The sequence below is a fragment of the Novosphingobium sp. BAM6 genome (genome assembly GCF_057784955.1).
In genome coordinates this window covers 1-57,671 of sequence record NZ_JBYNTR010000005.1, presented here as the reverse complement: position 1 = coordinate 57,671, position 57,671 = coordinate 1, and the positions used below count along the sequence as shown (strand labels likewise).

The following is a 57,671-nucleotide window of genomic DNA, read 5'->3' as shown; positions in this document are numbered from 1 at the left end:
GCGAGCCTATCCGGAAATTTTCGCCTACAACCGCGCCGATCCGGTGATCTACCGCTACGATCATGCCGGCACCACCAAGTACCTGTTCGTCGCCACCGATGACACCGGCAATCATAACGTGGCCTCGCCGCATCTGGCGATCCGCGTCGCCAACAGTATCAGCGAACTCGCCGACGCCAATGGCGGCCTTGCCCGCGAGGTCGACTTGCTCAATCGCCGCACGCGCCGTGATCGAACTCTTGAAGGCAAAGTGATCGCGGGGTGTTACTGGGCTCCCGAACTTCACGAAATCGGTGGCCGACTCTCTCTTCTTTTCGCGCCCTGCTTCAATCCTGACGACAGGCAGAAGAACGAGGGCGGGCTCTGGTCCACTGTCGAATCGCATGTGATGCAACTGCGTGAAGACGGCGATCCGACCAATCCGGCGGACTGGTCGAAACCGGCGGCCGTACTCAAGACCGACGGCAGCCCGCTGGGGCGCGAGGGCTTCGCGCACAACATCAGCCTCGACATGTCCTATTTCGAAGTGCACGGGCAGGGTTATTACATCTGGTCGCAACGCTATCTTCCGGGCGCCACACCGATGGGCGATCCGTTGACCTGGATCGCCAAAGTGGATCCGGCCCAGCCGACGCGGCTGGCATCCGCTCCCGCTCCGATCATCGCACCCGACCTCTCGTTCGAGGAAAACCTTGCAGAAGGCGGGTTTGCCCTGGTTCACGATGGCCGGGTCACGATCATCTATTCAAGTTCCAGCGTAAGCCCGACATATGTCGTCAGCGGAGAATGGGCCAGTACGGGTGCTGACCTGACGAATATCGACAATTGGCACAAGTGGGGCGCCCCGCTTCAGAAGAGCGTACCAATGCCGGCAGGTATCACCGACTATCTGCATTATCAGCAGGGGCCCGGCCACGGTGCCTTCACGACTGACGAGGACGGCAACACGCTCTACATTTACCATACATGGGGCAATGGCGTGGGTGGTGACGGGCGCGATGCGCGGGTTCGCCGCGTCCATTGGACTGCCGATCAGCGCCCGATCCTGGACATGACCCCCGATGAGGAGGTCGCGCCCGCCAATCGCACCGTAACGATGCGCGTTACGATCAAGCCGCGTTCCTGATCCACAAACCGTACCCGCAGGCAGAAGTGGATCCGGGCAGTTGCATCATGAGTATCGGTCATACGAGACCAGTCGGGTGCACTGTCTGAAAGGCAAAGGCCGACGGAGCGGACCGCCGGCCTTTGTTGTTCATCCCGCGACCTGCCGGTTCAGAGGCCTTATTCGTCGTCCGCCGAGGGGCCGACCATCATCTCTTCGGCAAGGCCTTCGGTCTTCGTGCGGATCGCCTTTTCGATGCGATCGCAGATCTCGGAGTTTTCCTTCAAATAGGTCTTCGCGTTCTCACGCCCCTGGCCGATGCGGATCGAATCGTAGCTGAACCACGAACCCGACTTCTCGACGATGCCGGCCTTCACACCAAGGTCGAGGATCTCGCCGATCTTCGAGATACCCTCACCATACATGATGTCAAACTCGACCTGCTTGAACGGCGGGGCGACCTTGTTCTTGACCACCTTCACGCGGGTGGCGTTGCCGACGATATCGTCACGATCCTTGATCTGACCGGTGCGGCGGATGTCGAGGCGGACCGAGGCGTAGAACTTGAGCGCGTTGCCGCCCGTGGTCGTCTCCGGGTTGCCGTACATCACGCCGATCTTCATGCGCAGCTGGTTGATAAAGATCACCATGCAGCGCGAGCGGCTGATCGAACCGGTCAGCTTGCGCAGCGACTGGCTCATCAGGCGGGCCTGCAGGCCGACGTGGCTGTCACCCATCTCACCCTCGATTTCGGCGCGGGGAACGAGCGCGGCAACCGAGTCCACCACCAGCACGTCGATCGCGTTCGAGCGGACCAGCGTATCGGTGATTTCCAGCGCCTGTTCGCCGGTGTCGGGCTGCGAGACGATCAGTTCGTCGATATCGACGCCCAGCTTCTTGGCGTAGACCGGATCGAGCGCGTGTTCGGCGTCGACGAAGGCCGCGGTGCCGCCCATCTTCTGCGCTTCGGCGATGACGTGCAGCGCCAGCGTGGTCTTGCCCGAGCTTTCCGGGCCATAGACCTCGATCACACGGCCACGCGGCAGGCCACCGATGCCCAGCGCGATGTCGAGCCCGAGCGAGCCGGTGGAGATCGCCTCCACCTGCATCGTCTCCTTCGAGCCGAGCTTCATCGCGGAACCCTTGCCGAACGCCTTGTCGATCTGGGCCAGCGCGGCCTCTAGGGCCTTCTGACGGTCCATGTTGTCCTTTTCCTTGCCTTCCTGGATCAGCTTGAGCTGAGCAGCCATGTCACTTACCCCTTTGCTACCGGCCTGACCGGAAAGGTCAATGTCGCGAAAGCTCATGTATCGCATTTGTTCTCACAGAACAAGAGGTGAACAGTGGCGGATTTCCGTTTTTTAACGCCGCTTCGCCGTGGTACTCAGAACTTCCCCGACTTTTTCGGAGAGCTGCTGCACCGAGAACGGCTTGGGCATGAACCAGGCATCGGCGATGCTGATCTCGCGCCGCAGCTGCTCCTCGGCATAGCCCGACATGAACAGGACCGGCAGCCGGGGGGCGATCTTGCGGATCTCGCGCGCCATCGCCGGGCCGTCCATCGTCGGCATGACGACATCGGTGACAACGATATCGAACGTCTCGCCCGCCCGCACGATCTCCAGCCCTTCCTCGCCGTCGCGCGCGCTCTTGACGGTATAACCCTGCCGGGTCAGCGCGCGTTCGGCGACGATGCGCACCGGATCCTCATCCTCGACCAGCAGGATCGAGCCGCCGCCTGCCCATTGCACGGGCGCAGGCTCGGCGCGGGTGGGTACGGCGGTGACGGCCTCGCCCGGCGCAGCGTGGTGGACGGGAAGATAGACGCTGAAACTGGTCCCTTTCCCCACTACCGAATCAGCGAAGATGAACCCGCCCGACTGCTTGACGATGCCGTAGACCGTCGAGAGGCCAAGGCCGGTGCCCTTGCCCTGCTCCTTGGTGGTGAAAAACGGCTCGAAGATCTTGGCGAGATGTTCGGGCGCGATGCCGGTGCCGGTGTCCGACACGATCAGCGCGGTATAATCACCCGCCGGGATGATCTCGCTGCGCATCGCGCGCACGTCGGTGGTGCTGATGCGCTTGGTCGCGAGCGTCAGCGTGCCGCCCGCCTCGCCCTTGCGGCCTGAACTGAGCCCTGAACTGAGCATCGCGTCGCGCGCATTGACGGCGAGGTTGACGATGACCTGCTCCAGCTGCGTCGGGTCGGCGCGGACCGGCCCCAGATCGCGGTCGTGCGTGACGACGAGCTGGATCTTCTCGCCGATCAGGCGGCGCAGCATCTGCGACACATCGGCCACCACGTCGGGCACCTGCAGCACTTCGGGGCGCAGCGTCTGCTGGCGCGAGAAGGCGAGCAACTGGCGGGTCAGCGAGGCCGCGCGGTTCGAGTTTGCGCGGATCTGCTGGATGTCGTCGTAGTCCGAATCGCCCGGCGTATGGCGCATCAGCATGAGGTCGCAGGTGCCCAGGATCGCCGTCAGCACATTGTTGAAATCGTGCGCAACGCCGCCTGCCAGCTGACCGACCGCCTGCATCTTGGTGGCCTGCGCGACCTGGCGCTTGAGGCGGGCCTCTTCGGTGGAATCGGTGAGGCCGAGCAGCACCGCTGCGTCACCAAGCCCGCGCACCCCTGCAAGGCTGAGTGAAACCGGATCCTCGGGCTGCGTGAGCAGGCGCACGGCCAGGTCTCCGGCAGCGGCAGGGCCTTGCGCGAAGCGGCGGATCGCCTCGGACAGCGCGCGCTTGTCGTCACGCACCACCAGATCGGTGGGATAGGTCGGCGGCTCCAGCCCCTCGCGCCCAGCCGCGCGCATGAAGGCGGGGTTGGCGAACAGCACGCGCCCGTCGCGATCGGCCATGGCGAGACCGAGCGGAAGCTGGCCGAGCATCGCTTCGAGATGCGGCGCAGCGGTGGTGCTGCCCTCGCCCGCGCCGATGCCGCTGCCCGCCTCGACGACCAGCATCAGCGAGGGCGTGGTGTCCGGATCGGGCTCGACCGGCAGATCCGGATCGGCGACGGGAACGTGATAGATCGTCAGCGCGCCGGGGCGGGTCGGCGCGTTGCCCTCGGGCACTTGCGCCCAGTAGACGCGATCGCCCTCGTCCTGCCGCAGATAGCCGACGAAGTCGGTGCCGGTAAGGTCCGCCCCGCCATCGCCCACCGCGCACTGCGCGAAACCGGCGCTGGCGGTGCGCAGCGAGCCGTCGGGATCGACCAGCGCGGCGGCGATCCCGGCACGGGCGAGCGCGCGACCCAGCTTGCCGTCGAGCGCGCGAACAAGCTCGCCAACCGGATCGTCGATCCCCTGCCCGGTCGCACGCCAGACGAGGAAATCCTCGCCCCGGCCACAGCGCGTGGCTTCCATGCGCCAGCGCCGGACGAGGCCCGAAGCGGCATCGTGGCTTTCGACATCGGCCAGCCCGCTGCCATCGCGCCAGGCGGCGCGCGCCGCTTCGGCAAGGCGCTCGGCGGAGGCACCGTCGACCGGCAGGCGCGGCGGCGCGGCGTACGTGCCGAACCACGCCCCGAACGTGGCGTTGGCGCAAGTCAGCCGCCCGGCGCGGTCGGTGATCGCGACGCCTTCGTCTGGCCGCTCGACCGCAGCGACCGTGACCGACCAGTCCGGCTCGGCAAATTCGCTGGCCACTTCGGCAGGACGCCTGCGGGCGAGCGCGAAGGCTGCGCCGCCCAGCACCAGCACGGCGGCGAGGAACACGCCCGAAAGCAGCATGTCGCGGCTGATCAGCCAGACGAGCACCACGCCCAGCAACAGCGCCGGGGCGACCACCCGCAAGTCGGAGAAGGTAAGCACGGGCGATCCGACGCGGTCGTCGGGCTCGCCGGAAGTCTGGCCCAAATTCAGACCCGGTATCAAGCGGCGTCCCGCTGCGCGTGGAGCGCGGCGCGGTGGCGGAGCTTGTGGGCGATCCACAGGCGCCAGCCGACAGCGGCGGCGAAGTAGCTCACGAACGTCGCCACCAGCGATTCGATCAGCAGGCCCAGCACGATGGCAGGCGCGGTGTCAGACCACAGCCAGCGCCACCACACGTCCACCCCCGCGCCCTCTTTCACCATCATCCGCACCGTATCGACATCGGCATGGAAGCCGAAAGCGTTGCCGATGGCGACGGCAACCGGAAGGATGATGAGCAGCGTCGTCAGCGGATTGGAGATGAACGTCACCGCCGCCGCGATCGGGATATTGGCGCGGAACGGCACGCACATCAGCGCCGAACCGACGATCTGCACGCCAGGGATCAGCGCGAAGATGCCCACGAACATGCCCACCGCCACGCCGCGCGGCACCGAACGGCGGGTGAAGCGGAACAGCGCCGGGCGACGGGCCAGTGGCGCCGTGAAGCGATTGGCAGCAAGCTGCTCGTGCGTCGGCATCTGGCGGTGCGCCCATACCATCAGGCGCTGCGACAGCGTGCTCATCCGTGGTCGCGCATCAGGCGGCCCTGCTCGCGCTTCCAGTCACGTTCCTTGATGGTATTGCGCTTGTCGGCGGCATTCTTGCCCTTGGCCAGCGCCAGTTCGACCTTAGCCCGCCCGCGCGAGTTGAAATAGACCGAAAGCGGCACCAGCGTCATGCCCTTGCGCTCGACCGCGCCGTGCAGCTTGTCGATCTCGCGCTCGTGCAGCAGCAGCTTGCGCGGACGCTTGGGGACATGGTTGAAGCGGTTGCCGTGGCTGAATTCGGGCACGTTGGCATTGACGAGCCACGCCTCGCCGCCGCGAATCTCCGCATAGGCCTCGGCAATCGAGCCCTCGCCGAAGCGCAGCGACTTCACTTCCGTTCCGGTCAGCGCGATGCCCGCCTCGAACACATCCTCGATGTGATACTCGAAACGCGCCCGGCGGTTTTCGGCGACGGTCTTCTTCTTGTCGAACGTGGAGTGCTGCGGTCTTGCCATGATTATGGCCCATGTAGGCGTTGGCCGCCGAAAAGGAAATGGCGCGAATCCGGCGGATGCGAGATGCCGGGGAAGGCTCTCCCCCGCCCCGACCGCGATCTTAGATCAGCCCGGCGTGGACCAGCGCTTTGTCCACGGCATCGCGGGCGGTCTGGTTGCAGGGCACGAGCGGCAGGCGCAGCTCATTCTGAATGCCCTCGAACACCTTCGAGAGCGCATACTTGCACGGCCCCGGCGAGCTGTCCTCGAACATCGCGTAGTGCAACGGATAGAGCAGGTCGTTGAGGCGACGCGCCTCTTCCAGATCGTTGGCCGCGCAGGCCGCCTGGAACTGCGCGCACAGCGCAGGCGCGACGTTCGCCGTCACCGAAATGCAGCCCACGCCGCCAGCCGCGTTGAACGGCAGCGCCAACTCGTCGTCGCCGCACAACTGGGTGAACTGCTTGGAAATGCCCATGCGGTGATCGGTCACGCGCGACAGGTCGCCGCTGGCGTCCTTGATCGCAAGGATCTTGTCCGGAAAACGGCGCGCCAGCTCGCACACCGTCTCGGGCTTGAGATCGGACACCGTGCGCCCCGGCACGTTGTAAAGGATCAGCGGCAGGTCCACCGCTTCGGCAAGATAGGAGAAGTGCGCCAGCAGGCCTTCCTGGCTCGGCTTGTTGTAATAGGGCGCAACGACCAGCGCGGCAGCCGCGCCGCACTTCTTCGAGAACGTCATGTGCAGTACGGCATTCATCGTGTCGTTGCTGCCGCAGCCCGCGATCACCGGCACGCGGCCCGCCGCCTGCTCGATGCAGACCTCGATCACGCGGTGATGTTCGGCGTTCGACAGGGTGGAGCTTTCGCCGGTGGTGCCGCAGGGCACCAGCGCCGACGATCCCGATTCGATCTGCCAGTCGACCAGCCGCCGGAAGGCCTGCTCATCGAACGCTCCGTCGCGAAACGGCGTGACAAGTGCGGGAATGGAGCCCGAGAACATGGACTTTACCTCTGCTGACGTTCAGATGTTCAATTCGACGTGACACCAACAAGGGGCAAGGAGCCCCCGCGCCGGACCACGGTTCAGCGCCTGATAAGGAGCCTTTTCCCAAAATGTCCAGCGTGCTGCGCATCACAAAAGGGACGAGGAAGCAGATGACGGGCATTTCTTCGGCAAGAATCGCAACGTTTTCCGCGCTGATGGCGGCAGGATCGTGCGCTGCTCTGGTCGCGACCTCCGCACAGGCGCAAAGCAGCGCCTACCCCTCAGGAAGCGCGACCGGGCAGCCGACCAGCCTGCTGCCGGGCGCCTATCCCAGCCAGACGGCACAGCGCACCGCGAACGGCACGCCGATCGTCTCGCAGCCGGTGGTCGAAGGCCAGACCGCGACGTATCCGGCGCCCACGACCTATCCCTCCTCCACCTATCCGGCGCAAACCTATCAGCCCGCGCCCAGCGCCTACCCTTCCAGCAGCTATCCCGCCCCAACCAGCGGCGGTGCGCCGGTGATGACGGCCTCGGACTGGGATGCCGCCCGCGCGCAGGCGGCGCAGGACCACGATCTGTCCGCGCACCAGTCGGTCGACCGCTGGCGCCAGCTGACCTCCAGCCCGAACATGGGCTTTGCCGCTTATGCCGGGTTCCTTATCAGCTATCCCGGCTACCCGTTCGAGGAGCGGCTGCGGACCTATGCCGAGAACGCGCTGAACACCGAACAGCCCAGCGCGCAGTCGCTGGTCAGCCTGTTCGACCGCTTCCCGCCGCTCACCAGCAAGGCCGCCGGGCGCTATGCCGTGGCGCTGACGCTGATGAACCGCTCGGACGCGCGCCAGAAGGCCGTGGATGCATGGCGGCAGGGCACGCTGCTGCCTGCCGACGAGGCGATGATCCTCCAGCGCTGGGGCTCGGCGCTGACGCAGGCCGATCATGACGAACGGATGGACCAGCTGCTGTGGCAGGGGCAGACCGATCAGGCCTCTCGCGAGATCGCCTATACCTCGCCCGCCAAGCGCAACCTGTTCATGGAGCGGCTGTCGATCGTACAGGGCTCCTCGCCCGGCACGCTGGGCCTGCAACTGGGCGGCGATCCGATGCGCGACGGCGGCTATGTCTATGCCCGCGCCGTGCAGGCCCGCAAGCAGGGCAATATTGCCGGCGAGATTTCGCTGCTCGCCAACCGCCCGCAGCTGTCCACGCCCGTCGCCGAGCCGGACCAGTGGGTCCACGAACTGCTGATCGCCGCCAAGGGCGCCGATGATTCGAGCGCGGTCCGCATCGCCGCCTCGATCGACGACGGCTTCGCGCCCGGCACCGATGTTTCCCGGCAGTCGTTCAAGGTGCGTGACGACTACACCTCTCTGATGTGGCTGGGCGGCACCAAGGCGCTGTGGAACCTCAACGATCCGCGCCGGGCCGCGCCGCTGTTCTATCGCTACGGCGCCGCCGCACAGACGCCGGGGACGCGCTCCAAGGGCTTCTACTGGGCCGGGCGCGCCGCCGCGCAGGGCGGCGACAGTTCGGGCGCAATGCGCTATTTCGAGATGGCCGCGCGCTATCCCGAATACTTCTACGGCCAGCTTTCGCTCGAACGGATCGGGCGCTCGATGCCCAATCTCGCCACCGTCTCGCACGCCAGCCCCAGCGATGCCGAGCGCCGCGCGTTCTATGCCAAGCCGATCACCGCCGCCGTTCGCGACGTTGCCCGCGATGGCGACTGGCAGACGACGGTGCGCTTCTTCCGCGAGATTTCCAATCAGGCGCAGGACGAGGACGACTACTCGCTGGTGGCCGACCTTGCCCGCCAGACCGGACGCCGCGACCTTGCGGTCATCATGGGCCAGTCGGCGCATACCGAAGGGCTGGGCAGCTTCGGGCGGATCGCCTATCCGCAGATCCCGGTGCCGCAGGGCGCCAACTGGACGATGGACCATGCGCTGATCCGGCAGGAGAGCCAGTTCGCGCAGAACGCGCTCAGCCATGCAGGGGCGCGCGGGCTGATGCAGCTGATGCCCACCACCGCGCGCGAGCAGGCGGGCAAGCTCGGCCTCAGCTACGATCAGGGCCGTCTGGTCTCCGATGCGCAGTACAACATCCAGCTGGGCGATGCCTATTTCGGGCGCCTGATGGACTACTTCGGGGGCTCCACCCCGCTTGCCGTCGCCGCCTACAATGCAGGCGCTGGCAATGTGAACAAGTGGCTGCGCGCCAACGGCGATCCGCGCACCGGGTCGGTCGACTGGATCGACTGGATCGAGAAGATCCCGATCTCGGAGACGCGCAACTACGTCCAGCGGGTGATGGAAAACGCGATCGACTACGACAACATCTACCCCGATCGCGCCGAGTATCGCGGCTCCAACCCGCTCAGCCACGCCATCGGCAAGCGCTCACCTGGGTAAGAGGGCCCGAACAAACGGGATACGGACAGGGGAAGCTCGTCCATCGGCTTCCCCTGCCGCGCCTTTCCTGCCATGAGCGCCCCCGCATGAGCCTGCCTTCCAAACCCGCCGGACCACCGATCACCCCTGCCGGGATGGCCGCGCTGCGCGCGCGCTACGACCACCTGCTGGGCACCGAGCGCCCCGCCATCGTCGAGATCGTCTCGTGGGCGGCGGGCAACGGCGACCGTTCGGAAAACGGCGACTACCTCTATGGTCGCAAGCGCATGCGCGAGATCGACCGCGAGCTTGCCCACCTCGCACGCCGCATGAAGGCCCTGCGCGTGGTCGACCCTTCCCACCAGACCGAACGCGGCAAGGTGTTCTTCGGCGCCACCGTGGAATTGGCCGACGAGGACGACGAGCGCATGACCCTGACCATCGTCGGCGATGACGAACAGGACGCCTCTGCCGGGCGGATCGGCTGGAGCGCCCCGATAACCCGCGCCTTGCGCGGCGCGTCCGTGAGCGACCTGCGGATCGTGCGACTGCCCTCCGGCGAGAAGGAATGGGAAGTGATCACAATCGCTTACCCGACTCTCCCGGCATGACCTCCGGCCCGATCGTTAAGTAAAAAATCGCAAAAATCAGCCGCCTGCCTAGAGACTTGTTAACCATAATCCCCTAGGGGCTTCCCCCAAGGGACACAGTGGGGTGACGCAGGCAGCATGGCGACAACGGTGAATCTGGGACTGCTTTATGCAGGACTGTTCGCGTCGCTTTCGTTGTTGTGCCTGTGCGTATTCCTCTCGATCCGGGGCCAGCGCGCGATCGCATGGCTGGCAGGCGCCCTGCTCTGCGCCGCGCTGGAGACCTGCACTCTGGTATTTTCCCATGGCACCGGGTTCGAACAGATCGGCGGGATCTGCGCGCTTCCCGCCGCCTACCTGTGTTTCGCGCAGGCCGTGCGCCTCGCGACCGGTGGCGCGGGCTGGGACAGGAAACTGGCAGGGATTGTGGCCGGTCTCACCGCCATGACGCTGGCGCTTCAGGGAAGCGGCATTCCCTTCGTGGTCCAGGCGATCCCGTTTCAGGTCGGCTGCGCACTGGCGCTGTTCAATGCCGGTGCGCGGCTCTGGCGACGGCCCGACAGGCACCTGACCGACGCGATCCTTTCCATCATCGTCGCCTCGCTGGCCGCGATCTTCATCACGCGCATCGTGCTGTTTCCCTTCATCTTTCCGCATGGCGCAGACTATTTCGCAGTCAAGAGCGCGACAGTCGAACGGATGCTGATGCTGCTCGTCGGCACGCTGACGCCGCCCAGCGTTTTCCTGCTGCTTGCCCGCATCATCGGCGGCCAGATGAGCGACTATCGCCGCAGGGCCGAACGCGACGGCCTGACCGGGCTCTACAACCGCGAGACCTTCGAGCGCCTCGCCGCTGCAAGACGCGGCACCGCTGGCTGCATCGTGATCTGCGACATCGACCGCTTCAAGGCCGTGAACGACCGCTTCGGCCATCTTGCCGGTGATGGCGTGATCCGCAATTTTGCCGCACTGCTGGCAGCCGGCACGATGCCTGCAGCGCGCATCGGTGGCGAAGAGTTTGCGCTACTGCTTCCCGGCGTCCCGCTCGCCGAAGCCAGGGCGATCTGCGATCGCCTGCGCATCGACTTTGCGCAGAGCAACCATTCCGAACTGCCCGACGACCAACGCGTCACCGCCAGCTTCGGGCTCGCTGCCTACGCAGGAGCCGAACCGCTCGACATCGCCTGGCGTCAGGCGGACTCCGCCCTTTATCGCGCCAAACGCTTCGGTCGCGACCGGGTGTGTCTGGCAGGAGAGGCGCCGGTTCCCCATGCCGCCTCTCTGTACACAGCAGACGGCAACGGCGCAGCCTGAAACCGCTGGCCGTCGTCGTCAGAGTGGCCCTCAGGGGTGGCTCAGCGTGCGACGCACCGCGTCGTGCCAGCCGGCGATCAGCGTGTCGCGTTCGGACTTGCCCATCTTCGGTTCGAACAGCTGCCCTTGCGTCCAGGTTTCCGACAGCGCCTTGAGATCGGGCCACACGCCCGTGGCAAGCCCTGCGTGGAAGGCCGCACCCAGCGCCGTGGTTTCAAGATGAACCGGGCGCTCGACGGGAGCCTCCAGCATGTCCGCCAGGAACTGGCACAGCCAGTCGTTCGCCGCCATGCCGCCGTCTACGCGCAGCTTGGCCGGTGCCTCGCCGCCGTCCGAGACCATCGCCTTGGCAAGATCCATCGTCTGGTAGGCAACCGCTTCCAGCGCCGCGCGGGCGAGGTGCGCCGCGCCTGCGCCCAGCGTCAATCCGAAAATCGCGCCGCGCGCGTCCGGATCCCAGTGCGGCGCGCCAAGGCCGACGAAGGCCGGGACCATGTAAACGCCGTGGCTGGAGGGAACTTGGGTTGCCATGTCGTTGGTTTCGCGAGCATGGGTGATCACTCCGATGCCGTCGCGCAGCCACTTCACCGCCGCACCCGCCACGAAGATCGAGCCTTCGAGCGCATAGGTCATCTCGCCATTCAGGCGATAGGCGGGCGTCGTCAGCAGGCGATTGTGCGAATCGAGCGCCTCGGAGCCGGTGTTCAGCAGCATGAAGCAGCCAGTGCCGTAGGTGGACTTGGCCATGCCGACGTCGAAACAGGCCTGCCCGAACAGTGCGGCCTGCTGATCGCCCGCAACGCCCGCGATGGGGATCTCGGCGCCGAGCAGCGCCTTGTCGGTCACGCCGAAGCGATACGAGTTGTCGTGGACTTCGGGCAGCATCTGCATCGGCACGCGCAACAGGCGGCACATTTCCTCGTCCCAGCGCTGCTCGCGGATATTGTAGAGCATCGTGCGCCCGGCGTTGGTGACGTCCGTCGCGTGGACTTTGCCGCCGGTCAGGCGCCAGATCAGGAAGCTGTCGATGGTGCCGAAGGCCAGTTCGCCCTTCTCCGCCCGCGCCCGAGCGCCGTCCACGTTATCGAGGATCCAAGCGAGCTTGGTGCCCGAGAAATAGGGATCGACGAGCAGGCCGGTACGCTGGCGCACTTCGCTTTCGACGCCATCCTGCGTCTTCAGCTCGGCGCAGACTTTGGCGGTGCGGCGATCCTGCCAGACGATTGCGCGGTGGATCGCCTTGCCGGTCTGGCGGTCCCAGACGACCACCGTCTCGCGCTGGTTGGTGATGCCGATACCGGCAATGCCCGAAACGCCGACGGCGCTCTGCTCGATGGCATCCTTCGCCACCTTCACGGTATCGCGCCAGATATCCTCGGGCTCATGCTCCACCCAGCCGAGGTCGGGATAGTGCTGCTCGAACTCGCACTGCGCAGTCGCGATGGGATGCGCAGCGCTGTCGAACACGATCGCCCGCGTCGAGGTCGTGCCCTGATCGATGGCGAGAATATGTTGGGGCTGGGACATGGGAGACTCTCCGAGGGGCTTTCGTTTAGCGCGTTTGGCGTTTCGTTCGTTCAAATACTCGGATCAGGCGCCGATTTCGGCGTCCTGACCCACTGCCTGACGGTTGCGACGCGAGGGCAGGTAGGGCTTTACGGCAATCTGGTACAGCCCCGCGCCGAGCACACCGCCGAGCAGCGGCGCGCCAATCGGCACCCACCAGTAGGCGCCGGGGCTGGGGAACGCGGACTGGTCCCACCCGGCCACGAACGCCAGCAGGCGCGGACCGAAATCGCGCGCCGGGTTCAGCGCCCAGGCTTCGAGATAGCCCGCCGAGGCACCGATCGCAGCCACGAGCAGGCCCACCATCAGCGCGCTGGAGTTGGCCTTCGGGGCGACTTCGTTGAATTCGTCGGTGATCGCGAAAATGCCTAGCAGCAGCATGCCGGTGAGGATCACCTCGTCCCAGAACGCGTGCATGACCGAAACATGTTCGCCCGGATGGGTAAAGAACACGCCTGCGGCACCACCTGCCTCACGGGTCACATGGTGCAGCGCGTTGTAGGCATCGATCACCGGATGATAGAGCTGGAGCACCAGCGCGGCGCCGATGAAGCCGCCCACGATCTGCGCGATCCAGTAGGGCAGCACCTTGCTCTTGGGGAAACCGCGATAGAACGCCAGCGCCAGCGTGACGGCCGGGTTGGCATGCGTGCCCGAAACCGAACCAGTAACGTAGATCGCCATGGTCACGCCAAGGCCCCAGGCGATGCACACGCCCCAATAGGCCTGCGCGTAAGGACTGGGATCGTAGAGAGTGATCATGGCAGCGGCGCTGTCGCCGATCAGGATGATGATCGCGACGGCCAGAGCTTCGGATATCAGCTCGCCGATCAGCGCGCGGTGCTTGTTCACTTTCGATCCTCTCTCAACGATTCGACGTCGTTTTTCGTTTCACGCGGATGCCATCTGCACACGCTTTCGAATTTGCGTCAACTCTTTCGTTTGCATTTTCGTTTTGGCGAGCATATTTTCTGAAACGAAAGTGGAGCCTTCGAGTTCCATCAGAGTCGAAACCTGACAGCGATGACGCGCCCGGACCGTCGCACCATGGGAGAAGATCAAATGCAGCCGCCAGTTCCCAGCTCTTCACAGGCCGAACAGACCTACGACCTGCTGATCGTCGGCGGCGGCGTGAATGGCGCAGGGATTGCGCGCGACGCCACCGGGCGCGGCCTTTCGGTGCTGCTGGTGGAGCAGGACGATCTGGCCAGCTACACCTCGTCGTCCTCGACCAAGCTGATCCACGGGGGCCTGCGCTATCTGGAATACTACGAGTTCCGGCTGGTGCGCGAGGCGCTGATCGAGCGCGAGCGCCTGCTGGGCATGGCGCCGCACATCATGTGGCCGCTGCGCTTCGTGCTGCCGCAGTCGCTTTCGCCGCGCCCGGCGTGGATCGTGCGCCTTGGCCTGTTCCTCTATGATCACCTCGGCGGCCGCAAGGAACTGCCCGGCACCGAGACGATCAACCTCGATCGCAGCCCGCGCGGCGCGGGGCTCAAGCCGCAGAAGGGCGCCCACAAGGGCAAGGCCTTCGTCTATTCGGACGGCTGGGTGGAAGACAGCCGCCTCGTCGCGCTCAACGCCATGGACGCCGCCGCACGCGGCGCCCGGATCGAGACGCGCACGCGCATGACCGATGCCGTCAGCGAAAACGGCGAATGGCTCGCCACGCTGGAAACGAAAGCGGGCGAGACCCGTCAGGTCCGTGCGAAGATGATGATCAACGCGGCGGGGCCGTGGGTCGACAAGGTGCTCGGCCGGATCGGGCGCGCGAAGAACGATCGCGGCGTGCGGCTGGTCAAGGGTAGCCACATGATCCTGCCCAAGCTCTACGAAGGCGACCACGCCTTCATGCTGCAGAACCCGGACCGCCGCATCGTCTTCGCGATCCCCTACGAAGGCGAGTTCACGCTGGTCGGCACCACCGACGAGCCTTGGACGCAAGAGCCCGGAAAGGCCGAGATCAGCCAGCCGGAAATCGACTACCTGTGCGAAACCGCGAACCGCTATTTCGAAAAGCAGGTAACGCCGACAGACATCGTGTGGAGTTATGCCGGCATCCGCCCGCTCTATGACGATCACGCCGCCAATGCCTCTGCCGTAACACGCGACTACGTGCTCGATTTCGAAAAGACGGAAGACGGAAAGGCGCCGCTGCTCAGCATCTTCGGCGGCAAGATCACCACCTATCGCAAGCTGGCCGAGCACGCGATGCAGCATGTCGCCGAAGTCTTTCCCAAGGCCGATACGGCCTGGACGGCAGGCGCGGTGCTACCGGGCGGCGATCTGCCGGGCAAGGACTTCAAGCGCTTCGTCGCCGACCTTGCCGTGCGCTATCCGGGCTTCCCGGAAAAGCTGCTCCGCCGCCTCGCCCGCGCCTATGGCACTCGTGCCACGGAAATCCTTGGCGACGCGAAAACGCCCGAGGATCTGGGCCACCACTTCGGCGGCGGGCTCCATGCCGCAGAGATCGACTATCTGGTCCGGGCCGAATGGGCGCGCAGCGGCGAGGACATTCTCTATCGCCGCTCGAAGCTGGGCCTGCACGTCCCCGCGGGCACGCAGGACGCCATCAACGCCTACCTTGCAGGCCGCACCTGACCCGATCCCCCTTCCCCAGCCCGCGCCCTCGTTCTAGGAGCAGGACGATGCGCGGGATCAGGGGAGCGGGAATGACGACAGCAACGGAACAGCCGGACGGCGATATCGTCGCGGCCCGGCGCGCGCGCATTCTGGAGATCGCGCGCAGTGCGGGCAGCGTCATGGTCGAGGATCTGGCCGAGCGGCTTGCCGTCACTCCGCAGACCATCCGCAAGGATCTGAACGTCCTCGCCAAGCAGGCGCTGCTGTCGCGCGTGCACGGCGGAGCGCTGGTGACCTCGGGCGTCGACAACCTCGCCTATGGCGCGCGACAGGTGGTCGCCTCCGATGCCAAGGCCCGGATCGGCGCCGCCGCCGCCGCGCTGATCCCCGATGGCGCCTCGCTGTTCGTCAACATCGGCACCACCACCGAGGCGGTCGCTGCAAACTTCGCGCATCACCGCAACCTGATGGTGATCTCCAACAACCTCAACGTGGTCGATACGCTTTCGGGTCACAAGGCGATGGAACTGGTCAGCGTCGGCGGCAAGGTGCGTACCGGCGACCGCGCAGTGGTGGGCGCTCTGGCGATGCGCTTTATCGAGAACTTCCGCGTCGATTACGCGCTGATCGGCATTTCGGCGGTCGACACCGACGGCAGCCTGCTCGACTTCGCGATCGACGAAGTGGAAGTCTCGCAGACCATCATCCGCAATGCCCGCAAGGTGATTTTGGTCGCGGACAGCACCAAGGTCGGCCGCTCGGCGCCTGTGCGCGTGTGCGGCATGGAGGCGATCAACTTCTTCGTGACCGACCATATCGAAGACCCGACCTTGCGCGCCGCCTGCGAACGCCACGGGGTCAACCTGATCGAGACCGAGCAGGGCTGACGCTCGCTCTCGACCGCCCCCCTCACGGTCCGCATCTGTTACCGCAAAAGCGCGGTGCTGCATTGCGGTAACGCAGATGCAATGCTTTCCGATTGCCAACGCGCGCGAACGCGGTAGCCTCGCGCCCGTTCCTTTTTTCGGAGACACTCGCCGATGTTTTCCCGCCTGCCCCTGATCGCTGCCACGCTCATCGCCTCGACCTCGCTTGCCAGCGGCGCGCAGGCGGCCTCTTCGCATGCGGCAGCCGATGCGCAGGCGCTCGATCTGGCGAAGAAGGCCATCGCCATCCGCTCGGTCGAAGGGCCGGACAACAAGACCATCGATGCCGACAACCTGTTTCGCGACGCGCTGATCGCGGGCGGCTGGGCCGCCTCCGATATCGAGGTCGTGCCGGTGGACGATACCGCCTACATGATCGCAACGTGGAAGGGGTCCGACCCGTCGCTCAAGCCGCTGGTCATCTCGGGCCATCTCGACGTAGTGGCGGCGAACCCCAAGGACTGGGAGCGCGACCCGTTCACCCCGGTCGTCGAGAACGGCTATCTGTTCGGACGCGGCGCCAGCGACATGAAGACCAGCGCCGCCGTCACCGCCGCTGCGCTGATCGAGCTGCGCAAGTCGGGCTACAAACCCAAGCGCACGATCATTCTGGAATTCTCGGGAGACGAGGAAACCAGCATGAAGACCAGCGCGATCATCGCCAAGAAGCTGTCGAACGCGAACCTCGTCATCAATATCGACGGCGGCGGCGGCATGCTCGACGAGAAGACCGGCAAGCCACTGTTCTGGAACTGGGACGGCGCCGAGAAGACCTATAACGACTACACGCTGACCGTCACCAACCCCGGCGGCCACAGCTCGGCGCCGCGCCCGGTGAATGCCATCGTCGAGATGGCACAGGCGCTCGAACGGATCGGCGCCTATCGCTTCGCGCCCGAGCAGAACGCGATCACCAAGGCCTATTTCGAAAACGCCGCGAAGTTCGAGACCGATGCGAAGACCGCCGCCGCGATGAAGGCGATCGCCGCCAACCCGAACGACGAAGCCGCGCTCGCCGTGCTTCGCGCCGAGCCGGAAAACGTCGGCAAGGTCTCGACCACCTGCGTTGCCACCATGGTCAACGGCGGGCACGCGCTGAACGCGCTGCCGCAGAGCGTCACCGCCAACATCAACTGCCGCATCTTCCCCGGCCATACGCGCGAGGAGATCATGGCCGAACTGCAGAAGGTCGTCGCCGATCCGGCGATCAAGGTGACAGACGCGACCGGCGATTTCTCGGTTGCCTCGCCCGCCTCGCCGATGCGCAAGGACTTCACCGCGGCGGTCGACAAGGCGATGGCCAAGGCCTGGCCGAATGTGGCGATCTTCCCGGTGCAGGCCTCGGGCGCCTCGGATTCGATGTGGTTCCGTGCGCTGGGTGTGGACAGCTATGGTGCCAGCCCGTTCTTCATCAAGGCCTCGGACGATTTCTCGCACGGGCTGAACGAGCGCCTGCCGCTGGTCGATATCACGCCGGGCGTCACCTATTTCCTGACGCTGATCCCCGAGCTGTCGAAGTAAGCGGCGACATCGCTCAAATCGCATGACCGCGCCCTCAATCGCGCCCCATCGCTACGATCCGCGCCTGCTCGCGGCGGGCGCGGCCATGCATGCAAACGATCTGCCCCGCGCCGAGCCGCTGCTGCGCGCACTGCTGAAGGACGATCCCTTCGACGTGCGCGCGATCCGGCTAATGGCGGAGCTTGCAGGTCGCATCGGGCGCTATACCGATGCGGAGAACCTGCTACGCCGCGCGCTGGAGATCGCCCCTTCCTTCACGCCCGCGCGCGCCAATCTGGCACTGGTGCTCTATCGCACGAACCGCGCGAGCGAGGCGCTGGAGGAACTGGCGCGCGTCAATCTGGAAGAGCCGGACGAAGTCGGCCACGCCAACCTGCAGGCCGCCGCTTTCGGGCGCCTCGGCGCCTTCGAGGACGCACTGGCGCTTTACGAGCGGGTGCTGCGCGAAATACCGGACCAGCCGCGCGTATGGATGAGTTATGGCCATATGCTCAAGACGGTCGGGCGGCAGGACGAGGGCATTGCCGCATATCGCCGCGCCATCGCGCTGCACCCGGCGCTGGGCGAAGCGTGGTGGAGCCTCGCCAACCTCAAGACCGTGCGCTTCGACGAGGACGATCTGGCCGCGCTGCGTAACGCTCTGGCGCAGCAGGATTTGACGGCAGAGGACCGCTGGCACCTCGATTTCGCGCTCGGCAAGGCGCTGGAGGAACGCGGGCAAGCGGATGCGGCCTTCGCGCATTATGCTGCGGCCAATGCCCTGCGAAGAAAGCGTATCCCTTACAAGGCGGAAGAGACCACCGCGCAAGTCGATCGCACCATCGCCCTTGCCACGCCGGAACTGCTCGCGCAGGCCGCCGAAGGTGGATGTCCCGCGCCCGATCCGATCTTCGTGCTGGGCATGCCGCGTGCAGGTTCGACGCTGGTGGAACAGATTCTCGCCAGCCATTCGCAGGTCGAGGGCACCAGCGAACTGGCGGACATCGCCATGTTGGCGCGGCAGGTGCCGGATTATCCCGCAGGTCTTGCCGATCTTTCGCCCGAGACGCGGCGCGCTCTGGGAGAGGACTATCTCGCCCGCGCTCGCGTACAGCGCCACACCGACCGGCCGCTGTTCGTTGACAAGATGCCCAACAACTGGGTCCACGCGCCGTTCATCCGGGTGATCTTGCCGAACGCGACGATCATCGACGCACGGCGCCATCCGATGAGTTGCGGCTTTTCCAACTTCAAGCAGCATTTCGCGCGCGGTCAGGGCTTCAGCTATGACCTTGCCGACATGGGGAAATACTATGCCGACTATGTGCGGCTGATGGCCCATCTCGATCGCGTGGCACCCCAAATGGTGCACCGCGTCATCTACGAGCGCATGGTGGACGATACCGAAGCCGAAGTGCGCGCCCTGCTGGCTTTCTGCGGGCTGCCGTTCGAGCCCGCGTGCCTCGCCTTCCACGAGACGCAAAGAGCCGTCAGAACCGCCAGTTCCGAGCAGGTTCGTCGCCCGATTTATCGTGAGGGAACACAAGGTTGGCAGGCCTTCGCGCATCACCTGGAACCCTTGCGGAGCGCCCTTGGTGATGTTTTGGAATATTACCCTGATGCGCCACAAACGTGATAATTATGTCACTTTGATTGCCGATTATAACGCATAATTAGCAGCCCCGATTGACGATTGCTGCGCTGCAAGAGACCTTCACCGCACAGCATTTGAGGGGGCTTTAATGCGGGGTTCGGTGTCGCGTGCAGTCAAGTTCGTCGTCCTTGCCAGCTCGGCGCTGACCGCGCCCGCCGCGTTCGCCCAGCAGGCCCCGGCGACGCCCGCCAGCAACTCCGACGCCAGCAATACCGTCATTATCGTCACCGCGCAGAAGCGCAGCGAAAACCTGCAGAACGTGCCGATCTCGATCCAGGCACTGTCCACGCAGAAGCTGGACGAACTCAACGTCTCGAACTTCAACAGCTACGTCCAGCAATTGCCCTCGGTGACGTTCCAGTCGCTGGGCGGCACGCCGGGCACCAATGTCGTCTACATGCGCGGTGTTGCTTCGGGTGGGGACGGCAACCACTCGGGCTCGCTGCCTTCGGTGGGCGTCTATCTCGACGAGCAGCCGGTGACGACCATCGGTGGCAATCTGGACGTCCACATCTACGATGTCGCCCGGATCGAGAGCCTGTCCGGTCCGCAAGGCACGCTCTACGGTGCCTCGTCAGAGGCCGGCACCATTCGCATCATCACCAACAAGCCTGATTTCAAAGGCTTCTATGGTCGCGTCGATGGCGAGGTGAACTCGGTCGACCATGGCGGCGTGGGCGGCAAGCTGGAGGGTATGATCAATGCCCCGCTCACCTCCAACGTCGCGCTGCGCGTGGTCGGCTGGTATCAGCGCGACGCCGGATACATCAACAACGTGGCGGGTACGCGCACCTTCTGCGGCACAGCCACCACCGATGCCGACGGCAATGTCGATGGCTGCCTGAAGGACGGGATCAGCGTCAACAACGACCAGTTCGTCAAGAAAAACTACAACGATACAGAGATCTACGGCGGCCGCGCCGCGCTGAAGATCGATCTGGACGAGAACTGGACCGTAACGCCCACGGTCATGTACCAGATGACCAAGAGCCATGGCTCCTATGGCTACGATCCTTCGGTCGGCCCGCTGGAGACGCAGCGCTTCTTCGACGAATATCGCAACGATCACTTCACGCAGGCCGCGCTGACCGTGGAGGGCAAGATCGGCTCGTGGGATCTTACCTATTCGGGCGCCTATCTCGATCGCCGCGACCTGCAGGTCAGCGACTATACCGATTATGCCGAGGCCTACGATTCGCTGTACCAGTCGGTCGGCGGTCTCGCGAACTACTTCTATTATCAGGACGCTGCCGGAAACACGATCGACCCGCGCCAAAAGGTGGTCGGCACCGATCACTTCCGCAAGCTGAGCCAGGAACTGCGCATCGCCTCTCCGGCGGACGCGCCGCTGCGCTTCGTCGGCGGGCTGTTCTATCAGCGCCAGTCGAACTTCATCCATCAGGACTACCAGATCGCGAATCTGGCCCCCGATCTTTCGGTCAACGGCTGGCCGGGCACCCTGTGGCTGACCCAGCAGAAGCGCGTCGACCGCGACTATGCCGCCTTCGGTGAAGTCAGCTACGATGTGACGCCCACGGTCACGCTGACGGCGGGCGGGCGCGTATTCCGCTATGACAACTCGCTGATCGGCTTCTACGGCTTTGGCCGCAATCCGGGCGACGACTATACCGCCTCGCCCTACAACGGCGCGGGCTCCTCGAAAACCGGCGCGGTGCAGTGCTTTACCGACGATGGCGGGCGCCTGTACGACAATCTGGCCGCCGGCAGCGGATCGACCACGCTGCTGCCGGGCGTCGTCTCGGGCAGCCCCTGCACCAACCTCGGCGTCTACGACAACGGCACGGTCAAACCCGTCACCGCCAAGGGCAACGGCGTGACCTACCGCTTCAACGCGCAATGGAAACCCAGCCGCGACGTGATGCTCTACGCCACATGGTCGAAGGGCTACCGGCCCGGCGGCATCAACCGGCGCGGAGACTTCGGATCGTACAAGCCCGACTATCTCGTGAACTACGAGCTTGGCTTCAAGACCACGCTGCTGAACGGCCTCGTGCGCCTGAACGGCGCGATCTACCAGCAGAACTGGCAGCATTTCCAGTTCAGCTACCTTGGCCCCAACAGCTTCACGATCATCACCAACGGCCCCAATGCGCGCATCCGGGGCGCCGAGCTGGACGTGGCGGCGGGCAACGGACCACTGACGGTCAACTGGTCGGCCGCCTATACCGATGCCAAGACGCGCCAGAACCTGTGCTCGACCTTCGATGCCACTTTCACCTGTGCAGGCGATGGCAACTCGATCGATGCGCCTGCGGGCACGCGCCTGCCGATCACGCCCAAGTTCAAGACCAGTGCAACCGCGCGCTACACCGTGCCGATGGGCGAGGCAAAGGTCTACGGTCAGCTCAACGGCATGTTCCAGACCTCGGCTACGCCGGACCTGCGCGTCGCCTATGCCGAGGCAGAGGGCAAGCTCAAGGCCTATGGCCTCGTCAATCTGGCGGTGGGATCGGAGTGGTCGAGCTATTCGCTGGAGTTCTTCGTCTCCAACCTGTTCGACGTGCGCGGCGATCTGTCCAAGTATATCGCCTGCGGCGTCTGCACCCAGCGCACCTACATCGTGCCGACCACGCCGCGCATGATCGGCATCCGGGCAGGCGCGAAGTTCTGATCGCTGGCTCTGATCACTGGCCCCGGCTTTCTTCCGTCTCGCACCTCCTCTAAGGATCGGCGCGAGACGGCAGGGATGTGAACGATGACGCGGCGCAGGGTAAAGGTGTTCTTCGACGGCGGCGCTCGCCCCAACCCGGGGCCGACCGAGGCCGCAGTAGTGGTGCGCGGCGAGGTCCATCTGTTCGATGACTCCACGCCTGCCGACAACAGCGGCGCCGAATGGCGCGCGCTCCTTCATGCGCTGGAACTCGCGCAGAACCTCGGCCTCACCGACGTGGAACTGATCGGCGACGCCCGCGAGATCATCGACAAGGCGAACCTTGCGCTCACCACTGGTATCCCGACAAACCCGCATGCCACCGAGCTGCTGGCGCTGGCCAGAAACGGCGCACCGGCCCGCATCCGCTGGATCAAGCGCGAGCAGAACCTCGCCGGCATCGCGCTGGCCAAGCGGCATCCTCGGTAGGGAATGCAGCATGCATAAGCAGGAAATGCGAACAACTGTCGAGGCCGCGATGCTCGTCGCGGCGTTCCCCGCAGCCTATGAAATTCCGGCCCAGAAAGCCGGTGCAGCAGCAGCAGAGCTCTTCGCACCTCGCCAATGGACGGAGTTCGTTCCGCTTCGTTACGGGACGGAAACGATCCTGATTCCGGCCCGCCTGCATTTCAGGGCTGACGACGGTCCGCTATCCGCAAACGGCTCCACGAACGACAAGGCTTGGCTTCTCTTCCGCGCCTTGCAAACCCGCAGCAACGACGGGTTCGAGCGCCAGCGCGCGGCACGCGATCTTCTCGCGGCTCCTCAACCCTGGGCAGCGCCGTTCCTCATCCTGCTGATGGGAGAATATATCGTCGAGATACTGGAAGACATATCGAACGCCATGTCGCCGGACCTCGAACAGATGCTGCGTGCCTGCATCGCGGATAACGAAACGTTCTGGGCCACGATCAAACGGAGGATCGCCAGCTACTGGAACGTGTACTACCGGCACGCTGCGGGGAATCAAGGGCGCGAACACTACCTTTGGGCCGACTACCCCGGCTTTCACCTGATCCGCCTACTGGAAGCGCGCCCTTTCGTCACGCGCGCAGATCCCCTCACTGCTTCATAGACAGGTTCCAGCTGACCAGCACGCGCCAGTCGTTGTCGAAGCCGGGCACCGGCAGGTTCCACGGCTTGGCGAGTTCGAGGCCCAGCTTCGCACGGCGGTTCCAGTCCACCCGCACACCGCCGCCCCAGCTGCCCAGCGTCAACCGCGTCTTGAGGTAGGGGTAGCGCTCCAGATAGGTGGTGCTGCCATAGTCGATGAAGGCATAAAGCTCGCTCGCGCCGAAGGCCTTGGAGCTTTTCTGCAAGGGCAGCCACGCCAGTTCGCCGGACCCTGCATAACCGCGATCGCCGTTCAGCAAACCGTCGTCGAAAGCGCGCCCGAACGTGTCTCCGCCCAGCGTGAAGCGCTGCGCGGCGGGCAGCGGATCGCCGGTCCAGCGCGCCTTGCCCGAAACCCGCACGACCACCGCCTTGCCGACCACGCGCACGGCCTCTCCGGCCACGTCGTAGTACCGGAAATGATCGGTGCCGACGAGCGGGTCGACATGGGCGGAACCGGGATCGAAGCCTTGCGTGATCCCGGCCTGTATCGCGAGCACCGAGTGCGTCTCGTTCATCCGCCACAGCGCCGAGGCCTTGGCCGCGAACGTGCGCTCCGCCGCGATGGTCGAGCCGAAGCTGGCGTTGTTGGAATCGAGGAAATCGACACCGCCTGCCAGTGTCAGGTTGCGCCGCGCGGAGCGGATCAAGGGATAGCTTAGCTGCACGCCCGCCGCATCGGCATTGCCGGTGATGTCGGTGCCCTTGGGTTTGGTGTCGAGGTGGGCATAGGTCACGCTGGCGGTCAGGCCGTCGGCCCCGATCGGCGCGGAGTAGGCCGCGGTGCCATAGCGCAACTGCCTGAAATCGGCCGAAGCGGTGGCATTCACCGTCAGCGCATCGCCCGGCGTCAGCACGCTGTAGGCCCGCCCGGTGCCGGTGAACACGCCGCCCTTCACATATGTCGCGGTGCGGCTGGAAAACCCGAAGCCAAGCGTGGGGCGGGCCGGGATCAGGTCGAGATCCAGCATCACCCCGCCCGGATCGCTCGCCCGCGTCAGCGACGAGTTTACCTTCAGGCCCGGAATATCCTGCACCAGCCCCACCGACCGCTCGAAGCGCGCACGGGTCAGCGGACGGGCGTGCGGCAAGGGCTCGACGATGCGCTTGACGAGTTCGGTTGGTCGACCGCCGATCTTCCCGCCCCCTTTCTGGCCCCCACGCATCTTGCCCCGGATCGTGACGCCGGAAATATGCCCCTCGGCGATGGCGATTTTCACCACGCCGCCGGCAAAGTCCTGCTGCGGAATGGCCAGCGTGAACAGCGCAACGCTCGATTTCGCATAAGCCTTGCTCATCGCAGCCGCGAGGACCTTGAGCGTCGCGGTCGAGGCCGGGCGCCCGACGAAGCCCTGCGCCGTGTTCGCCACGCTGCGCGGCACACCGGGACCGATGAAGCGGATCTCGCGGATCGTCACGTCCGGGCGTCCACCGGATTCCACACGCTCGGCCGGTTTCGGCGTAGCGACGGGCAGCGGGGTCTGCGGCACGTCAATACGATCGCGACCGGTCGGGGCCAGCGGACCGGGCTGGGCTATCGCCCCGCCGGGCTGGAGAGCTGCCGCAGCGGTGGCGGGATGTGGCGCAGTCAGGAGCAGGCCGCCTGCCACGCAGAGCGCGGCGCGGTGCCGGTAAGGATAGGGCATATCAGGAGCATCCCGTTGTTCGGGAAAGAGGATGTGCGACCGGCCCTGGCGCGGGCGGGATGGGGGGTGAAGGGCCCGTGAAAGGACCGGTCGCAGCAGGAAACGTCAAGCGGCAGGCCTCAATGGCTGCCGCTGAGCGCCCCCAAGGTGTTGCCGACAGCCGTGCCGACGGTATTGAGTGTCGTGCCGACGAGGCCGGTTCCGGTCCCTGTCGTGGTGCCGCTGGTCGCGGTCAGCCCACCCGTCAGTCCACCGGTCACGCCAGTGAGCGTGCCCGTCAGCGATCCGGTGGCCGAAGTGCCTCCCGCCGAAGCGCTGCCGCCCGCTGTCGCACTGGTTCCCGACAGGCCGGAGGTGAGCGTGGAGGTCACGCCCGTCACCGCCGTCAGCACACCGCCGACCGGGTTGGTCGTGCCCGACGCACTGCCCAGCAGCGTGCCCGATTGCAGGTTGGTGCCCGGCGCGATGGTAAGCAGACTGCCGTTGCTGGCAACGCCCACCGTCAACAGCGATCCGTTCGCCTGCGTGGGCGAAAGCAGGCTGGCCTGGATCGCCGGGGTAACATTGGCAGAACCGATCGCAGCGGTCTGGCCGATCGTCACGTTGACAAGCTGCCCCGGTGCGGCGGTCAGCCCGTCGACCAGATATTGCTGGCCTTGCCCGGTCTGCACCAGCGCCACGCCGGTCTGCTTGACCACGCCGATCACCGTGCCGACCAGATTGCTGCCGGTGGGATCTGCGGCATCGACGACCTCGGCCAGCTTCAGCCCCTGATCGGCAACCACGTTGACCAGTTGACCGGTTTTCACCTCGACCGTGGAAATCACCGGATTGATGTTGCCAAGATCTCCGGTGTTGGCAAGCAGGCCCGTGCCGGCGACACCGCCAGAGCCGACCAGACCGCCGGTCGCGATCACGTTGGTCAGGCCAAGGCCAGTCCCGTTTGAACCATTGGAACCATTCGATCCGTTCGATCCATCGGACCCATTCGAGCCGTTAGATCCATCCGACCCGTTGGAACCGTTAGCCCCATCGGAGCCGTTCGAGCCATTCGATCCGGTCGCCCCGGTGGAACCGACACTTGCGACACGGTAACTTCCCGAGGATTCGCAGGCCGACAGCATCAGGCAGGCCGCACCGAGAAGCAGGACGGCACGGGGTGCAATTCTTGGCGTCATCATCGCTCTTGTCCTCTCAACTGAACCACTGGCCCCACCCCCGTGACGGAATGTCCATGGCACACACTAGGGAAACAGCATTGGAGCGCGATTAAGCCTGCAAAGGGGCGCAAATGAGGGTTTTGCGTGGCTCCAGCGCTCTGGCCATCGCGCTGCAATCCTCTGCGGCAAGGCCGCAACATGCACTTTTGAACGCTCCATTTCGGAGTGTTCCCGATTTTACGCAGATTGCCGAGGCGCTGGGCCAGGATCGGCACGCCCGACTCATCGTGCCCCGCCTTCGCTTGGCGCGACGCGCTGCGTCGGCTAGAGGCGCGCAATCCCGTTTCCAAGATCGAGCCTTCCATGCAGCCAGCCAAAGACCTCCTCCAGCTCAGCCAGCGCGTCGCGGCAAGCCATGGCTGGGCCGCAGCGAAAGCGTTCAAGGGCTGGCGCTGGAGCGAGGCCGATCAGGCCACGATCGCCACTACCGCAACCGCGCTGCTCAAGGTCTTTCCCGGCAGCCATGGTCACGAGGCAGCGCTGAGCGCCGCGCTCGCCGTACAGCTGGAACGCCGGCTGGGCGCGCCGGTGCAACTGGTCGCAGGCACGCTCAGCCTCGATGGCGTGCCGGTGATCGGCGATCGCCAGCCGTTCGACGGCCCCGCTGTGTTATCTCAGGACGAACCCGCCTTTGCAGGACACCTGTGGGTCATGGCCGGTGCCCACGTAATCGACATCGCCCTGTTCCGTCTGGCCGCCTCGCCCGAATGTCCACCCGAGCTTGCTCGCCATGTCCATCTGACGTTCGGCCAGGGCAAGGGCCTCTATGCCGACCGCTGGCGCGGCGCGAAGCGCACCGGCCTCTCTTGGGAGCCGCAATACGTGCTGAGCGAGGCCGAAGTCACCGGCCTGATGGGCACCGCCTTCCGCCTGATGACGGCGGCGAAAGAGGGCTGAGCATGACGCTACCGGTGCTCTACAGCTTCCGCCGGTGCCCTTACGCAATGCGGGCACGGCTGGCGCTGGCGGTCTCCGGTTTCGCCTGCGAACTGCGCGAGATCAAGCTATCGGCCAAGCCCGAGGCGATGCTGGCGGCCTCTTCCAAGGGCACCGTGCCGGTGATGGTGATGCCCGATGGCGCGGTGCTCGAACAGAGCCTCGACATCATGGATCACGCGCTCGAAGCCTGTGACCCCGAGCACTGGCTGGAACGCCGGAACGAGGCGCTGACCGCCCGCAACGACGGCACCTTCAAGCACGACCTCGACCGCTACAAGTACCCCGAGCGGCACGATGCCGATGCCGCAATGCATCGCGCCGGGGGGCTGGCCTTCCTCACCGATCTGGAGGCACGGCTCGGCGCCGCGCCGTTCCTCGACGGCGAGACACGCGGGTTCACCGATGCCGCGCTGATACCCTTCGTGCGCCAGTTCGCCGCCGTCGATGCCGCATGGTTTGCCGCGCAACCCCTCCCGCAAGTCCAGCGCTGGCTGGCCGACGCCCTCGCCGCACCACTGTTCGCCACCGTCATGCTGCGCGTACCGGCATGGGCACCGGGCGACGAACCGGTGATCTTTGCAAGCCCTCAGGCGGCGTAGACGAGATGGTATCCGCTGGGTGAGAGAGGGTGGTTAGCTGTCGTTCACGATCTCAGGGGCACTTCTGACCCAACCATCGAACCAGTCTGTGTCCCGGATTAAATCGGGACGCTCGGCGACCACGGCGAGCGACGGGTCAGGAGAGGTGGGCGGCGCATCCTCGTGCCGCAGCAAGAGAAGAGCTTGCCCGTCATAGCCGAATGTAACGGCACGACACGTTGCGATTGAGCGGACATCGCCGCCGCCAGCGTTGTTCGGATCAACGGATCGACGCAGCCACCCGCGCAGGGACTCTGTCGTGTCCAGTTGGATAACATGCGGAACTGCGACATCCTCGCTCCACGACACACCCGCCTCCTCTCCGGGATTCGTCCACACCGCGGAATAGTGGAAGCTATCGCCGCCTCGCCTCAAACAGCCGAGCACGATGTCTGCGATGAGGTTGACCGCAGCCGTCGTGCGCTCGCTCTCTTGGCCGAAGATTTCAAACGACGGGTCGATGATGTAAGCCTTCATAATGCGATCATGACAAAAGACGCAAACGTCTGCCATGGGGCGTTTGCAGGCCATTCGGATTCTTCCGCTCTGCCTGGCTCACCCTAGCAGCGTGCTTCGGATAAAGCTGTCGCGATCACGCCCAGCGCATGGTCGCTGGTCTGTGCGACATTGAAGCGGGCAAAGCCGCTGGCGCTCTGGCTGGGGCTGAACACGTTGCCCGGCGCCAGAATCACGTCGTGCGCAAGGCAGGCGCGGGCGAGCGTGGCACCGTCGGTGCCGGTCGGCAGGCGGCACCACAGGGTATAGCCGCCGCCGGGATCGCCCTGCGACACGATGCCAATCTGCGCCAGCCTTGCGGCCATCTGCCGTCGCGCGGGGACAAGCCTGCGGCGCAGGTCCTCCATGTGGCGCCGGTAGCTGCCACTGGCCAGCACATGGCTGACGACGCCCGATGCCAGCGCATCCGGCCCGCCGAAGCTGGTGGCCAGCTGGAGGTCGGTCAGCGCCGCGATCCATTCGGGCCGCGCGGCGATATAGCCGCAGCGCAGCGCCGCCGAGAGCGTCTTGGAAAAACTGCCGATGCGGATCACGCCCGAAAGCCCGTCGAGCGCGGCCATCGTCGGCGCGCCGGGAGCGAAATCGGCGTAGATGTCGTCCTCGACGATGACCATGCCATGCGCTGCAGCTATCGCCGGAAGCCGGTGCGCGGTGACAAGGCTGAGCGTGCCCCCGGTCGGATTGTGCAGGCTGGAATTGGTGATGTAGAGGCGCGGCCGCTCGCGCGCGACGATCTCCTCGAACACCTCGGGATCGGGGCCGGTCTCGCCGAACGGCACGCTGACCGTGCGAACCTTGTGGACCGCGAGCAGCGCCTGGAAATTGAAATAGCAGGGATCGTCGAGCAGCACCGCATCGCCGGGACGCAGCAGCAGGCGGCAGATCAGGTCGATGGCGTGACTGCCCGAACCGGTCAGCAGGATCTGCCCCGGATCGCAGATCAGCCCCTCGCCCGCGAACCGCAGCGCGATCTGGCGGCGCAGCACCGGATCGCCCGCCGTCGTGCCATAGGCGGCCAGTGCGCCGGGCTGCCGGCTCACTTCGCGCAGGGCCTTCTGCAGCGCCGCGTGCGGCAGCCAGTCCGCCGGTAGCCAGCCGCAGCCGGGACGGTCGCTGGCAGCCGGACTGTCAAGCGACTGGCGAGAGACCCAGAACGGATCGATGGCATGGTCGCGCCCCGCCGTCTGGGCGGACGGGCTCTGCGGCGCGGTGGCAAGGTGGCTGACGAAGAAGCCGGAACGCGGCACCGCCTCGATCAGCCCTTCGGCGACAAGCCGGTCGTAGGCCTCCACCACCGTCGCCGGTGAGACGCCGAAGCTCTCCGCGCTGCGCCGGACCGAGGGCAGGCGATCGCCTGCACACAGCAACCGCGTGGCGATCCGCGAGCGGATGCCCGCCATCACCCGGCCCGTCTGCGTGCGGTCTTGCGTCGCCATCTGTATCCCTTCCTGAACCAGTACAGAACATGTTATCTGTATCGCACTGTGCCTGGTCTGCAAAGCCGCGAAGCGGCAAAAGCGCCCGCTTGAAGAGGACGCGAGCCATGCAGAATACCGCACAGACATCAGGCCATCGAACGACAGCCCCGCTGGCGACATCCCCCCGAACATCATCCCGTCAGAGCCTGCTCAACGGGTTGCTGGCGGTGGTGATCTTCAGCGGCTCGATGCCGGGAACGCGCGTGGCGGTGCTCGGCTTCACGCCCTTGCTGCTGACCAGCCTTCGCGCGCTGATCGCGGGAGCGCTCGCCGCGCTGATGCTCGCGCGGTTCCGCCAGCCCGCGCCCGACGCGCGCCAGTGGCGCCAGCTGGCGGTGGTGGCGCTGTGTTGCGTGATCGGCTTTCCGCTGATCTCGGCGCTTGCGCTCCAGCACATGTCCGCCGCGCGCTCACTGGTGTTCATGGGCCTGCTGCCGCTCAGCACCGCGACTTTCGGGGTGATCCGCGCGGGCGAGCGCCCCTCGCCCGCGTTCTGGCTGTTCGCGCTGACAGGCGCGGCGGCGGTAGCCGGTTTCGCGCTGACGAAGAACGCCGAATCCTCGCTGCTGGGCGATGCCTTGATGATCCTGTCCATTATCGTGTGCGGCCTCGGCTATGCCGAAGGCGCGATCGTCACCCGGTCGCTCGGCGGCTGGCAGGTCATCAGCTGGGCACTGGTAATGTGCATTCCGCTGGCGCTGGCAGGCGTGATCGCGTTCTGGCCTGCGCAGGGACTTGGCCCCGTACCGCTGCAAAGCTGGATCGGCCTTGGCTATGTCTCGGTGTTCTCGATGCTGATCGGCTTCATCTTCTGGTATCGCGGACTGAGCCTTGGCGGCATTGCCAGCGTCAGCCAGTTGCAGCTGCTCCAGCCCTTCATGGGCCTGGGCCTTGCCGCGCTGCTGCTGCACGAACAGGTCGGCCCGGCGATGCTGGGGGTGATGGCGCTGGTCGTCGGTAGCGTGGCAGGCGCCAAGCGCTTCGCCTGACCTCAACCACGCTTCCTCAGCAGGGTCCAGAGCACCGCCATGCCCGCCAGATCGAGCGCGCCGAGCGCCGCGAACAGCGGGGAATAGCCGAACAGGTCGGCGCTCTGACCGATCAGCAGCGTGAACAGCATGCCGCCGATCCACGCACAGGTGCCCGCCATGCCGCTGGCGGTGCCGACCGTCCGGCTCTCGAAGGCATCGGCGCACAGGGTCAGGAGCGCGCCGTTCAGCATCTGGTGCGCAAAACCGCCGACACAGAACAGCGCCACCGCCATCCCCGGCGACGTGGCAAGACCAAGACACGCAGGGCCCATCATGCACAGCGCCCCGATCGACATCGTGAGCTTGCGCGAGGTCAGCACGTCGGCGCCGCGGCGCATCAGCACCGGCGGCAGCAGCCCCGCCGCCAGCGAACCGAGATCGGCGGCCAGGAACGGCATCCACGCCCACAGCGCGATGCTCTGCAGATCGAGGTGCCATACCGCCACAAGATAGAGCGGGATGAAGAAGTTGAAGGTCTGCCATGCAGGCTCGGCAAAGAAGCGGGGGATCGCGATGGCCCAGAATGCCCGGCTGCGCAGCACCGCCATCCGCGTGGCCGGACGGTCGCCCGGAGCATCCTCGCCCTGCCCTGCCGCGATGGCAGCACGCTCCTGCTCGCCAAGCCGCGCGTGGCGTGCGGGCGTCTCGTAACCCCACCACCACAGACCCGCCCACAGCAGGCTGAGCGCGCCGGTCACGAGAAACGCCGACTGCCAGCCCCAGGTCAGGATGCAGAAGATCACCAGCGGCGGCGCGGCAACCGCACCAAGGCTGGTGCCCATCTGGAACGCGCTGGTCGCCAGCGGGCGCTCGGCCGCGGGGAACCACTCGGAGACGGTTTTGGCCCCTGCCGGGATCGCCGCCGCCTCGCTGGCGCCCAGCAGCCCGCGAAACAGGGCAAGGCCCTGCCAGTTCACGGCAAGGCCATGGCCCATGTTGGCCAGCGCCCAGCCGACCGCGAACAGGAAGAACCCCAGCCGCGTCCCCAGCAGATCGAGCACGCTGCCCGCCACCGTCTGCATCACCGTATAGGCAAGCTGGAACACCATCACGACATAGCTGTACTGCGCCGTCGACATGTGCAGTTCGGCCCGCAGCGTGGGTGCGGCCACCGACAGCGTCGAGCGCGCCAGATAATTGAGCACCGTGCCGAGCGTGACCAGCCCGATGATCCACCAGCGCAAGTGCCGGATCGGACGGCGACGCCCCGCCTTCACACGCGAAGGCGCGCCTGCAGTCTCAGTCTCAGTCACAGGGCAGGAGGAAGCCGCATCTCCGGCGACGGATTCAGGTTGCACAGGCCAACTCCCGTTTCGGGGCCACCTTGCGCGGGCGACCATCTTGTTCGGCATGCTGAAAATGGCCTTACCAAAATCGATCTGTCAATGCGCAAGATGCAGACACTTTCGCGACAGGACCGCAGCGCAGCACTGCAATGCATTGCATAACCATCGAAAAATGCTTGCAGATCCACCGCCCTAGCTACGCGTAATGCCGCAGAATGGCGATCACTTCGGCTCCCTATGCGCAAGACGCATTCAGGTAATTCATCTGGTATATTGCAAATATCTGGCCTGACCAATATACCAGCCAAAACACCATGACGGCTCGACATGGGCCGCCCCCCTGAGGAGACACTTCGTGAAAATCACCGGCGCCCGCGTCATCGTCACTTGTCCGGGCCGCAATTTCGTGACGCTGCGGATCGAGACCGATCAGGGCGTGCACGGGATCGGCGATGCCACGATCAACGGGCGCGAGAAGGCCGCCGTCGCCTATCTCGAAGATCACGTGATCCCCTGTATCATGGGCATGGACCCGCGCCGGATCGAGGATATCTGGCAATATCTCTATCGCGGCGCCTACTGGCGGCGCGGTCCGGTGACGATGCGCGCGATCGCCGCCGTCGACATGGCGCTGTGGGATATCAAGGCCAAGATGGCGGACATGCCGCTCTACGATCTGCTCGGCGGCAAGAGCCGCGAGCGGGTGATGGTCTACGGTCACGCCAACGGCGCCGACATCGCCGAAACGGTCGACGCCGTGGGCCACTACATCGACATGGGCTACAAGGCGATCCGCGCGCAGACCGGGGTGCCGGGCATCAAGGACGCCTATGGCGTGGGACGCGGCAAGCTCTATTACGAACCGGCCGACGCCGCGCTGCCCTCCGTCACCGGATGGGATACCCGCAAGGCCCTGAACTATGTGCCCAAGCTGTTCGAGACGCTGCGCAACACCTATGGCTTCGATCACCACCTCCTGCACGATGGCCACCATCGCTACACCCCGCAGGAGGCCGCAAATCTGGGCAAGATGCTGGAGCCCTACCAGTTGTTCTGGCTGGAAGACTGCACCCCGGCCGAAAATCAGGAGGCCTTCCGGCTCGTGCGCCAGCACACCGTCACGCCGCTGGCGGTGGGCGAGATCTTCAGCACGATCTGGGACGCCAAGGACCTGATCCAGAACCAGTTGATCGACTATATCCGCACCACCGTGGTCGGCGCCGGTGGCCTGACGCACTTGCGCCGCATCGCCGATCTTGCCGCGCTCTATCAGGTGCGCACCGGCTGCCACGGCGCGACCGACCTCTCACCCGTGACGATGGGCTGCGCGCTGCACTTCGACACCTGGGTGCCCAATTTCGGCATCCAGGAATACATGCGCCACTCCGAGGAAACCGACGCCGTCTTCCCGCACGACTATCGCTTCGAGGACGGGCATCTGATCTGCGGCGAGACCCCCGGTCATGGCGTCGACATCGACGAGAAGCTCGCCGCAAAGTACCCTTACAAGCCCGCCTACCTCCCCGTCGCCCGGCTGGAGGACGGCACGATGTGGAACTGGTAAGCCAGCGCGTCGGGATCGACTGATCGGCGGCTCAAATTGGTCAGCAGGATTGTCTTACCGCCCGCTTTGTGGGATCGTGGCCCTCATGTCGGAACGTATCAAACTTTACCAGCGCGTCGCCCAGCAGCTTGAGCAGTTCATCCGCGATGGCCGCTATCAGCCGGGCATGCGCCTTCCGGCCGAGCGCGACCTTGCCGAGCAGTTCGAGGTCAGCCGTCCCACCGTGCGCGAGGCGGTGATCGCGCTGGAAATCCGCGAGCTGGTCGAAGTGCGCCACGGCTCGGGCGTCTATGTCAGCGAAGTACTGCCCGCCAGCCCGCAGCCGACCGAACTCAACGTCGGCGCGTTCGAACTGATCGAGGCGCGGATCATGTACGAAGGCGAGGCCGCCGCGCTCGCCGCCTCGGTGATGACGGAGGAGGAACTGGCCCAGCTTGGCGAAATCCTGGGCGAAATGGACCGCCTCGACCCGGCTTCCGCCGAGGAACTCGCTGCCGATCGCGCCTTTCACCTCGCGATTGCCGAGGGGACACGCAATTCACTGGTCGCGCAGTCGATCGAGCACTTGTGGGACTTGCGCGAACAGTCGCCGCTGTGCAGCCACATGTTCGCACAGGCGCGGCGCGAGGGCGTTAATCCCCGCCCGGACGAACATCGCCAGATCTACGACGCCCTGCTCGCCCGCGATGCCGACGCCGCCCGCAGCGCCATGCGCGCCCACCTCACCCGCGTTTCAGAAGACCTGCTGGTCGTCACCGAACTCGAACTGATCGAGAAGGCGAAGCAGGAAATCACCGAGAAGCGCCGCCGCCTTGGCGGCTCCCCCGCACGCGAGGCCATGGAGCGTTAACGCGCGCTACGGCACCACGATCTCCGCGCCCGCCTTCACCCGGTCGAGCGCGATGAAGCTGCGGAAGGCGGCGACCGCCTCGTTGTCCGCAAACAGGCGCCGCGTGATCGCTTCGTAGGCGACCATATCCTGCGTCACGATCACCAGCATGAAGCTGATGCCGCCGGTCACATAGTAGCACTGCTGCACTTCGGGCGCGGCAAGGAACAGCGCCTTGGCGCCATCGACCGTGCGCGGGCGCTCGTCCACCAGATCGACCTCGACGATCGAGGTGATCGTCATCCCCAGCGCGCGGGTATCGAGGATGGCGACATTGCGCTCGATGATCCCTGCCGCTTCCATCGCCGCGATCCGCCGCTGCACGGCCGCCGCCGAGAGGTTCACCGCCTCGGCAATCCGGCGCTGGGGCATATGGCTGTCGCGCTGGACGATGCGCAGGATCGCGCGGTCGAACGAATCGAGTTCGCGGCGCGATCGGGTGGATTCGGGATTTTTCGTCGTTCTGGCGGTCATGAACGGGTTTTTGTTTCATCGAGGGGCATAATCAAGAGCGCAAAACCCGTTCAAGGCAGGGTATTTCTTCACCAGACGCCGCCATGGAGCCCGATGTGACGCAGACCCTTGCCGAAAGCGCCCGCTCGGGAGGCGCCTCTACAAGCCAGACAACCTTGGGCATCGCCTGCGGCATGGGTGCCGGGGCGCTGTGGGGCCTCGTCTTTCTGGCGCCGGAACTGGTGCGCGCGTTCACCCCGCTGCAACTGGCGATCGGGCGCTACCTCGCATACGGCCTCCTTGCCGCTGCCTTGCTGTCCCCGCGCTGGGGACGGCTGATGCGCGTGCTCGACCGGTCGGAATGGCGGGCGCTGGCCTGGCTCGCGCTGACCGGCAACACGATCTACTATGTCCTGCTCTCCAGCGCGATCCAGCTGGGCGGCATCGCCATGACCTCGCTGGTGATCGGCTTCCTGCCCGTCGCCGTCACCATTATCGGCAGTCGCGACCATGGCGCGGTGCCGCTGCGCAAGCTCGCGCCCTCGCTGGTGCTGTGCATGGGCGGCGCGGTGTGCATCGGCTGGCAGGCGCTATCCGCCCCCACCTCCGGTTCGACCGCGACGCAGATCACCGGCCTTATCTGCGCCATCGGCGCGCTGATTTCGTGGACGACTTATGCGGTCTGCAACAGCCGCTGCCTTGCCCGGCTGAAGCATGTCTCCGCCCACGACTGGAGCCTGCTGACCGGGATCATGACCGGCGCGCAGGCGCTGCTGCTGATCCCCGTCACCGTGCTGTTCGAACCCTTGCGCCATTCCGGCACGGCATGGCTCCTGTTCACCGGCGTCTCGCTGGCGGTGGCGATATTCGCCTCGATCGTCGGCAACGGGCTGTGGAACCGGATGAGCCGCCTCCTGCCGCTGACCATGGTCGGCCAGATGATCCTGTTCGAGACGCTGTTCGCGCTGCTTTATGGTTTCGCATGGGAGCACCGCCTGCCCACGCTGCTGGAAACGGGCGCCTTCGCGCTGGTGGTGCTGAGCGTGACGAGCTGCATCTCCACCCACCATCGCACCGCGAAACTCTTGGCAACGGTGGAGTGAATGCGCGCCAAGGGTTGATCGACATTCAGATGATGACGAGCCGAAAATGGTGATTTTTCGAGACCCGGAGCGCAGCGTACTTCCTGTACGTGAGCACTGGAAGCTCGGGAAACCGCCATTTGCAGGCAGCCAGGGCTGATTGTCGATCGCCCCTAGCCCGCCCGGCGCAGCCAGAGCGTAGCCCGCAAGCCGCCTTCGGGGCGATTGACCAGCGTGAGCGTGCCACCGAAACGATGCGCCAGTGCCTCGACGATCGAAAGGCCGAGTCCGACCCCACCGGTCGAGCGAGCGCGCGAGGTTTCCAGGCGCAGATACGGCTCGGTAAGACTGCCAAGTTGCGCCTCGGGCACGCCGGGGCCGCGATCGTCGATCACCACGGCCCAGCCCTCGTGCCCGTCCTCACCTGTCGCCTGCATGAGCGCGACATGCGCCTGCCCGCCACCATAGCGCATCGCGTTGTCGAGCACGTTGGCGAGCATGCGGTGCAGGGCCACGGCCGTCGCGCAAGCCTGCGCGCGTCGGGGAAGGCGGCCGAGCGTCACCGCCTCGCCGCTCTCGCGCCGCAGGCGAACGACGGTTTCCAACTCGCGCACCAGATCGACACGCGCGGCGCCATCGTCCGGCACCGCGCCACCCTCGCCTGCGCCCTGCTGCGCAAAGGTCAGCGTATCGTCGAGCAGCACGCGCATTTCGGCGAGGTCGGCGCGGGTGGCCTCGCGCTGATACTCGTCCTCGATGAAGTCGCTGCGCAGTTCCAGCCGGGTCAAGTAGGTGCGATAATCGTGAGCGACCGCAGCGATCATCCGGGTGCGCTCTTCGAGCAGCCGGTGCAGCCGCGCGCGCATCTCGTGAAAGGCGCGTCCCAGCTCGCGCAATTCGTCGGCGCCGCGCACCAGCAGGCCTTGCGCATCGTCGGCACGGACCGCGCGCACCAGACGCTCGACCGGAACTGTCGTCTGCGCGGCGAGCGCGAAGATCACCAGCACGTCGAGCACCAGCAAGCCCAGAACCAGCATCGGGAAATGGTTCACGAACGCCGCCATCCGCTTGACCGTGGTGCGCTGGATCTCCACCGCACCGCCACCGCGCAACGCCACCGCAACATGGATCGGCGCGGTCGAGAAACCGTTCTGGGTATCCAGCCAGCCATAGGCGATGCGCCCCTGCGCGCCGTAGCGGAACGCCCGTCCCGCCAGCGCTGCGGTATAACCGCGCACCTGCGGCGGCATAGGCTGGAGGCTGGCGGAAGGCGACGGCAGCGCGGCGATCAGACGAACATCCTGCCGGTCGTTATTGAGCGCGGCCACCACCTCGCCCCGCGCGGCGGGCGGCACCGTCTCCAGCGCATGGACGATGGCACTCACCCGCTCGACCGTGGGCACCAGATAGAGCGCATCGTCCTGCCGCTGGCCGGTCTCGACCACCGCCACCGTCAGCGCGCCGAGCAGCAGTGCGTGAAACACGACGATCGCGCCGATGCGCAGCCGCAGCCCTCCCCACAGGCGCCCTCCCCGAAGGCGGCTTTTCAGCATTTGCGGACCTGCGGCGCGAAGAGATAGCCGTCACCGCGCACGGTGCGGATCATCAGCGGTTCGCGCGGGTCTTCGCCCAACTTGCGGCGCAGGCGGCCGATCTGCACGTCGATTACCCGGTCCACCGGATTGGCGATGCCGCCCCGCGTCGCATCAATCAGCAGCTCGCGCGAGAGCACCTGCTGCGGATGGAGGACAAGGACGTGCAGCAGGTCGAACTCGCTGGTGGTGAGCGTGACCGGGTTCCCTTGCGGATCGGTGAGATCGCGCGCGCCGGGGCTGAGCCGCCAGCCGTTGAACGCGAACGCTTCCGGTTCGGACGAGAGCGCCGCACCGGCAGCCGCAGCAATGTCGCGCGTGCGGCGGATCACCGAGCGCACGCGGGCGAGCAGCTCGCGCGAGTTGAACGGCTTGGCGAGATAGTCGTCGGCGCCCAGTTCCAACCCGACGATACGGTCAATGGCATCGCTCTTGGCCGTCACGATCAGGATCGGCAGGCGCGGCCACTGAGCACGCAGGGTGCGACAGATGACAAGGCCGTCCTCGCCCGGCAGCATGAGGTCGAGGATCAGGCAATCGAGCCGCGCGAGAACGGCGGGGTCGCTGACCGGTGCGGAGGACGCGGCGGCGAGCACCTCGAAGCCCTCACGCTGCAACAGCGCGGCGACGAGTTCGCGAATGCCGGGATCATCCTCCACCACGGCGATGAAGCCGGCGCTGGAGGCGGCGCCGGACGCTGCATCGGTCGCTCTCAGGGGGCTTTGTGTCGGGTTGTGCTGCATCTGGGGGCTGTTCTACCCGCCTCGCCCCGGATGGCAAAGCGGCGCGCCGGTCCCGCGTCAGGAAGGGGGGAGCGGGACGGCGCGCCGACGGCCGGGATCGGGCGTGCTATGCGCGGTCAGTGGCCGAATTTCACCATCGCCGCCTGCATCTCGGCCAGCGTGATCGCCCCGTCATGATTGGCATCGATATAGTTGAAGCCGCGCTCGCGCCGTCCGGCGGCCTGCCATTCGGCGAGCGTGATCTTGCCGTCGTGGTTGGTGTCTGTGGCGTCGAACATCGCCTTCATCTTGTCGGCAGAAGCCTGCGCCATGGCAGGCGCCGCACCCAGCGAAAGGCCGGAAATCAGCGCCATACCGAGCACGACTGAGGTTTTACGAAGGGTCATCGCAGGGCATGTCCTTGTCTGCGGGACGCGTGATCGCATCCCCGGAATGCCCAACGAATAGCACCACCCCCACGATGAAGTTGGGGGGAGGTGTTCGGTTATGTAACAGATTGCGAACACACAAAGGACATCCGGCGCGGATGCCGCCTGAGCCGGGAGAGGCCGCAGCATCCGCGCCGGACCGGGAGCACCCGCGAAGGCGGCGCTCCCGAGGCGTAAGCTCAGAAGAAGCCGAGCTTCTTCGGGCTGTAGCTGACCAGCATGTTCTTGGTCTGCTGGTAGTGGTCGAGCATCATCTTGTGCGTCTCGCGCCCGATGCCGGACTGCTTGTAGCCACCGAACGCCGCGTGGGCGGGATAGGCGTGGTAGCAGTTGGTCCACACACGGCCCGCCTGGATCGCGCGACCGAAGCGGTAGCAGGTGTTCGCCTCACGGCTCCACACGCCCGCGCCAAGGCCGAAGGCGGTGTCGTTGGCGATGGCGAGCGCTTCGTCGGCATCCTTGAAGGTGGTGGTCGAGACCACCGGGCCGAAGATTTCCTCCTGGAAGATGCGCATCTTGTTGTGGCCCTTGAAGACCGTGGGCTGAATGTAGAAGCCGCCCGAAAGATCGCCTTCCAGCTTGGCTGCACCGCCGCCGATCAGCACCTCGGCGCCTTCCTCGCGGCCGATATCCATATAGCGCAGGATTTTCTCCTGCTGCTCCTGGCTGGCCTGCGCGCCCATCATCGTCTCGATATCGAGCGGGCTGCCCTGCCGGATCGCCGCCACACGCTTGAGCGCCTTGTCCATGAACTTGTCGTAGATCGATTCCTGAATCAGTGCGCGGCTGGGGCAGGTGCAGACCTCACCCTGATTGAGCGCGAACATCACGAAGCCTTCGACCGCCTTGTCGAAGAAATCGTCGTCGTCACGCGCCACGTCCTCGAAGAAGATGTTCGGGCTCTTGCCGCCCAGTTCCAGCGTGACCGGGATCAGATTCTCGCTGGCGTACTGCATGATCAGGCGCCCGGTCGAGGTCTCACCCGTAAAAGCGATCTTGGCGATGCGCTTGGACGAGGCGAGCGGCTTGCCCGCCTCCACGCCGAAGCCATTGACGATGTTGAGCACGCCGGCGGGCAGGATATCGGCGATGATTTCCATCAGCACCAGGATAGAGGCCGGGGTCTGCTCGGCGGGCTTGAGCACCACGCAGTTGCCCGCCGCGATCGCCGGGGCCAGCTTCCACGCCGCCATCAGGATCGGGAAGTTCCACGGGATGATCTGGCCGACCACGCCCAGCGGCTCGTGGAAGTGATAGCCGACGGTATCCTCGTCGATCTGCGAGATCGAGCCTTCCTGCGCGCGCACGCAGCCCGCGAAATAGCGGAAATGGTCGATGGCGAGCGGGATGTCGGCGGCCAGCGTCTCGCGGATCGGCTTGCCGTTGTCCCACGTCTCGGCGGTGGCGATCTTTCCGAGATTCTCCTCCATCCGGTCGGCGATGCGCGTCAGGATCAGCGCGCGGTCGGCGGGGGAACGCTTGCCCCAGGCGTCCTTGGCGGCGTGCGCGGCATCGAGCGCCAGCTCGATGTCGTCGGCGTCCGAACGGGCGACCTGACAGACCGGCAGGCCGGTGATCGGCGAGACGTTGTCGAAATAGCGACCGGCAACGGGGGCGACCCATTTGCCGCCGATGAAATTGTCATAGCTCCTGGCGAAAGGCGACTGCAGCGCGTGGCGGCGTTCAGCGACGATGGCGTCCATGGCGGGGGATTCCTCTCTAAGAATGCGGCGGCGCGTGTCACTCGCGCCTTGTCCGTGCCCTAAAGATGCGCCTGTTCGCCGGGGGATGCGAGAGGGGGGAGGCGCTCGTTTACGCGAAGTGTTCCAGCGGCGGGACAGGCGACAGGGCCGGGCCTGTTGCCGTATCCCTGTTGCCGCGCAACTGTACGATCAGCGGCAGGCAGGCCCGGAAGGCGTGTCGTAAGTGACACCACCGGTGGTCTCCCCCGCCGTCTCACCAAGGACTACGAAGAGCAGTCTATGCGGCTGCCCTTTGGGCGCGGCGAAGGCGAAAGTCCTGAAATGCGCGATCGGGGGATCGTGGCTGACAATCTCCTGCAAGCCCGCTCCGCGCCCTTCCCGCTCGTAGAACGATACCACCTGTTCTAGGGACGCGTGCGCGCTCAGATGATAGCGATGCCCGCAGGGCGCGTTGAAACTGCCTTCGGGGCGCATCTCGGCACCGGGATAGACTGCGCCGAGAGGCGGTGCAGCAGGTGCGGCAAGGCTGAGCGAAGGCGCCAAGACCATCGGCGCTACAATCAAACAGCCGACGACCAGCGCCATGCGAAAACGTCCATGAGCCATGACATCACTACTCCTGACGCGGGCAGGCTAACCCTTCGCGCGCCAGACGCAGAACGCCATGTGCAAGGGTGCTCAGTGCAGCTCGCCGCCCATGCCGACGCGGTCCATGCGGCGGTACATCGTCGAGCGGCCGATGCCGAGCAGGCGCGCGGCAGCCGCAACATTGCCGCCCGAGCGGGCAAGGGCGCGGCGCAGGGCGGCGCGTTCGGCTTCCTCGAAACCGCCCACGCTCTCGCGGTGCTCTCCTCCATCGAGCACGTCGGACAGCGGACGCGGCGCAAAGCTGGGCTCGCAGCCAAGGCCAAGGCGCTGGCGGGCGAGGCGCGTCGCGCCGATCACCAGATCGTCGCGGTCCACCGCCAGCAGCGCCGGACGCGAGCCGAGGCCCGAGCCTTCGCTGCCCGCCAGCACGATACGCGCGCCGGAAAACCTCTGGCGGAAGAACTCGCGCTCGATCGTGCGCGAGGCTTCCTGCACCAGCGCGGCAACCATCGCCGCCGTCGCATCACCGAGATCGGCGCGGCAGCTGGAAACGTCGAGCGCGGCGACGAGGCGCCCCTCGGGATCGAACACCGGGGCGTCCATGCAGGCAACGCCGATATTGCGGCTGGCGAAGTGCTCGTTGCGCAGCACCGTGACGGCGCGCTGCTCGACAAGGCAGGTGCCGATGCCGTTGGTGCCTTCTGCCGCCTCGCTCCACGCCGCGCCCGCGACGAGGCCGATCGATTCGAAAAGCTCGGTATCGCCGCTGCGCGAGCGCTGTTCGAGGATCACGCCTTCGGCATCGGAGAGCAGCACCGAGCACCCCGAAGCACCGACACTGCCGAACAGCGAATCGAGAACGGGGGACGCAACGCGCAGCAGCTCGCCATTGCGTTCGCGCAGCATGCCCAGGACATTGCCGCCCGCCCGCCGGTCCGCGCGGTCCTGCGCAGGGTCTAGGCCATGGTGGAGTGCCGAACGGCACCACGATGCGGCTAGCGCCGATTGCGCCGCCGCCTGTCCGGAATGCACCGCGCGCAGAACGCGCTCGTTATGGTCGTGTACGCTACCCGCCATCGTTCCTCTCCTTCGCCCGTCCTTATCGGACGGCACGGGGACATTGGGGCGATCCTAGCAGATCGGATCGCGTTCTCCGATGGAAAGTTTGGGAGGGCGCGGGACACACGCCAAGCCCCTGCCCTGCGGCAGGCTATCGAGGTGTCCCGGCAGCGGGACACCTCGGGATCAGTGCTTAGATAGCGTTTGAAAAATGCCTGTGCGGGCATTTTTAGGACGACACCGGCCGACGCCCCCACCCACCACCCGACGAGAGTATCCTAAACGGGTGGTGGGTGGGGGCGCCAAAAGCAAAAGGGGCCGGTGCCGCTAAATTCGCATTCCGCGAATTTCAAACGAACTCTTAGTCCGCCGTCACCAGCTTGCGGGTCCGCGCATAGAGCACCTGCAGCAGCGCGACGAACAGCACCACGCCGATCACCAGCGCCGGGGTCTCGAACCCGTCGCCCACGAGCGCGAGCGGGGCGTCCTTGCCGCTTACCGCGACGATGCCTGCAAAGCCGACACCCCACAGGCTCTCGCCTACGATCAGGCCGGTGGCGGTCAGCACGCCCATGCGGTGCGCGAATTCGGGATCGCGTTGGCGACCGGCCCAGCGGTCGTAGAACGTGCCGAGGATCGAGCCGATCACCGTCGGCAGGATCAGGCTCATCGGCAGATAGATGCCCATGCCCACGGCCAGCGGCGGCAGGCGCAGGCGCTTGAACACGCCCAGCCCTTCGTCGAGCACGATGAAGGCCACGCCTGCCAGCGCGCCCCAGCCGATCATCGCGGTGTTCAGGTTGCCGCCGAGAACGCCCTTGGCCAGTGCCGAGATCAGCGCCGCCTGCGGGGCGGGCAGCGCATTGGGTCCGGCACCGGGCACGCCCTGAAAGCCGAACGCGGTGTTGAGCAGGTCCAGCACCGGCGGGATCACCAGCGAGCCGAACACCACGCCGATCACCAGCGCGACCTGCTGCTTCCACGGCGTCGCGCCGATCAGCTGGCCGGTCTTGAGGTCCTGCAGGTTGTCGTTCGAGATCGTCGCGACGCCAAAGACGATGCCGGTGACGATCAGCGCATAAGCGACGAGCGCGGCAGTCACATCCGGCGTTTGCTCACGGCCGAACAGGCCCGCCAGCATCAGCGCGGCAGCCACCACCGAGAGGATGCCGATGCCCGAAACCGGCGAGTTGGAGGCACCGATCAGGCCTGCCATGTAACCGCAGACCGCCGCGATCAGCAGGCCGATCACCAGCACGAAGACCAGCGCGCCTACGATCAGCAGCATTTCCGAACCCGCCAGCGGACCGTGGCCGACAACGCTCCACAGCAGGTAGGCGATCGGGATCAGCGTGGCCAGCGTGCCGAACAGCACCCAGGCGATCGGCATGTCCTGCTCTTCGATGGCCAGCGCCTCGCCCGCGTGCCGCGCGCGGCTGGCGGCCATGGCGGAGCGCACGCCGCCCACCACGGGGCCCGCAATCTTCAGCAGCGTCCAGATCGCGGCGACGCCGATCACGCCCGCGCCGAAGAAGCGCACGTCCTTGGAGAAGATGGCCGAGGCCCAGTCGGACACGTCGCCCGCCATCGGGTGCATCGCGGTCAGCATCGGCAGCAGCACGAACCAGCCGGTGGCAAGGCCGACCAGCATCGCCATGCCGACAGACAGGCCGACAAGGTGCCCGACGCCGAGCAGCGCCATGGAAAGGCTGCCCGAAACGCCGGTCGCGCCCGAACCTGCGCGGAACCACGTTCCGGCTTCGGAAACGGCGAGCCTGGTCTGGGTCAGGATTGCAAAGCCCATCGAGGCGAGCGAGTTCCACACCAGCACCGACAGGCCCTTTGCGCTCTCCGCCGCGCCTTCGCGCGAGCCGGAGCCGACGCGCAGCACTTCGGCCGCCGCATGGCCTTCGGGGTAGGGCAGCGGGGTATCGACCACCAGCGCGCGACGCAGCGGGACCGAGAACAGCACGCCCAGAATCCCGCCGGTGCCGGTGATCGCCGCCGTGGTCCAGTAGGGGAAGCCCTGCCAGTAGCCGATCATGACAAGACCCGGCAGCACGAAAATGATCGCCGCCAGCGTGCCCGCCGCGCTCGCCACGGTCTGGACGATGTTGTTCTCGAAGATCGTCGAGTCCTTGAACCCGCGCAGGATCGCCATCGAGATGACGGCGGCGGGGATCGAGGTGGCGAAAGTCAGGCCGACCTTGAGGCCAAGATAGACGTTAGCAGCCGTGAACAGCAGGGTGATGATCCCGCCCAGCAACACGCCGCGCAGCGTCAGTTCCCGCAAGCCTGCCACGCGCCCGGTCACGCTCGCCGCCGTGCCACTGGCCGCTCCACCCGTCGAAGCCCCCGCCTCACCTGTCATGTCTGTCCTGCCCTCTGCAGCCTTGCCGTATATTGGCCTGCGTCATGGCACGCCCTGCCGATCAACGCCAAGGGTTATTGCCGATGGGCGTTCGGATCGTTCCCGGCAGCGAAACGAAATTATCCACGCCGCCGGGCCGAACATGGAAAAAGGGGAGCCGCAGCCCCCCTTCCCCTTTGGTCAGTCCGACGATCCGCACCGCTTACTTCGGCGGCACGATCCCGTGACGATCGAGGAAGTTGAAGATCGTGTTCCACACATGCGGGCTGATCTTCGGCCCGCGCACCGCGTGGGTCTTGCCGGGGTAGAGCATCATCTCGAAGGGACGCTCATTCTCCTGCATCGCGGCGATCAATTCGGTGCTGTTCTCGAACACCACGTTGTCGTCCGACATGCCGTGGAGCAGCAGCAGCGGGTCGCTGATCTTCATGGCATCGGCGATGGCATCGGCCTTCCTGTAGGCTTCCGGGTCCTTGTTCGGATCGCCCATGTAGCGCTCGGTATAGTGGGTGTCGTAAAGCTCCCACTTGGTCACAGGCGCGCCCGAGATGCCCGCTGCATAGAGCCCCTGATCGGCCTCCAGCATCTTGAGCGTCATGTAGCCGCCGTAGGACCATCCGTATATCGCGATCTTGTTCGGATCGACAAAGTCCAGCGTCTTGAGGTACTTGGCACCCGCGCGCTGGTCGGCCACTTCGGCCTCCCCCAGATTGTGCCAGATCGCGCTTTCGAAGGCGACGCCGCGATTGTCGCTGCCGCGGTTGTCGATCTCGAAGTAGATGTAGCCCTTCTCGACGATGGCCTGCGAAAGTCCGCCGTTCCAGCCGCGCGTGACGGTCTGCACGTGGGGGCCGCCGTAGTGCTCGAAGAACACCGGATAGCGCTTGCCCGGCTGCATGTTGGCAGGCTTGATCATCTTCCAGTGCAGCACCGTACCGTCATCGCCCGTGATCGTGCCGAACACCGGTTCCTGATGATCGGCGATATAGGGCGCGTAAGGGTGCGAGCCGTCGACCTTGTTCTCTTCCACCCAGGCGAGGCGCTTGCCGTCTTCGTCCGCGATATAGCTCTGCGGCGGCTGCGATACCGAGGAGCGACCGATCACCAGCGTGCGCCCGTCCTTGCTGGCACTGGCGCCGTTATCGAACGTCAGGTCGGTGAGTCGCTCCGGCTTCGCGCCCTTCTTGAGATAATCGAGGGCATAGACCTGCGAGGCGAGCACGTCGTCCTTGTTGGCGGTGAAGAACAGGCGGCCCTTCGTCTCGTCCACGCCGACCAGACCGCTGACCGCCCAGTCGCCCGAGGTGAGCTGCGTGAACTTGCCGTTGGCGAAGTGATAGAGATGGCCAAAGCCCGAACGCTCGGACCACCAGATCAGGCTGCCGTCCTTCAGGAAGCGGTAGTTGTCCGAGAGGTTGATCCAGCTCTTTTCGCGCGACGTCTCGGTGAACAGCACCCTGGCCTTGCCGGTCAACGGGTCGACCGCCAGTATGTCCAGCTTCGTCTGCTCGCGGTTCTCGCGCTGGACGTAGAGCGTCCTGCCGTCCTTCGACCAGTTCACGCGGGCAAGGTAGATGTCGGGATCGGCGCCCATGTCCACCTGCACGCGGCCCGAACCATCCGGCTTCATCACCCACAGCGAGACGACGACGTTGGGCGTGCCCGCCGCCGGATAGCGCTGTTCGTAAGTCTTGGTGCCGCTGGCGCCGATCGCCGCGCGGGTGACGATCTTGACCGGCGCCTCGTCGTAGCGCTCGACCGCGATGCGGCTTTCGTCGGGTGCCCACCAGTACCCGGTCAGCCGATCCATTTCCTCCTGCGCAACGAATTCGGCCTCGCCCCAGTGGACGGTTTTCGCGGTTTCTTCGGGCGAGATCGGGCCTTGTGCGTTCTCGCTGGGCTTGCCCACCCACAGGCGCTGGTCGCGCACGAACGAGACATAGGTGCCCCTGGGGCTGAGCACGGCGTTGAGTTCGTCGTCCTTGGAATTGGTCAGCCGCGTGACCGAGCCATCCAGCCCGGCAAGGTAGAGATCGCCGTCGAGCGGCACGAGGATCGACTTGCCGTCCTCGTTCCAGTCATAGCTGACGATGCCCTTGAGATCGCCGATGCGCAGGCGCTCGCGCTGCATCTTCTCGGCCTCGCTCAGCTCGCGATTGGAGCCGAGCTTGAGCGAATCGACCAGCATGCGCCACTGGCCGGTCTCGCGATCATAGCCCCACAGGTCATAGCGCTGGCGATCGTCGGTACGGTTGCGCAGCAGCGTGAGATAGCGCCCATCGGGCGAAATCTTCACCCCACGCGGCTGCGGCCCATCGAGCGAAGGGCTGGCGAAGACGCGCTCGAACGTCAGTGGTTGGGAGGGAACGCCGGGTGCTGCGGGGCTCGCAGCCATCGCCGACATGGCGGGTAGGACGGCGCAGGCGGCCGCCAGAAGCATCGGAAGCTTTGTCATTGCAGGCAGCTAAGCACAAAGATTGCAGCCACTCCAGCCATCTGCGCACAACACCGTTCCACCGCATGGAAAACCCGTAAAAAAGAGCCCGACCTGCGCGCGAGGCGCAGACCGGGCAGTCAGGGTTAACTTGTGAGGCAGCGGCTTACAGCGTCACGCTGGCCGTGATATTGAACGAGCGACCACGCGGGTCCGCCACGCGCGGCTCCCAGTCGCTACCGCTGCCGTAGTTGCTGTCATACGAGATCGCGAACGGCGGATCCGTGTTGAACAGGTTGGTGATGCCCGCCGTCAGACGCAGGTGATCGATCCCGGTGTAGCTGGCCGAGAGGTTGTAGAGGATATAGGGCTTCACGTTCGTCACGTCGCAGCACGGATCGAACGTGCCCGCCGCCACGCCCGGCAGCACCTGGTTCTTGTAGCCCGAACGGAAGATCTGCGTCAGCGTGACCGACCAGTCCGAGGTCGAATAGCTGACATAGGCGTTGTGCTTCCAGCGCAGGCCCAGATCGTCAGCCAGCGAATAGACGCCCAGTTCGTTGATTGAGGCGGAACCGGCAGCGACCTGCTCCTTCTTTTCCAGCAACCAGGTGCCATCGAGGCCGACATCCACCTGCCCGTGCTTGCCGATCGGCCAGGCGCCGTGGAAGGTGAAGTCGATGCCCTGCGTGGTGGTGCCGCCCGTGTTCACATAAGTATCATCGACCAGCGTCAGGTTGCCGTTCGCGTCGTAGTGGAACTGGTCCTTGAACAGGTCGTAGTTGGTGAACAGGTACTGGAGCGCCAGCGTCTGGATCGTGTTCTTGCGCTTGATCAGCCACCAGTCGGCCGAGAACGAAATATTGTTCGCCGGCTGGATCACCACGCCCGCGCCCCATTCGTCCGCCGTCTCCGGCCCAAGATCGGTACGGCCGCCGTACTTGACCGAGAAGGTGTTACCGTTGGTGCTCGACAGCGCCGGGCATCCCGCCGCCACGTTGACTACACCGCCCGGGCACTTGCTGGGATCGGCATAGTCGGCGCCGGTATAGACGCTTTCATACGAGGCGTTGAACAGCTGGTTGAACGAGGGCACGCGGAACGCCGTGCTGTAAGACGCGCGGAACATGATCGGCTGCCACGGGCGGTACTTGATCGAGACCTTGGGATTGGTGGTGGTGCCAAAGCCCGAATAGTCGTCGATACGGCCTGCCGCGTCGACTTCCATACCCTTGATGATCGGGATCAGGACTTCAGCATAGGCTGCCTTCACCGTGCGATGCACGCCGTCGAGCGCGTTGCCGTTGTCGAACGGGGCGGAATAGATCGTGTCCTGATCGACGCGGGTATCGCCGGTGAACTCGTACCCTTCGCGCCGCCAGTCGAGGCCGACTGCGGCCTTCACTGTGCCTGCCGGAAGATCGAACAGCGAACCGGTGACGGAGGCGCTACCGTTCCACACCGAATACTTGCCGTTATACAGCGAAACGCCCGCCGCCGAAGCGGACTGCAACGCCGCCATGCCTGCGGCGGACTGCGTTTCGCCCGCGAACAGGAACGGATCGACATAACCCGAGTTCAGCGCGCTCACGAGCTTGTCGGTATAGTAATAGCCTTGCCCCAGCACCGAGCCGGACTTGCTCTGGGTGTACAGGCCGCTGACATCGTAGGTCCAGTCACCGAACATCGGACCGGTCAGGTCCGCCGCGACGCGGAAGGTGGTGGTCTTCGTCTTGATCTCACGCTCGCCGCATTCCATGCAGCGCCAGCGATAGGAAAAACCCTGCCCATAGGTGAACGGCACGGTCTGTCCCTGCGAGGCGTAGTAGTTCGAGAGGATATCGTAGATTTCGTTGTACTTCGCGTCGTTCACGCCGGGGACCAGCTTGTACGAATAGTTCTGCGTGGTGGTGTTCGGCGTCACCTGGATCTGCGAGAAGCGCTTGTCCGCCTTGGCCGAAGACCCGGTGAACTCCACCGACAGTTCGTGATCGCCAAAGCGCTTGGTCGCCTTGGTGTAGTAGGTCAGCGTCTTTTGCTGCTGTTGCAGATAGACGCTGCGACCCGTGTCGTAGGTACAGGCCAGACCGTTGCCCGGCGCGCCCCAGACATCGGTATCGTAATCGCCCTGCAAGGCCACGGAATCGCAGCCCGCCTGTCCGGGCAGGCGCAGGATGTTGACGCCGCCGGTCGCCAGCTGGGTGGTGCCGTCGACATAAGGCGTCGCCGCACTGCTGGCGATCGCGGTGCCTGCCAACGGCACGATGGTCGCGAACGGGGTTCCGCGCGTGTCGACGCCAAGGCCCTTGTCGTGCTGGAAGGTGTTCACGAAGCTGCGCTGGCTGGCCTTCAGCGCGCCGCGGTAGTTGTAGCTGACCGAGCCCATGATGTTGAAGCCCTGATCGTCCAGCTTGCCGTAGCCCGCCGTTGCCGAGATCTGGTAGATCGGCGCATCGCCATACTGGGTGATGTTGTTCGAGCCCGTCACGTCAAGCCCGGTGAAGTCCTTCTTGGTGATGAAGTTGATGACGCCGCCGACCGCATCGGTGCCGTAGATCGCCGAGGCGCCGTCCTTCAGCACTTCGACGCGCTCGATCGCCGCGAAGGGGATCTGGTTGACGTCCACCGCGCCACCAGTCAGGCCGTGGGCTGCCACGCGCTTGCCGTTCAGCAGGATCAGCGTCGCGCCCGAACCCTGCCCGCGCAGGTTGGCGGAGGACGCGCCGTTGTTGCCGCGCCGGGTGGCGTCGGTGACGTCGGAGTTGCTCGCCAGATTGTCCGCACCCGTGCCGTTGCTGGTCAGGAACGAGAGCATCTGCTCGGCGCTGGTGATCGCGTTGCGCTGGAAGGTCTCGGTCGTCAGGATCTGCAACGGCAGCGCACTGTCGTTCGGGTCCTGCTTGATGCGCGAACCGGTGACGACGATCGGCTCGCCATCCTTGGCAACGACCGCGCCGGTCGGGGTCTCCGCATCTGTCGTGGGCTGGGCGATCGAGCTGTCATCGCCGGTCGCGCTCTGCTGCGCCACGGCAACCCCCGGAAACGCCGAAACCACCATGATTGCACTGGTGCAGACAAGCCCCGCGCGAATACCCCTGTTCCACCTCATGTACCTGAACCCCCATTTGTCCTGATAGCGCCATAGAAATGCAATTTTGCTGCAATGCGCCATACAAAACTTTGCGAAACCCATAACTGGATGGAATTACCCACTGGTTTTTCGCGTTTTTCCGATACTTTGCTGCAAAACGCAGGGCTTGACCGCAACAGGAAACAGGGCCGAGGCTGCGACAAAGCGTTGCAGCGTCCATCCGGCGGGGGTGGCGATCACAGAAAGCCCACAAGAATGTCGCCGCTACCGAATCCGAACAGCAACGATTCCCCACCTGAATCAGGCCCCCGCATCCTCCCGATCCGGCGCATGGCCCTCTACCTGCTGCTCGGCTTTTCGGCGGGTCTGCCGTTCTACATGTTCAACGCGGTGCTTACGCTGCGGCTCGCCCGCCACGGCGTGGACATCGCGATCATCGGCTTCTTCGCGTGGGTGGCGCTGCTGCCGACCTTCAAGTTCCTGTGGGCGCCCCTGCTGGAGCGCTTCGACGCGCCGGGGTTCAGCCGTTTCTGGGGCAGACGGCGCGGCTGGATCATGCTGGCGCAGATGGGCATCTTCACCGCGATGGCGGCGATGGCCTTCACCTCGAACGACCACAGCCTGCCGCTGACCGCCCTGTTCGCGCTGCTGCTGGCATTCTGGACGACCACGCTGGAGATCGCCGCGGACGGCTGGCGCATCGAACTTGCGCCCAGTCAGGCAGAGCAAGGCCCGATCGTCGCGGCGAACCTGTGGGGCTATCGCAGCGCAATGGTCGCGGCGGGCAGCGGCGCGGTGCTGGTCGCCGCCAAGGCCGACTGGACATGGGCCTATCTGGTGATCGCCGCCGCCGCCTTCGTGCCCTTCCCGATACTCGCGGCGATGCGCGGGGAGGCCGATGCGCGCGCCTCGCGCTGGGGCGCACTGGCCACGGGCATTCTCACAGGCGCCGCGATCCTGATCGCCGCGACCGCGATCACCGCCGCGCTCGGCTGGCTGGCGCTCGTCGCCGCACAAGCCGCCGGGATTTCGGCACAGTCCAACATCACGCCGGTCGTTCTGGCGATCTGCCTGTTGCCCTTCGTGGCGCTGGCCCTGTGGCTGCCGCGCATCCGCCGCATGGGGCCGGACACGCCCGCGCGCCGCTCGCCCGCCATCGGACCCTATGTGGATCTGTTCTGGCGCTACGGCTTTGCGACGCTGCCGGTGCTGATCTTCGTCTCGTTCTATCGCATGGGCGATGTGCTGACGCTGACGCTTTCGCACCCCTTGTGGAACGCGCGCGGCTATAGTCTGGAGGCGATCAGCATGGCCGATGGCGCGGTCGCGCTGTTCGCCAGCATGGCGGGCGTCGCCATCGGCGGGTGGATCGCCGCGCGCTGGCGCATGGGCTGGGCGCTGGTGGTGGGCGCGCTGGCCTCGGCGATCGGCAACTGGGTCTTCGCGTGGCTATGGGATACGCCGCTCGCGGACGGATCGCTGTACCTTGCCGCCGGGATCGACCAGTTCGGCCACGGCCTCGCCGGTGCCGTCTTCGTGGTCTACCTCTCGATGCTGGTGAACCCGCGCTATCCGGCGGCGCAATATGCCTTCCTTTCGGGCTTCGCCTTCCTGCTGCCGCGCCTTGTCGCAGGCGCTTCGGGGACGATCCAGAAAGTGATCGGCTACGACGGGTTCTTCGTGATGTCCGGCGCGCTCAGCCTTGCGGCGGTCATCCTGCTGCCCGTGGTGCTGCGCGCCCGCTCAAGACCTTCCGACCAACCGGAAGCCGAAGAACCGGAACTTGCCGCATGATAGAAACTATCGCTCAAGCCGCCTTCGCCCCCGCCGCCGCGATGATCGCCGCAGGGCGCATCCCCGGCGCCACGCTGGGCATCGTTCACGCCGACGGGCGCCGCGCGACCGTCACGCAAGGGCTCGCCGCGCGCGTGCCCGAACCCGAGGCTCTCACGCCCGAGCACTGGTTCGATCTCGCCTCGGTCTCCAAGGTCATCGCCACCACCACGATGGTGCTCACCCTTGCCGATCAGGGCCTCCTCGATCTCGACCGCCCGCTGACCGACGCAATCCCGGACCTGCGCCAGTACGACATCGCCAACGCGCCCGAACGCCGCCTGACCTTTCGCGACTGTCTGGCCCACCGCACCTTCCTGCCTGCGGTCGAGCCGGTGTACACCTACGGCGACGATCCCGGCACCTTGCGCGCCTTCGTGCTCCAGCGCGAATGGAAACACGGGCCGAAGGTCTATTCGGACATCAACTTCATCCTGCTGGGCATCGCCATCGAGCGGATCACCGGCACGTCGCTGGCCGACTGGCCGCTGGGACAAGGCCTGTCCTACGGCCCGCCGCCCGGCCCGGCGGTCGCCACCGAGCACTGTCCGTGGCGCGGCCGTGTGCTGAAAGGCGAAGTGCATGACGAGAACTGTTTCGCGATGGGCGGCGCGACCGGCCATGCGGGGCTGTTCGGCACCGTGGCGGGCGTGCTCGACTTCGCGCAAGGGTTGCTCGACGGCAGCGGCGCCTCGCCCGCGATGCTCGCCGCCATCCGCGCGCGCTGCGAAGGCCACCGCACCTGCGGCTGGGAGCGCCGGTTCGAGGGCTGGTCCGGCGGCATGGCCTGCTCGGACGAGACCATCGGCCACACCGGCTTCACCGGCACCGGCCTGTGGGTGGACTTCGCGCGCGGCCTCGCCTGGACGCTCCTGACCAACCGCGTCCACCCCACCCGCCATGCCGACAGCGGCATCTTCGAGCTTCGCCCCGCAACCGGCGACGCGTTGATCGCGGCATGGGACAGGATGGGATAAGAGGGAATCACTTCCACCTTCGTCATTCCCGCGCAGGCGGGAAATCAGTGTCCGCGTATGATCGAGGCGGTCCGCAATGAAAAAGTAGAAGCTGGATTCCCGTCTGCGCGGGAATGACGAAAGTTAGGGGCCTGATTACCCCAAACCGGATCAGCCGCCCCTTACACCCCCAGCCGCGCCAGCCAGGCCTGCGCCTGTTTCGGCTCGCCCACCGCGTCGGACTTGACCGGGCCGCGGGCGGCGAGGAAGTCGCGGTGGAGGTCGAAGGGCTCCATCGCCAGCGTCTCGCGCGCATCGTCGATGGCGTCGGCCAGATCCTGCAGCGCCTCGATCACCGGGGCGGTCGCCTTGCGACTGGCCTTGTCGCCGTTGTGGTCGAACAGGCCCCACTTGCCCGCCGCCGTCACCCGCAGCGCGGCGATCAGCGCCTCGCGGTATTCTGCCTCCATGTCGAGGCGACGTTCGTCGAGGCGCGCAAGGCGGTCTATCTTGGCCATGCCCTGCGCCTTATCGCGAGAGCATCGCCCCGGCAACGACGACGATCAGGCGCAACCGGCTATTTCGCAGGGGGCATCAGTTGCCGGGTGAGGAAATCGTCGGTCGCACGATAGCTCGCCAGCCAGTCGCCATGGCGCAGGAAGCCATGGCGCTCGTTGGGAAAGACGAGATCCTCGTACGGCACCTGCCGCGCGGTCAGTTCGCGGGCGAGCAGGACCGACTGGCTGAAATCGACATTGTGATCATCGTCGCCATGGATGATCAACACCGGCGAGCGCCACTGGTCGAGCGAACCGAAGGGCGAACTACTCCACTGGAGATCGTGTGCCCTGGCCTGATCGCCGGGCGCCAGACTGTCGGGCACGGGCCGCAGCATCGTGTGGACGCCGTGGAAGTCCACCCCCGCCGCGAACAGGTCACTGTTGCGTGCCAGCGCCAGCGCGGTGAGATAGCCGCCCCAGCTTCCGCCCCAGATGCCGATACGCTTCGCATCAATGTCGGCCCGCGCGGCCAGCCATTTGCCGCCCGCCAGTACGTCGCGATATTCGCTGGCGCCGTCGCGGGCGATGCCGGGCGCGTCGCGAAACGCGGTGCCGTAGCCAATGCCGCTGCGATAGTTCACCGACAGCACGGTAAAGCCCTTGTCCGCCAGATGCTGGTTCATCGCATAGGCGTTCGAGTAGTAGTCCATGGCATTGAAGCCGAGCAGCATCTGGCGCGAAGGCCCGCCGTGAACGAAGACCAGCGCGGGATGCGGCCCTGCGCCCTTGCCGGGAAACAGCTGCGCGTGGACCAGCACGCCATCGGCGGCGCGATACGTGACCGGCTGCAGTGCGACCACGCCCTCCAGCGTATCGACCGGGCCGAGCGTCTTTTCGTGCCCCTCGCTCGCCAGCACGACATGGGCAGGTCGCGCGACATCGGTGGCAATCACCGCCACCGACGCGCCGCCGAGCGCGGGATAGCTCTCGATCCCGCTATCGTCGGTCACGCGCTGCGGGGGGCCGCCTTCGGGACCGACGCGCCAGAGCGCATGCATGTCCGGCTGGCTGACATTGCCGACGAACAGCAGCGAGCGCTTGTCAGGCGCGAGCAGGAACGTTTCCACTTCGAACTGGCCCGCAGTAAGTGCCTGCGCGTCTGCGCCGGCGCGCTTCAGGTCCAGCGCATAGACGTGGCGCCAGCCCTCGCGCTCCCATGGGAACAGCAGGCGGTTGTCGGCGGTCCACCACAGGTTCTGCTGGCGCGTGCCCGCATAATGCCCGCCCGGCCCGGTGGGCGCGCGCCAGACGGTGCGGGTTGCGCCGCTCGCCACATCCGCGACCTCTATCGACCAGTACGAGGCGCCCTTGTGATCCCCCCCCACAGGCGGATCGACGAAGCGGATGAAGGCCACCCGCGAGCCATCGGGCGAGAATGTCGGGTCGGTGGCGTAGGCCAGCCCCGGCGCAAGATAGCGTACCTGCTTGCCGCCCAGCGCGAACAGCGCGGTGAAGGCATGGTCGCCACGGTTGTCGGTGAACAGCAGCGTGCGACTGTCCGGCGAGAACTGGAGATTGCCGACGCTCCCCTCCAGCGTGACGATCCGTTCTGCCTTGCCGCTACCCGCCTTCAACAGCCAGATTTCGTGATGATGGACAAAGGCCAGCGCGCCGTCGGCGGCGAAGACCGCATCGTGCCCCTCACCCACCAGCCTGGGCTTGCCGCCCTTGGCATCGACCACGAACAGCGCCTGTTTCGGAGGCTCCGCGCCATGATCGGCGTTGGGGATCGCGCCATCGGGAAACTCGGCATCGCCGCCGCGCGTGAAGGCGATCCGCCGTCCGTCGCGACTGCGCGCGAGGCCGTAGATCTCGATCCCGTCGTCTGCCGTGAAGTGCGTCACCACGTGGGGCACCTCGCCCTCGCCGCCGATCCAGACATTGCGCACGCCCGCCACATCCTCGACCCAGGCGAAGCGCGGAGCCTCGCTCGCACCGACCAGACCGCTGGCAAACGGCATCGACAGCGCCGCATCGATATCGCCGACCGGCGCGGCGTGGCCGGGCTGCGGCAGCATCGCCATCGCCAGCGCGAACGCAAGACTGAAAAGGGCGGGCAGGCGGGGGGAGATGCGGCAGGTCATGTCCTTGGTGTGACGCGCCTGTTGCAGCGCGGCAAGCGCCGATCGCACCGGTCATGCCCGCAGGTTATGTCCGGTCCAAGTCTCTGTATGCGCGATGTTGCACGCCAATCGCACGACAGGCGTTGCAACCCGCCGCGCGGTGCCTAGGGTAAGACCGATGCCCGCCCTGATCCCGACGCTCCGCACGCTCTCCCCGCTCCTGCTGCTCGCCCTGCCGCACCCTGCGCTGGCGAATATAGCAGCAGATGCAGCCTCGGACGCGCTCACGAAAACCGTCACCGCGATCCTGGCCGAAGCAGGCCCCGGCACGCGCTTCGGCATGGTGGTGGCGGACGATCAGGGGCACGAGCTGCTCGCGATAGACCCGGAGGGGCGCTACATGCCCGCCTCCAATACCAAGATCTACACGACCTCGGCCGCCTATTACGCGACCGGCGGCACGCTGGCGCTGCCCGGCGGCGGCGCGGCGGTGCGGCTGGAGAAGCAGGGCAGGCACGACGACGTGGTGCTGGTCGGCAATGGCGATGCGCGCCTCTCCAGCGCCGACGACTGCAAGGCCGATTGCCTGTCCACGCTCGCCGATGCCGTCGCAGCGAAGACCCGCCGCGTGCGCGACGTGATCGGCGACGATACGCTGTTTCCCGACCAGCGCTGGAGCCCCGGCATGAGCTGGAACAACGTTTCCGGGCCTTACGGCACCGGCATTTCCGCGCTGACGCTCGACGACAACGAACTGCTCGCCACGATCCGCCCCGGTGCGGTGGGCCTCCCGCCGCAGGTCAGCGCCGACTACTACACCGTGCGCAACGAGGCGCAGACGCTGCCCGGCACCGCGAACAACCTGATCGTCGACCGCCTGCCCGGCTCGCGCGAGTTGCTCGTCAGCGGCACGCTGGGCGTCGATGCGGGCGAGCACCGGCTGCGGCTGGGCATCGACGATCCCGCCGACCATGCCGCCTGGCGTCTGGCGCAGATGCTGCGCGATCGCGGCGTCGAGGTGAGCGGCACGGTGCGCGTGCGCCACCGCCTGCTCCAGCCCAGCGACGATCCTACCTTGCGCGGCCTCACGCCGATAACGCGCCCCGCCGCCCTGCCTGTGCTGGCGCAAGTGCAGGAAGGCCCGGTTGCCGACGACGTTGTGACGACCAACAAGACCAGCCAGAACCTTCACGCCGAACTGATCCTGCGCCGCACCGCGCTGCTTCACGGCAACGGCTCGATCGCCGATGGGCAGGCCGAAGTACGCACTATGCTGACGGCGGCGGGCGTCACCGATGCCGAGGCGAGCTTTGCCGACGGCTCGGGCATGTCCTCCTACAACCGCGTCGCCCCGCGCGGCACCGTGAAGCTGCTCGAATGGATCGCCCGCCAGCCATGGGGCGCGAACTGGCGCGCCAGCCTGCCGGTCGGCGGTGTCGACGGCACCCTGCGCCGCCGCTTCGCCAACATCGCGCTGCCCAACATGGCTCTACAGGGGCGCATCGACGCCAAGACCGGAACGCTCGCAGGCACGCACGCGCTCGCAGGCTACGTCACCGCCGCCAGCGGTCACACGCTGACCTTCGCGATCTACGCCAACGACGTGCCCGACGGCCTCGCCGCCACACCCCTGATGGACCGCGCGATCGCAGCGGTCGCGGCGGCGGAGTGACCGTTATCGATTATTCACCGCATTGAACCGCACCGGGATTGCCGGAGGCCAGTTTTCTTAAATTAGGCAGCCAGTGGGACGTCGTCCAGCATAGCGTAGTAGCGTTGCTCGGCTTCGACGGGAGGAATGTTTCCGATCGGCTCCAGCAGGCGCCTGTTGTTGAACCAATCGACCCATTCCAAGGTAGCGTATTCGACGGCTTCGAATGAGCGCCAAGGGCCTCGACGGTGGATCACCTCAGCCTTGTAAAGACCGTTGATCGTCTCGGCTAAAGCGTTGTCGTAGCTGTCGCCGACGCTGCCGACGGATGGCTCGATGCCGGCTTCCGCGAGACGTTCGGTGTACTTGATGGACACGTATTGCGAACCGCGGTCGCTATGATGGACCAGGCCGCCGCGATGAACAGGCCGTCGGTCGTGGATAGCCTGCTCAAGCGCATCCAGCACGAAGCTGGCGTGTGCTGTCCGGCTGACACGCCAGCCCACGATATAGCGAGCGTAGACGTCGATCACGAAGGCGACGTAGACGAACCCC

The 57,671-nt window shown here is 65.9% G+C and carries 45 protein-coding genes (1 of these 45 running past the window's edge); 20 read left to right on the top strand and 25 right to left on the bottom strand.

The window, feature by feature from the left end; genetic code table 11:
* Positions 1-1,126: the 3' end of a family 43 glycosylhydrolase gene (locus tag AC3EC3_RS14445; RefSeq protein ID WP_488490302.1), read on the top strand. The gene continues 1,250 nt to the left of window position 1, outside the view; only the last 1,126 of its 2,376 coding nucleotides appear in the window; its start codon lies beyond the left edge, outside the window; its stop codon occupies positions 1,124-1,126.
* Positions 1,127-1,284: 158 nt separating this feature from the next.
* Here AC3EC3_RS14445 and recA read toward each other — a convergent pair whose 3' ends face one another.
* The 5 genes from recA to dapA all read right to left on the bottom strand — a co-directional run bounded on the left by recA (position 1,285) and on the right by dapA (position 7,007).
* A complete protein-coding gene (recA, locus tag AC3EC3_RS14440; RefSeq protein WP_488490301.1) occupies positions 1,285-2,355 on the bottom strand; it encodes a recombinase RecA in 1,071 nt (356 codons plus the stop codon).
* A 111-nt stretch (positions 2,356-2,466) separates the two neighbouring features.
* Positions 2,467-4,965 (bottom strand): response regulator, encoded by a 2,499-nt coding sequence (locus AC3EC3_RS14435; protein WP_488490300.1) that lies wholly within the window; start codon positions 4,963-4,965, stop codon positions 2,467-2,469.
* A gap of 14 nt (positions 4,966-4,979) precedes the next feature.
* A complete protein-coding gene (locus AC3EC3_RS14430; protein WP_488490299.1) occupies positions 4,980-5,546 on the bottom strand; it encodes a DUF2062 domain-containing protein in 567 nt (188 codons plus the stop codon).
* Complete coding sequence (gene smpB, locus AC3EC3_RS14425; protein WP_260928728.1) at positions 5,543-6,025, bottom strand: SsrA-binding protein SmpB; 483 nt, start codon at positions 6,023-6,025, stop codon at positions 5,543-5,545. Before smpB ends, AC3EC3_RS14430 begins: the two co-directional genes overlap by 4 nt.
* Before the next feature lie 100 nt (positions 6,026-6,125).
* Positions 6,126-7,007, bottom strand: a complete 882-nt coding sequence (gene dapA, locus AC3EC3_RS14420; protein ID WP_488490298.1) for a 4-hydroxy-tetrahydrodipicolinate synthase — start codon at positions 7,005-7,007, stop codon at positions 6,126-6,128.
* A 155-nt stretch (positions 7,008-7,162) separates the two neighbouring features.
* Here dapA and AC3EC3_RS14415 point away from each other — a divergent pair, with 155 nt between their 5' ends.
* The 3 genes from AC3EC3_RS14415 (at position 7,163) to AC3EC3_RS14405 (ending at position 11,289) form a co-directional block, all read left to right on the top strand.
* A complete protein-coding gene (locus AC3EC3_RS14415; protein ID WP_488490297.1) occupies positions 7,163-9,406 on the top strand; it encodes a lytic transglycosylase domain-containing protein in 2,244 nt (747 codons plus the stop codon).
* Between the two features lie 86 nt (positions 9,407-9,492).
* Positions 9,493-9,996, top strand: coding sequence for a transcription elongation factor GreB (greB, locus tag AC3EC3_RS14410; RefSeq protein ID WP_488490296.1), 504 nt, complete (start codon positions 9,493-9,495; stop codon positions 9,994-9,996).
* 117 nt (positions 9,997-10,113) lie between these two features.
* A complete protein-coding gene (locus tag AC3EC3_RS14405; protein WP_488490295.1) occupies positions 10,114-11,289 on the top strand; it encodes a GGDEF domain-containing protein in 1,176 nt (391 codons plus the stop codon).
* A gap of 30 nt (positions 11,290-11,319) precedes the next feature.
* Here AC3EC3_RS14405 and glpK read toward each other — a convergent pair whose 3' ends face one another.
* Together glpK and AC3EC3_RS14395 are read right to left on the bottom strand one after the other, a co-directional pair.
* Positions 11,320-12,816: a glycerol kinase GlpK gene (glpK, locus tag AC3EC3_RS14400; RefSeq protein ID WP_488490294.1), complete on the bottom strand. Its 1,497-nt coding sequence runs from the start codon at positions 12,814-12,816 to the stop codon at positions 11,320-11,322.
* Positions 12,817-12,879: 63 nt separating this feature from the next.
* Positions 12,880-13,707 carry an MIP/aquaporin family protein gene (locus AC3EC3_RS14395; RefSeq protein ID WP_488490293.1) on the bottom strand — a complete coding sequence of 276 codons (828 nt, stop codon included), beginning with the start codon at positions 13,705-13,707 and terminating at the stop codon, positions 12,880-12,882.
* Positions 13,708-13,917: 210 nt separating this feature from the next.
* Between AC3EC3_RS14395 and AC3EC3_RS14390 the strand changes: the two genes are divergently transcribed.
* From AC3EC3_RS14390 to AC3EC3_RS14360, 7 genes are all read left to right on the top strand, one after another.
* Positions 13,918-15,456: a glycerol-3-phosphate dehydrogenase gene (locus tag AC3EC3_RS14390; RefSeq protein ID WP_488490292.1), complete on the top strand. Its 1,539-nt coding sequence runs from the start codon at positions 13,918-13,920 to the stop codon at positions 15,454-15,456.
* 71 nt (positions 15,457-15,527) lie between these two features.
* Entirely contained in the window at positions 15,528-16,325 is a 798-nt protein-coding gene (locus AC3EC3_RS14385) for a DeoR/GlpR family DNA-binding transcription regulator (protein ID WP_488490291.1), read from the top strand.
* A 153-nt stretch (positions 16,326-16,478) separates the two neighbouring features.
* Positions 16,479-17,885, top strand: a complete 1,407-nt coding sequence (locus AC3EC3_RS14380) for a M20/M25/M40 family metallo-hydrolase (protein ID WP_488490290.1) — start codon at positions 16,479-16,481, stop codon at positions 17,883-17,885.
* A gap of 22 nt (positions 17,886-17,907) precedes the next feature.
* Entirely contained in the window at positions 17,908-19,500 is a 1,593-nt protein-coding gene (locus tag AC3EC3_RS14375; protein ID WP_488490289.1) for a sulfotransferase family protein, read from the top strand.
* Positions 19,501-19,618: 118 nt separating this feature from the next.
* On the top strand, positions 19,619-22,150 hold the full coding sequence (locus AC3EC3_RS14370) for a TonB-dependent receptor (RefSeq protein WP_488490288.1): 2,532 nt from the start codon (positions 19,619-19,621) through the stop codon (positions 22,148-22,150).
* A gap of 84 nt (positions 22,151-22,234) precedes the next feature.
* Positions 22,235-22,618 carry a reverse transcriptase-like protein gene (locus AC3EC3_RS14365; RefSeq protein ID WP_488490287.1) on the top strand — a complete coding sequence of 128 codons (384 nt, stop codon included), beginning with the start codon at positions 22,235-22,237 and terminating at the stop codon, positions 22,616-22,618.
* Between the two features lie 10 nt (positions 22,619-22,628).
* The gene (locus AC3EC3_RS14360) at positions 22,629-23,264 is read left to right on the top strand and encodes a hypothetical protein (RefSeq protein WP_488490286.1); all 636 of its coding nucleotides are present in this window, start codon (positions 22,629-22,631) and stop codon (positions 23,262-23,264) included.
* On the opposite strand, the gene AC3EC3_RS14355 is transcribed toward AC3EC3_RS14360, so the two are convergent.
* Positions 23,251-24,948, bottom strand: coding sequence for a ShlB/FhaC/HecB family hemolysin secretion/activation protein (locus tag AC3EC3_RS14355; RefSeq protein ID WP_488490285.1), 1,698 nt, complete (start codon positions 24,946-24,948; stop codon positions 23,251-23,253). The two genes, AC3EC3_RS14360 and AC3EC3_RS14355, sit on opposite strands and share 14 nt — an antisense overlap.
* 119 nt (positions 24,949-25,067) lie before the next feature.
* Positions 25,068-26,129: a hypothetical protein gene (locus AC3EC3_RS14350; RefSeq protein WP_488490284.1), complete on the bottom strand. Its 1,062-nt coding sequence runs from the start codon at positions 26,127-26,129 to the stop codon at positions 25,068-25,070.
* 342 nt (positions 26,130-26,471) lie between these two features.
* Between AC3EC3_RS14350 and AC3EC3_RS14345 the strand changes: the two genes are divergently transcribed.
* Both AC3EC3_RS14345 and AC3EC3_RS14340 read left to right on the top strand, forming a co-directional pair.
* Positions 26,472-27,065, top strand: a complete 594-nt coding sequence (locus AC3EC3_RS14345) for a hypothetical protein (protein WP_488490283.1) — start codon at positions 26,472-26,474, stop codon at positions 27,063-27,065.
* 2 nt (positions 27,066-27,067) lie between these two features.
* A complete protein-coding gene (locus AC3EC3_RS14340) occupies positions 27,068-27,706 on the top strand; it encodes a glutathione S-transferase N-terminal domain-containing protein (protein WP_488490282.1) in 639 nt (212 codons plus the stop codon).
* A 33-nt stretch (positions 27,707-27,739) separates the two neighbouring features.
* Here the strand turns inward: AC3EC3_RS14340 and AC3EC3_RS14335 are convergent, their stop codons facing one another.
* Both AC3EC3_RS14335 and AC3EC3_RS14330 read right to left on the bottom strand, forming a co-directional pair.
* Positions 27,740-28,222, bottom strand: a complete 483-nt coding sequence (locus AC3EC3_RS14335) for a hypothetical protein (RefSeq protein ID WP_488490281.1) — start codon at positions 28,220-28,222, stop codon at positions 27,740-27,742.
* Positions 28,223-28,305: 83 nt separating this feature from the next.
* Positions 28,306-29,697 (bottom strand): aminotransferase-like domain-containing protein, encoded by a 1,392-nt coding sequence (locus tag AC3EC3_RS14330; RefSeq protein ID WP_488490280.1) that lies wholly within the window; start codon positions 29,695-29,697, stop codon positions 28,306-28,308.
* 107 nt (positions 29,698-29,804) lie between these two features.
* On the opposite strand from AC3EC3_RS14330, the gene AC3EC3_RS14325 reads away from it, so the two are divergent.
* The gene (locus tag AC3EC3_RS14325) at positions 29,805-30,728 is read left to right on the top strand and encodes a DMT family transporter (protein WP_488490279.1); all 924 of its coding nucleotides are present in this window, start codon (positions 29,805-29,807) and stop codon (positions 30,726-30,728) included.
* A 2-nt stretch (positions 30,729-30,730) separates the two neighbouring features.
* Here the strand turns inward: AC3EC3_RS14325 and AC3EC3_RS14320 are convergent, their stop codons facing one another.
* A complete protein-coding gene (locus AC3EC3_RS14320) occupies positions 30,731-31,954 on the bottom strand; it encodes an MFS transporter (protein WP_488490413.1) in 1,224 nt (407 codons plus the stop codon).
* Between the two features lie 457 nt (positions 31,955-32,411).
* Between AC3EC3_RS14320 and manD the strand changes: the two genes are divergently transcribed.
* Both manD and AC3EC3_RS14310 read left to right on the top strand, forming a co-directional pair.
* Positions 32,412-33,620, top strand: a complete 1,209-nt coding sequence (manD, locus tag AC3EC3_RS14315; RefSeq protein ID WP_488490278.1) for a D-mannonate dehydratase ManD — start codon at positions 32,412-32,414, stop codon at positions 33,618-33,620.
* An 85-nt stretch (positions 33,621-33,705) separates the two neighbouring features.
* Entirely contained in the window at positions 33,706-34,470 is a 765-nt protein-coding gene (locus AC3EC3_RS14310) for a FadR/GntR family transcriptional regulator (protein WP_488490277.1), read from the top strand.
* Positions 34,471-34,476: 6 nt separating this feature from the next.
* Here the strand turns inward: AC3EC3_RS14310 and AC3EC3_RS14305 are convergent, their stop codons facing one another.
* Positions 34,477-34,983, bottom strand: coding sequence for an Lrp/AsnC family transcriptional regulator (locus AC3EC3_RS14305; RefSeq protein WP_488490276.1), 507 nt, complete (start codon positions 34,981-34,983; stop codon positions 34,477-34,479).
* A gap of 155 nt (positions 34,984-35,138) precedes the next feature.
* On the opposite strand from AC3EC3_RS14305, the gene AC3EC3_RS14300 reads away from it, so the two are divergent.
* On the top strand, positions 35,139-36,065 hold the full coding sequence (locus AC3EC3_RS14300; protein WP_488490412.1) for a DMT family transporter: 927 nt from the start codon (positions 35,139-35,141) through the stop codon (positions 36,063-36,065).
* Between the two features lie 152 nt (positions 36,066-36,217).
* Here the strand turns inward: AC3EC3_RS14300 and AC3EC3_RS14295 are convergent, their stop codons facing one another.
* The 9 genes from AC3EC3_RS14295 to AC3EC3_RS14255 form a co-directional block, all read right to left on the bottom strand.
* Positions 36,218-37,597, bottom strand: a complete 1,380-nt coding sequence (locus AC3EC3_RS14295) for an ATP-binding protein (RefSeq protein WP_488490275.1) — start codon at positions 37,595-37,597, stop codon at positions 36,218-36,220.
* Positions 37,591-38,379, bottom strand: a complete 789-nt coding sequence (locus AC3EC3_RS14290) for a response regulator (RefSeq protein WP_488490274.1) — start codon at positions 38,377-38,379, stop codon at positions 37,591-37,593. Before AC3EC3_RS14290 ends, AC3EC3_RS14295 begins: the two co-directional genes overlap by 7 nt.
* Positions 38,380-38,495: 116 nt before the next feature.
* Entirely contained in the window at positions 38,496-38,765 is a 270-nt protein-coding gene (locus AC3EC3_RS14285; protein ID WP_488490273.1) for an EF-hand domain-containing protein, read from the bottom strand.
* Between the two features lie 221 nt (positions 38,766-38,986).
* Positions 38,987-40,510, bottom strand: a complete 1,524-nt coding sequence (adh, locus tag AC3EC3_RS14280; protein ID WP_488490272.1) for an aldehyde dehydrogenase — start codon at positions 40,508-40,510, stop codon at positions 38,987-38,989.
* Between the two features lie 189 nt (positions 40,511-40,699).
* On the bottom strand, positions 40,700-41,116 hold the full coding sequence (locus AC3EC3_RS14275) for a hypothetical protein (protein WP_488490271.1): 417 nt from the start codon (positions 41,114-41,116) through the stop codon (positions 40,700-40,702).
* A gap of 72 nt (positions 41,117-41,188) precedes the next feature.
* Positions 41,189-42,175, bottom strand: coding sequence for a helix-turn-helix domain-containing protein (locus tag AC3EC3_RS14270; protein ID WP_488490270.1), 987 nt, complete (start codon positions 42,173-42,175; stop codon positions 41,189-41,191).
* Positions 42,176-42,518: 343 nt separating this feature from the next.
* Positions 42,519-44,528 (bottom strand): OPT family oligopeptide transporter, encoded by a 2,010-nt coding sequence (locus AC3EC3_RS14265; RefSeq protein ID WP_488490269.1) that lies wholly within the window; start codon positions 44,526-44,528, stop codon positions 42,519-42,521.
* Between the two features lie 202 nt (positions 44,529-44,730).
* Complete coding sequence (locus tag AC3EC3_RS14260; RefSeq protein WP_488490411.1) at positions 44,731-46,932, bottom strand: S9 family peptidase; 2,202 nt, start codon at positions 46,930-46,932, stop codon at positions 44,731-44,733.
* Positions 46,933-47,128: 196 nt separating this feature from the next.
* Complete coding sequence (locus AC3EC3_RS14255; protein ID WP_488490268.1) at positions 47,129-50,071, bottom strand: TonB-dependent receptor domain-containing protein; 2,943 nt, start codon at positions 50,069-50,071, stop codon at positions 47,129-47,131.
* Positions 50,072-50,383: 312 nt separating this feature from the next.
* Here AC3EC3_RS14255 and AC3EC3_RS14250 point away from each other — a divergent pair, with 312 nt between their 5' ends.
* The gene (locus AC3EC3_RS14250; RefSeq protein ID WP_488490267.1) at positions 50,384-51,847 is read left to right on the top strand and encodes an MFS transporter; all 1,464 of its coding nucleotides are present in this window, start codon (positions 50,384-50,386) and stop codon (positions 51,845-51,847) included.
* Positions 51,844-52,863, top strand: a complete 1,020-nt coding sequence (locus tag AC3EC3_RS14245) for a serine hydrolase domain-containing protein (protein ID WP_488490266.1) — start codon at positions 51,844-51,846, stop codon at positions 52,861-52,863. Before AC3EC3_RS14250 ends, AC3EC3_RS14245 begins: the two co-directional genes overlap by 4 nt.
* Before the next feature lie 161 nt (positions 52,864-53,024).
* On the opposite strand, the gene AC3EC3_RS14240 is transcribed toward AC3EC3_RS14245, so the two are convergent.
* Together AC3EC3_RS14240 and AC3EC3_RS14235 are read right to left on the bottom strand one after the other, a co-directional pair.
* Complete coding sequence (locus AC3EC3_RS14240; RefSeq protein WP_488490265.1) at positions 53,025-53,360, bottom strand: hypothetical protein; 336 nt, start codon at positions 53,358-53,360, stop codon at positions 53,025-53,027.
* A gap of 59 nt (positions 53,361-53,419) precedes the next feature.
* Positions 53,420-55,534: a S9 family peptidase gene (locus AC3EC3_RS14235; RefSeq protein WP_488490264.1), complete on the bottom strand. Its 2,115-nt coding sequence runs from the start codon at positions 55,532-55,534 to the stop codon at positions 53,420-53,422.
* Positions 55,535-55,643: 109 nt separating this feature from the next.
* Here AC3EC3_RS14235 and dacB point away from each other — a divergent pair, with 109 nt between their 5' ends.
* Positions 55,644-57,137, top strand: coding sequence for a D-alanyl-D-alanine carboxypeptidase/D-alanyl-D-alanine endopeptidase (gene dacB / locus AC3EC3_RS14230; RefSeq protein WP_488490263.1), 1,494 nt, complete (start codon positions 55,644-55,646; stop codon positions 57,135-57,137).
* A 62-nt stretch (positions 57,138-57,199) separates the two neighbouring features.
* On the opposite strand, the gene AC3EC3_RS14225 is transcribed toward dacB, so the two are convergent.
* The coding region (locus AC3EC3_RS14225; RefSeq protein WP_488490262.1) for an IS3 family transposase at positions 57,200-57,671 on the bottom strand (472 nt) is incomplete at its 5' end.

Bases quoted from the DNA above. Each gene is read 5' to 3' on its own strand.
- AC3EC3_RS14335 (WP_488490281.1), bottom strand. From the start codon at position 28,222: ATGAAGGCTTACATCATCGACCCGTCGTTTGAAATCTTCGGCCAAGAG.
- AC3EC3_RS14310 (WP_488490277.1), top strand. From the start codon at position 33,706: ATGTCGGAACGTATCAAACTTTACCAGCGCGTCGCCCAGCAGCTTGAG.
- AC3EC3_RS14355 (WP_488490285.1), bottom strand. From the start codon at position 24,948: ATGCCCTATCCTTACCGGCACCGCGCCGCGCTCTGCGTGGCAGGCGGC.
- AC3EC3_RS14430 (WP_488490299.1), bottom strand. From the start codon at position 5,546: ATGAGCACGCTGTCGCAGCGCCTGATGGTATGGGCGCACCGCCAGATG.
- AC3EC3_RS14405 (WP_488490295.1), top strand. From the start codon at position 10,114: ATGGCGACAACGGTGAATCTGGGACTGCTTTATGCAGGACTGTTCGCG.
- AC3EC3_RS14275 (WP_488490271.1), bottom strand. From the start codon at position 41,116: ATGGCTCATGGACGTTTTCGCATGGCGCTGGTCGTCGGCTGTTTGATT.
- AC3EC3_RS14270 (WP_488490270.1), bottom strand. From the start codon at position 42,175: ATGGCGGGTAGCGTACACGACCATAACGAGCGCGTTCTGCGCGCGGTG.
- dacB (WP_488490263.1), top strand. From the start codon at position 55,644: ATGCCCGCCCTGATCCCGACGCTCCGCACGCTCTCCCCGCTCCTGCTG.
- AC3EC3_RS14350 (WP_488490284.1), bottom strand. From the start codon at position 26,129: ATGATGACGCCAAGAATTGCACCCCGTGCCGTCCTGCTTCTCGGTGCG.
- AC3EC3_RS14380 (WP_488490290.1), top strand. From the start codon at position 16,479: ATGTTTTCCCGCCTGCCCCTGATCGCTGCCACGCTCATCGCCTCGACC.
- glpK (WP_488490294.1), bottom strand. From the start codon at position 12,816: ATGTCCCAGCCCCAACATATTCTCGCCATCGATCAGGGCACGACCTCG.
- AC3EC3_RS14375 (WP_488490289.1), top strand. From the start codon at position 17,908: ATGACCGCGCCCTCAATCGCGCCCCATCGCTACGATCCGCGCCTGCTC.
- AC3EC3_RS14245 (WP_488490266.1), top strand. From the start codon at position 51,844: ATGATAGAAACTATCGCTCAAGCCGCCTTCGCCCCCGCCGCCGCGATG.
- AC3EC3_RS14390 (WP_488490292.1), top strand. From the start codon at position 13,918: ATGCAGCCGCCAGTTCCCAGCTCTTCACAGGCCGAACAGACCTACGAC.
- smpB (WP_260928728.1), bottom strand. From the start codon at position 6,025: ATGGCAAGACCGCAGCACTCCACGTTCGACAAGAAGAAGACCGTCGCC.
- AC3EC3_RS14255 (WP_488490268.1), bottom strand. From the start codon at position 50,071: ATGAGGTGGAACAGGGGTATTCGCGCGGGGCTTGTCTGCACCAGTGCA.
- AC3EC3_RS14250 (WP_488490267.1), top strand. From the start codon at position 50,384: ATGGCCCTCTACCTGCTGCTCGGCTTTTCGGCGGGTCTGCCGTTCTAC.
- AC3EC3_RS14415 (WP_488490297.1), top strand. From the start codon at position 7,163: ATGACGGGCATTTCTTCGGCAAGAATCGCAACGTTTTCCGCGCTGATG.
- dapA (WP_488490298.1), bottom strand. From the start codon at position 7,007: ATGTTCTCGGGCTCCATTCCCGCACTTGTCACGCCGTTTCGCGACGGA.
- AC3EC3_RS14340 (WP_488490282.1), top strand. From the start codon at position 27,068: ATGACGCTACCGGTGCTCTACAGCTTCCGCCGGTGCCCTTACGCAATG.
- AC3EC3_RS14360 (WP_488490286.1), top strand. From the start codon at position 22,629: ATGCATAAGCAGGAAATGCGAACAACTGTCGAGGCCGCGATGCTCGTC.
- adh (WP_488490272.1), bottom strand. From the start codon at position 40,510: ATGGACGCCATCGTCGCTGAACGCCGCCACGCGCTGCAGTCGCCTTTC.
- AC3EC3_RS14240 (WP_488490265.1), bottom strand. From the start codon at position 53,360: ATGGCCAAGATAGACCGCCTTGCGCGCCTCGACGAACGTCGCCTCGAC.
- AC3EC3_RS14285 (WP_488490273.1), bottom strand. From the start codon at position 38,765: ATGACCCTTCGTAAAACCTCAGTCGTGCTCGGTATGGCGCTGATTTCC.
- AC3EC3_RS14265 (WP_488490269.1), bottom strand. From the start codon at position 44,528: ATGACAGGTGAGGCGGGGGCTTCGACGGGTGGAGCGGCCAGTGGCACG.
- AC3EC3_RS14345 (WP_488490283.1), top strand. From the start codon at position 26,472: ATGCAGCCAGCCAAAGACCTCCTCCAGCTCAGCCAGCGCGTCGCGGCA.
- recA (WP_488490301.1), bottom strand. From the start codon at position 2,355: ATGGCTGCTCAGCTCAAGCTGATCCAGGAAGGCAAGGAAAAGGACAAC.
- AC3EC3_RS14295 (WP_488490275.1), bottom strand. From the start codon at position 37,597: ATGCTGAAAAGCCGCCTTCGGGGAGGGCGCCTGTGGGGAGGGCTGCGG.
- AC3EC3_RS14365 (WP_488490287.1), top strand. From the start codon at position 22,235: ATGACGCGGCGCAGGGTAAAGGTGTTCTTCGACGGCGGCGCTCGCCCC.
- AC3EC3_RS14330 (WP_488490280.1), bottom strand. From the start codon at position 29,697: ATGGCGACGCAAGACCGCACGCAGACGGGCCGGGTGATGGCGGGCATC.
- AC3EC3_RS14325 (WP_488490279.1), top strand. From the start codon at position 29,805: ATGCAGAATACCGCACAGACATCAGGCCATCGAACGACAGCCCCGCTG.
- AC3EC3_RS14290 (WP_488490274.1), bottom strand. From the start codon at position 38,379: ATGCAGCACAACCCGACACAAAGCCCCCTGAGAGCGACCGATGCAGCG.
- greB (WP_488490296.1), top strand. From the start codon at position 9,493: ATGAGCCTGCCTTCCAAACCCGCCGGACCACCGATCACCCCTGCCGGG.
- AC3EC3_RS14385 (WP_488490291.1), top strand. From the start codon at position 15,528: ATGACGACAGCAACGGAACAGCCGGACGGCGATATCGTCGCGGCCCGG.
- AC3EC3_RS14305 (WP_488490276.1), bottom strand. From the start codon at position 34,983: ATGACCGCCAGAACGACGAAAAATCCCGAATCCACCCGATCGCGCCGC.
- AC3EC3_RS14260 (WP_488490411.1), bottom strand. From the start codon at position 46,932: ATGTCGGCGATGGCTGCGAGCCCCGCAGCACCCGGCGTTCCCTCCCAA.